Annotated in this window: 52 protein-coding genes (2 of these 52 running past the window's edge); 20 read left to right on the top strand and 32 right to left on the bottom strand. The window is 73.7% G+C overall.

Features of this window, described 5'->3' with window-relative positions:
* A protein-coding gene (locus BM339_RS10130; protein WP_083597526.1) for a glycoside hydrolase family 16 protein crosses the window boundary here: on the top strand, window positions 1-762 show its 3' portion. Its footprint begins 168 nt before the window's first position; only the last 762 of its 930 coding nucleotides appear in the window; its start codon lies beyond the left edge, outside the window; its stop codon occupies window positions 760-762.
* Between the two features lie 86 nt (window positions 763-848).
* On the opposite strand, the gene BM339_RS10125 is transcribed toward BM339_RS10130, so the two are convergent.
* The 3 genes from BM339_RS10125 to BM339_RS10115 form a co-directional block, all read right to left on the bottom strand.
* Complete coding sequence (locus tag BM339_RS10125; RefSeq protein ID WP_075020684.1) at window positions 849-1,334, bottom strand: hypothetical protein; 486 nt, start codon at window positions 1,332-1,334, stop codon at window positions 849-851.
* A 115-nt stretch (window positions 1,335-1,449) separates the two neighbouring features.
* On the bottom strand, window positions 1,450-1,917 hold the full coding sequence (gene purE / locus BM339_RS10120; protein WP_052357269.1) for a 5-(carboxyamino)imidazole ribonucleotide mutase: 468 nt from the start codon (window positions 1,915-1,917) through the stop codon (window positions 1,450-1,452).
* A 23-nt stretch (window positions 1,918-1,940) separates the two neighbouring features.
* Complete coding sequence (locus BM339_RS10115) at window positions 1,941-3,113, bottom strand: 5-(carboxyamino)imidazole ribonucleotide synthase (RefSeq protein ID WP_075020683.1); 1,173 nt, start codon at window positions 3,111-3,113, stop codon at window positions 1,941-1,943.
* A 304-nt stretch (window positions 3,114-3,417) separates the two neighbouring features.
* Here BM339_RS10115 and BM339_RS10110 point away from each other — a divergent pair, with 304 nt between their 5' ends.
* Window positions 3,418-4,008: a GtrA family protein gene (locus tag BM339_RS10110; RefSeq protein WP_021595296.1), complete on the top strand. Its 591-nt coding sequence runs from the start codon at window positions 3,418-3,420 to the stop codon at window positions 4,006-4,008.
* A gap of 15 nt (window positions 4,009-4,023) precedes the next feature.
* On the opposite strand, the gene BM339_RS10105 is transcribed toward BM339_RS10110, so the two are convergent.
* The 5 genes from BM339_RS10105 to glgX form a co-directional block, all read right to left on the bottom strand.
* Complete coding sequence (locus BM339_RS10105) at window positions 4,024-5,295, bottom strand: ATP-binding protein (RefSeq protein ID WP_075020682.1); 1,272 nt, start codon at window positions 5,293-5,295, stop codon at window positions 4,024-4,026.
* 100 nt (window positions 5,296-5,395) lie between these two features.
* Window positions 5,396-6,067: a response regulator transcription factor gene (locus BM339_RS10100; RefSeq protein ID WP_019629095.1), complete on the bottom strand. Its 672-nt coding sequence runs from the start codon at window positions 6,065-6,067 to the stop codon at window positions 5,396-5,398.
* A gap of 151 nt (window positions 6,068-6,218) precedes the next feature.
* A complete protein-coding gene (treZ, locus tag BM339_RS10095; protein WP_075020681.1) occupies window positions 6,219-7,994 on the bottom strand; it encodes a malto-oligosyltrehalose trehalohydrolase in 1,776 nt (591 codons plus the stop codon).
* Window positions 7,991-10,339 carry a malto-oligosyltrehalose synthase gene (gene treY, locus BM339_RS10090; RefSeq protein ID WP_083597522.1) on the bottom strand — a complete coding sequence of 783 codons (2,349 nt, stop codon included), beginning with the start codon at window positions 10,337-10,339 and terminating at the stop codon, window positions 7,991-7,993. The genes treZ and treY overlap by 4 nt, the downstream gene beginning before the upstream one ends.
* A gap of 9 nt (window positions 10,340-10,348) precedes the next feature.
* Window positions 10,349-12,511, bottom strand: a complete 2,163-nt coding sequence (gene glgX, locus BM339_RS10085) for a glycogen debranching protein GlgX (protein WP_075020680.1) — start codon at window positions 12,509-12,511, stop codon at window positions 10,349-10,351.
* 228 nt (window positions 12,512-12,739) lie between these two features.
* Between glgX and BM339_RS10080 the strand changes: the two genes are divergently transcribed.
* Complete coding sequence (locus BM339_RS10080) at window positions 12,740-13,042, top strand: (2Fe-2S)-binding protein (protein ID WP_021595301.1); 303 nt, start codon at window positions 12,740-12,742, stop codon at window positions 13,040-13,042.
* An 87-nt stretch (window positions 13,043-13,129) separates the two neighbouring features.
* Complete coding sequence (bfr, locus tag BM339_RS10075) at window positions 13,130-13,627, top strand: bacterioferritin (protein ID WP_024934295.1); 498 nt, start codon at window positions 13,130-13,132, stop codon at window positions 13,625-13,627.
* Window positions 13,628-13,630: 3 nt separating this feature from the next.
* Here bfr and BM339_RS10070 read toward each other — a convergent pair whose 3' ends face one another.
* Both BM339_RS10070 and BM339_RS10065 read right to left on the bottom strand, forming a co-directional pair.
* Entirely contained in the window at window positions 13,631-14,650 is a 1,020-nt protein-coding gene (locus BM339_RS10070; RefSeq protein WP_024934294.1) for an adenylate/guanylate cyclase domain-containing protein, read from the bottom strand.
* Window positions 14,651-14,773: 123 nt separating this feature from the next.
* Window positions 14,774-15,634 carry a biotin--[acetyl-CoA-carboxylase] ligase gene (locus BM339_RS10065; RefSeq protein WP_024934293.1) on the bottom strand — a complete coding sequence of 287 codons (861 nt, stop codon included), beginning with the start codon at window positions 15,632-15,634 and terminating at the stop codon, window positions 14,774-14,776.
* A gap of 79 nt (window positions 15,635-15,713) precedes the next feature.
* Between BM339_RS10065 and BM339_RS10060 the strand changes: the two genes are divergently transcribed.
* Window positions 15,714-16,487, top strand: a complete 774-nt coding sequence (locus tag BM339_RS10060; RefSeq protein ID WP_075020679.1) for an enoyl-CoA hydratase/isomerase family protein — start codon at window positions 15,714-15,716, stop codon at window positions 16,485-16,487.
* 118 nt (window positions 16,488-16,605) lie between these two features.
* Here the strand turns inward: BM339_RS10060 and BM339_RS10055 are convergent, their stop codons facing one another.
* The 5 genes from BM339_RS10055 to BM339_RS10035 all read right to left on the bottom strand — a co-directional run bounded on the left by BM339_RS10055 (window position 16,606) and on the right by BM339_RS10035 (window position 21,963).
* Entirely contained in the window at window positions 16,606-17,331 is a 726-nt protein-coding gene (locus BM339_RS10055) for a DUF899 family protein (protein WP_075020678.1), read from the bottom strand.
* 87 nt (window positions 17,332-17,418) lie between these two features.
* Window positions 17,419-18,612: an RNA polymerase sigma factor gene (locus tag BM339_RS10050; RefSeq protein ID WP_075020677.1), complete on the bottom strand. Its 1,194-nt coding sequence runs from the start codon at window positions 18,610-18,612 to the stop codon at window positions 17,419-17,421.
* A complete protein-coding gene (locus BM339_RS10045; RefSeq protein ID WP_024934291.1) occupies window positions 18,609-18,944 on the bottom strand; it encodes a YciI family protein in 336 nt (111 codons plus the stop codon). The genes BM339_RS10050 and BM339_RS10045 overlap by 4 nt, the downstream gene beginning before the upstream one ends.
* Window positions 18,941-19,378 (bottom strand): GNAT family N-acetyltransferase, encoded by a 438-nt coding sequence (locus BM339_RS10040; RefSeq protein ID WP_033330213.1) that lies wholly within the window; start codon window positions 19,376-19,378, stop codon window positions 18,941-18,943. The genes BM339_RS10045 and BM339_RS10040 overlap by 4 nt, the downstream gene beginning before the upstream one ends.
* Before the next feature lie 2 nt (window positions 19,379-19,380).
* Window positions 19,381-21,963 carry a phosphoenolpyruvate carboxylase gene (locus tag BM339_RS10035; RefSeq protein ID WP_021599613.1) on the bottom strand — a complete coding sequence of 861 codons (2,583 nt, stop codon included), beginning with the start codon at window positions 21,961-21,963 and terminating at the stop codon, window positions 19,381-19,383.
* Between the two features lie 133 nt (window positions 21,964-22,096).
* Here BM339_RS10035 and BM339_RS10030 point away from each other — a divergent pair, with 133 nt between their 5' ends.
* The 4 genes from BM339_RS10030 (at window position 22,097) to BM339_RS10015 (ending at window position 26,473) form a co-directional block, all read left to right on the top strand.
* Complete coding sequence (locus BM339_RS10030) at window positions 22,097-23,689, top strand: acyl-CoA carboxylase subunit beta (RefSeq protein ID WP_177287662.1); 1,593 nt, start codon at window positions 22,097-22,099, stop codon at window positions 23,687-23,689.
* Between the two features lie 31 nt (window positions 23,690-23,720).
* Entirely contained in the window at window positions 23,721-23,963 is a 243-nt protein-coding gene (locus tag BM339_RS10025; protein ID WP_024934288.1) for an acyl-CoA carboxylase subunit epsilon, read from the top strand.
* Between the two features lie 102 nt (window positions 23,964-24,065).
* Entirely contained in the window at window positions 24,066-25,118 is a 1,053-nt protein-coding gene (locus BM339_RS10020) for an NYN domain-containing protein (protein WP_024934287.1), read from the top strand.
* Between the two features lie 125 nt (window positions 25,119-25,243).
* A complete protein-coding gene (locus BM339_RS10015; RefSeq protein ID WP_075020676.1) occupies window positions 25,244-26,473 on the top strand; it encodes a YncE family protein in 1,230 nt (409 codons plus the stop codon).
* A 27-nt stretch (window positions 26,474-26,500) separates the two neighbouring features.
* Here the strand turns inward: BM339_RS10015 and BM339_RS10010 are convergent, their stop codons facing one another.
* The 11 genes from BM339_RS10010 to BM339_RS09960 form a co-directional block, all read right to left on the bottom strand.
* Window positions 26,501-29,605, bottom strand: a complete 3,105-nt coding sequence (locus tag BM339_RS10010; RefSeq protein WP_244938442.1) for an AfsR/SARP family transcriptional regulator — start codon at window positions 29,603-29,605, stop codon at window positions 26,501-26,503.
* 100 nt (window positions 29,606-29,705) lie between these two features.
* Window positions 29,706-30,167, bottom strand: a complete 462-nt coding sequence (locus BM339_RS10005) for a TadE/TadG family type IV pilus assembly protein (RefSeq protein ID WP_075020674.1) — start codon at window positions 30,165-30,167, stop codon at window positions 29,706-29,708.
* The gene (locus BM339_RS10000) at window positions 30,164-30,598 is read right to left on the bottom strand and encodes a TadE family protein (RefSeq protein ID WP_235206597.1); all 435 of its coding nucleotides are present in this window, start codon (window positions 30,596-30,598) and stop codon (window positions 30,164-30,166) included. Before BM339_RS10000 ends, BM339_RS10005 begins: the two co-directional genes overlap by 4 nt.
* Window positions 30,595-30,987, bottom strand: coding sequence for a TadE family protein (locus BM339_RS09995; protein ID WP_021599819.1), 393 nt, complete (start codon window positions 30,985-30,987; stop codon window positions 30,595-30,597). Before BM339_RS09995 ends, BM339_RS10000 begins: the two co-directional genes overlap by 4 nt.
* A 107-nt stretch (window positions 30,988-31,094) precedes the next feature.
* Window positions 31,095-31,316, bottom strand: a complete 222-nt coding sequence (locus BM339_RS09990; protein ID WP_021599820.1) for a Flp family type IVb pilin — start codon at window positions 31,314-31,316, stop codon at window positions 31,095-31,097.
* A gap of 46 nt (window positions 31,317-31,362) precedes the next feature.
* Window positions 31,363-32,280, bottom strand: a complete 918-nt coding sequence (locus BM339_RS09985; RefSeq protein WP_024936771.1) for a type II secretion system F family protein — start codon at window positions 32,278-32,280, stop codon at window positions 31,363-31,365.
* Window positions 32,277-33,269: a type II secretion system F family protein gene (locus tag BM339_RS09980; protein WP_024936770.1), complete on the bottom strand. Its 993-nt coding sequence runs from the start codon at window positions 33,267-33,269 to the stop codon at window positions 32,277-32,279. Before BM339_RS09980 ends, BM339_RS09985 begins: the two co-directional genes overlap by 4 nt.
* 19 nt (window positions 33,270-33,288) lie before the next feature.
* Window positions 33,289-34,590 (bottom strand): TadA family conjugal transfer-associated ATPase, encoded by a 1,302-nt coding sequence (locus BM339_RS09975; protein ID WP_021600129.1) that lies wholly within the window; start codon window positions 34,588-34,590, stop codon window positions 33,289-33,291.
* Window positions 34,591-35,559 carry a hypothetical protein gene (locus BM339_RS09970; protein WP_083597520.1) on the bottom strand — a complete coding sequence of 323 codons (969 nt, stop codon included), beginning with the start codon at window positions 35,557-35,559 and terminating at the stop codon, window positions 34,591-34,593.
* Window positions 35,560-35,561: 2 nt separating this feature from the next.
* Entirely contained in the window at window positions 35,562-36,440 is an 879-nt protein-coding gene (locus tag BM339_RS09965) for a hypothetical protein (protein ID WP_075020937.1), read from the bottom strand.
* Window positions 36,441-36,659: 219 nt separating this feature from the next.
* Complete coding sequence (locus BM339_RS09960) at window positions 36,660-37,367, bottom strand: TetR/AcrR family transcriptional regulator (protein WP_024936131.1); 708 nt, start codon at window positions 37,365-37,367, stop codon at window positions 36,660-36,662.
* Window positions 37,368-37,487: 120 nt separating this feature from the next.
* Between BM339_RS09960 and BM339_RS09955 the strand changes: the two genes are divergently transcribed.
* A complete protein-coding gene (locus tag BM339_RS09955) occupies window positions 37,488-38,444 on the top strand; it encodes an NAD-dependent epimerase/dehydratase family protein (protein WP_075020673.1) in 957 nt (318 codons plus the stop codon).
* 9 nt (window positions 38,445-38,453) lie between these two features.
* Window positions 38,454-42,962: an FtsK/SpoIIIE domain-containing protein gene (locus tag BM339_RS09950; RefSeq protein WP_075020672.1), complete on the top strand. Its 4,509-nt coding sequence runs from the start codon at window positions 38,454-38,456 to the stop codon at window positions 42,960-42,962.
* A 108-nt stretch (window positions 42,963-43,070) separates the two neighbouring features.
* Here the strand turns inward: BM339_RS09950 and BM339_RS09945 are convergent, their stop codons facing one another.
* Complete coding sequence (locus BM339_RS09945; RefSeq protein WP_021599788.1) at window positions 43,071-43,340, bottom strand: WXG100 family type VII secretion target; 270 nt, start codon at window positions 43,338-43,340, stop codon at window positions 43,071-43,073.
* A gap of 155 nt (window positions 43,341-43,495) precedes the next feature.
* Window positions 43,496-44,323, bottom strand: coding sequence for a hypothetical protein (locus BM339_RS09940; protein ID WP_235206523.1), 828 nt, complete (start codon window positions 44,321-44,323; stop codon window positions 43,496-43,498).
* A gap of 171 nt (window positions 44,324-44,494) precedes the next feature.
* Between BM339_RS09940 and BM339_RS09935 the strand changes: the two genes are divergently transcribed.
* The 3 genes from BM339_RS09935 to BM339_RS09925 all read left to right on the top strand — a co-directional run bounded on the left by BM339_RS09935 (window position 44,495) and on the right by BM339_RS09925 (window position 48,057).
* Window positions 44,495-46,258, top strand: a complete 1,764-nt coding sequence (locus BM339_RS09935; RefSeq protein ID WP_075020936.1) for an acetyl/propionyl/methylcrotonyl-CoA carboxylase subunit alpha — start codon at window positions 44,495-44,497, stop codon at window positions 46,256-46,258.
* 101 nt (window positions 46,259-46,359) lie between these two features.
* On the top strand, window positions 46,360-47,730 hold the full coding sequence (locus BM339_RS09930; RefSeq protein WP_177287661.1) for a hypothetical protein: 1,371 nt from the start codon (window positions 46,360-46,362) through the stop codon (window positions 47,728-47,730).
* Window positions 47,731-47,739: 9 nt separating this feature from the next.
* Window positions 47,740-48,057, top strand: a complete 318-nt coding sequence (locus BM339_RS09925) for a DUF5313 family protein (protein ID WP_024936134.1) — start codon at window positions 47,740-47,742, stop codon at window positions 48,055-48,057.
* Here BM339_RS09925 and BM339_RS09920 read toward each other — a convergent pair.
* Window positions 47,993-48,679, bottom strand: a complete 687-nt coding sequence (locus BM339_RS09920; protein ID WP_177287660.1) for an SPFH domain-containing protein — start codon at window positions 48,677-48,679, stop codon at window positions 47,993-47,995. The genes BM339_RS09925 and BM339_RS09920 overlap by 65 nt on opposite strands.
* Before the next feature lie 158 nt (window positions 48,680-48,837).
* Here BM339_RS09920 and BM339_RS09915 point away from each other — a divergent pair, with 158 nt between their 5' ends.
* On the top strand, window positions 48,838-49,812 hold the full coding sequence (locus BM339_RS09915) for a HAMP domain-containing sensor histidine kinase (RefSeq protein ID WP_021597754.1): 975 nt from the start codon (window positions 48,838-48,840) through the stop codon (window positions 49,810-49,812).
* A gap of 16 nt (window positions 49,813-49,828) precedes the next feature.
* Here the strand turns inward: BM339_RS09915 and BM339_RS09910 are convergent, their stop codons facing one another.
* Window positions 49,829-50,488, bottom strand: a complete 660-nt coding sequence (locus BM339_RS09910; protein WP_075020670.1) for a response regulator — start codon at window positions 50,486-50,488, stop codon at window positions 49,829-49,831.
* Window positions 50,489-50,801: 313 nt separating this feature from the next.
* Here BM339_RS09910 and BM339_RS09905 point away from each other — a divergent pair, with 313 nt between their 5' ends.
* Both BM339_RS09905 and BM339_RS09900 read left to right on the top strand, forming a co-directional pair.
* On the top strand, window positions 50,802-51,260 hold the full coding sequence (locus BM339_RS09905) for a CBS domain-containing protein (protein ID WP_021597752.1): 459 nt from the start codon (window positions 50,802-50,804) through the stop codon (window positions 51,258-51,260).
* Between the two features lie 64 nt (window positions 51,261-51,324).
* Window positions 51,325-52,608, top strand: a complete 1,284-nt coding sequence (locus BM339_RS09900; protein WP_021597751.1) for an ArsB/NhaD family transporter — start codon at window positions 51,325-51,327, stop codon at window positions 52,606-52,608.
* 35 nt (window positions 52,609-52,643) lie between these two features.
* Here BM339_RS09900 and BM339_RS09895 read toward each other — a convergent pair whose 3' ends face one another.
* Window positions 52,644-54,029 carry an NAD(P)H-quinone dehydrogenase gene (locus tag BM339_RS09895; RefSeq protein ID WP_021597750.1) on the bottom strand — a complete coding sequence of 462 codons (1,386 nt, stop codon included), beginning with the start codon at window positions 54,027-54,029 and terminating at the stop codon, window positions 52,644-52,646.
* 125 nt (window positions 54,030-54,154) lie between these two features.
* Here BM339_RS09895 and BM339_RS09890 point away from each other — a divergent pair, with 125 nt between their 5' ends.
* The 3 genes from BM339_RS09890 to BM339_RS09880 are packed head-to-tail and all read left to right on the top strand — an operon-like array spanning window position 54,155 to window position 57,074.
* A complete protein-coding gene (locus tag BM339_RS09890; RefSeq protein WP_024936136.1) occupies window positions 54,155-54,607 on the top strand; it encodes a gamma-glutamylcyclotransferase family protein in 453 nt (150 codons plus the stop codon).
* 41 nt (window positions 54,608-54,648) lie between these two features.
* On the top strand, window positions 54,649-55,449 hold the full coding sequence (locus BM339_RS09885; RefSeq protein ID WP_021597748.1) for a purine-nucleoside phosphorylase: 801 nt from the start codon (window positions 54,649-54,651) through the stop codon (window positions 55,447-55,449).
* Window positions 55,446-57,074 carry a phospho-sugar mutase gene (locus tag BM339_RS09880; protein ID WP_075020669.1) on the top strand — a complete coding sequence of 543 codons (1,629 nt, stop codon included), beginning with the start codon at window positions 55,446-55,448 and terminating at the stop codon, window positions 57,072-57,074. The genes BM339_RS09885 and BM339_RS09880 overlap by 4 nt, the downstream gene beginning before the upstream one ends.
* Here the strand turns inward: BM339_RS09880 and BM339_RS09875 are convergent.
* A protein-coding gene (locus tag BM339_RS09875) for a PH domain-containing protein (RefSeq protein ID WP_075020668.1) crosses the window boundary here: on the bottom strand, window positions 57,067-57,215 show its end. 508 nt of this gene lie beyond the right edge of the window; only the last 149 of its 657 coding nucleotides appear in the window; the start codon falls outside the window, past its right edge — the gene reads right to left on this strand; its stop codon occupies window positions 57,067-57,069. The genes BM339_RS09880 and BM339_RS09875 overlap by 8 nt on opposite strands.

The following is a 57,215-nucleotide window of genomic DNA, read 5'->3' as shown; positions in this document are numbered from 1 at the left end:
CCCGCCGGCACCGGCAAGGCCGCCAAGTCCTCCGGCGGGTCGACGGCGGCGCAGCGTCACGGGTGGGGACGTCCCGTGGCCGCCGACGAGTTCGACCGCCTCGACAAGAAGGCCTGGGAGGTCTACAACGGCCGCGGGCACGCCGGCAAGGGGCGGCGAAGCCCGAGCGCGGTGACCGTCCGCGACGGGGTCCTGCGCATCACCGGCAAGCCCGACGGGACCACCGGGGGGCTCGGCTGGCGCAAGGGCGAGCAGAAGACGGGCCGCTGGGAGGCGCGGGTGAAGCTCAACCGCTCCTGCGCGTGCTACAACGCGAACATGCTGCTGTGGCCGGTCAACGGCGGCGGCGGCACCGCCCCGAAGGGCGGCGGGGGCGAGGTCGACTACATGGAGACCTACGAGGACAACGGTCTCCGGAAGGGCGCTTTCTTCTTCCTCCACTTCGACCAGCGAGAAGGTTCGGAGCAGAAGGGGCGGGAAGGCAACTCCGGCCGCATCTCAGACCACATGAAGGTGGACCTCACCACCTGGCACACCTTCGCGGTCGAGTGGACGGAGAAGGGCATCAGCGGCTACGTCGACGGGCGCCGCTGGTTCCACACCTCCAGGCGGGACGTGCTGCCGCCGGGCCCGATGGGCCAGGCGATCCAGCTCGACTGGATGCCCCACCTCAAGAAACTGACCGCGCCCTCGATCGACCTCAAGCGCAAGAACCGCCTGGCGGTCCTTGAGGTCGACTGGATCCGCATGTACGGCGTCTGAACGCCTTGGTCGGGCTTGAGGGGTTTCGGGTGGTGGACGCGGTCTCCCGGCCACGGGGTCGCCGGGAGGCCGGGCTCACCGTTATGTCAGCGGATGATCTGCCACACGCCCTCGTCGCTTCGGCGCAGCACGAACGTCGGCTGGAGCGTCTGCTCCGACAGGTGCCCGTCGGTCCAGCGCAGTCCCGAGAACGGCAGCTCGGCCTCGCCGAACTTCGTGATCCTTCCACCGGTGGCCAGGATCTGGCCGAGCGCCAGCCGTTCCCTCGGCCTGAAGAAATGGGGGGAGGTCCGCACACCCTTGCGGCAGTCGCCCTTCAGAGCCGGGCCGGTCACGAAGTCGCCGTCTTCAGCGACATAACGGCACACCGAGCTGTCACCCGCCGCCTGCCCCCGGAGGAACACGCTGAGTGCGGCACGCGCCCCTTCGATCCCCTCCTCGGCGCCCGGGTCTTCCTTGACGGGGTCGGTCGTCTCGGACGGGGACGCCGTCGGCGAAACCTGTTTCGGTGACGGCGCCGCGGAGGCCCCGCCGTCGTCGTCCGACCCGCCGCAGGCGCCGGTGGCCAGCATTCCTAGGAGAAGAAGGCCGCAATAGGCCGATTTTCTACGAGCCATCGAACGCCTCCCGGGGAGCATGACGTCAGGCGACGACTTTACCCGGATTGACCAATTTGGAGGCGTTCGTTTAGAGCCGTTCGCGGAGGCGGGTGCCCTTCGCCTTGGCCTGGCCGTAGAGGTCCTGCTGGAAGACCTTCATCTTGGCCCGCAGGTCCTCGTCGGACGCGGCCAGGATCCGGACGGCCAGCAGCCCGGCGTTGCGGGCCGCGCCGACCGCGACCGTCGCCACCGGGACGCCGGCGGGCATCTGGACGATCGACAGCAGCGAGTCCATCCCGTCCAGGTACTTCAGCGGGACGGGCACCCCGATCACCGGCAGCGGCGTCACCGACGCGAGCATGCCCGGCAGGTGGGCGGCGCCGCCCGCGCCCGCGATGATCACCCGCAGCCCGCGGCCGGCCGCGTCCTCCCCGTAGGCGATCATGTCGTGCGGCATCCGGTGCGCCGACACGACGTCCGCCTCGTAGGGGACGCCGAACTCGGCGAGCGCCTGCGCGGCGCCCTCCATGACGGGCCAGTCCGAGTCGCTGCCCATCACCACCCCGACCACCGGGTCGCTCACCTGTTCTCCTCTTTCTCTTTCATCTGGGTACCCCACCGCAGGTAGGCGGCGGCGTGCCGGGCGCGCTCGCGGACCTCGGCGAGGTCGTCGCCGAGCGCGGTCACGTGGCCGATCTTGCGTCCCGGGCGGGACTCCTTGCCGTACATGTGGACCTTGACCGCCGGGTCGTGGGCCATCACGTGGATGTAGCGGGGATAGACCTCCGGGTCGTCGCCGCCGAGCACGTTGGCCATGACCGTGTAGCGGGCGGTCGGCTCGGTGGAGCCGAGCGGGAGGTCGAGGACGGCGCGCAGGTGCTGCTCGAACTGCGACGTCCGGGCGCCCTCGATCGTCCAGTGCCCGGAGTTGTGCGGGCGCATGGCCAGCTCGTTGACCAGCAGCCCGCCGGCGGTCTGGAACAGCTCGACCGCGAGGAGGCCGACGACGTCCAGCTCGTCCGCGACGCGCAGCGCGAGGCTCTGCGCCTCGGCGGCGAGGTCCTTGGGCAGGCCGGGCGCGGGCGAGATCACCTCGGTGCAGATCCCGCCCTCCTGGACGGTCTCCACGATCGGGTACGCGGCGCCCTGCCCGTACGGGGAGCGCGCGACGAGCGCGGCCAGCTCCCGCTCGAACGGGACGTGCTGCTCCACCATCAGGTCGACGCCCCCGGACAGCAGCTCCCGGACGAGCTCGTACGCCTCGCGGTCGAGGTTCTCGACGATCCAGACGCCCTTGCCGTCGTAGCCGCCGCGGGTGGCCTTGAGGACGAGCGGCCAGCCGTGCTCGCGGGCGAACGCCTCCAGGAAGGCCAGCGGCGCGGACGGCGGCAGGTGCGAGTAGGCCGGGCACGGGACGCCGAGGCCGGCGAGCCTCTCGCGCATGACGAGCTTGTCCTGGGCGTGCGCCAGCGCGGCCGCCCCGGGACGGCACGGGACGCCCGCGTTCTGGAGCTCCTCGATGTGCGGCCCGGGGACGTGCTCGTGGTCGAACGTCACCACGTCGCAGCCCTTGGCGAACGCCACGAGATCGTCGAGGGAGCGGTCGTCGCCGACCCGCGTGTCCGGGACGGCCCTGGCGGCCGAGTCCCGCGGCCCCCCGGCGAGGACGCGCAGCGACACGCCGAGCCCGATCGCCGCCTGCTGGGTCATCCGGGCCAGCTGGCCCCCGCCCGCCATCCCGACGACCGGCATGTCGTCCCGACGGGGCCGGGCCGGGGGGCGCGGGGCGTCGTCCCCGCTGGAAAGAGGCTGAACCTTCACGTCGAAAGGCTATCGGGAGGCCGGAGCGAACGATTCACGCGGAGCCCGCGTCGAACGTGTGTGGGGATCTCGGCAATGGGCAGGGAACGCCGTGGAGGGTGTGGAACGTTCATGTTCGGACGTCCCACGGGCCACGGGCGTCTATTCTCGTGATGCCCCCGCAGCAGCAGCCGCGCGGCCGCCGAGCAGGACGTCGTGGCGTACAGACGAAAGTCCGGAAGGACGGTTCCCCTTCGTGAGCCTGGTCGCCAATCTCCACCGGCAGTTCGAGCACCTGGTGCGCGAGCTCGCCAAGTTCGGCAGTGTGGGCGCGATCGCGTTCGTCATCACGGTCGCGATCGGCAACGGCCTGCACACCGGGCTGGGGGTGGGGCCCCTCACGTCCAACGGCGTCGCCACGCTGATCGCGACGACGTTCTCCTACCTGGCGAACCGGTACTGGACGTTCCGGCACCGCGACCGCACCGGGCTGGGCCGCGAGTACGTCCTGTTCTTCGCGCTGAACGGCGTCGGCCTGGTGATCACCGAGCTGTTCATCGGGTTCTCGCACTACGTCCTCGGGCTGGACGGCGCCGTCTTCTACAACATCGCGCTGGTCATCGGCACCGGAGTGGCGACGCTGTTCCGCTTCTGGTCGTACAAGAAGTGGGTTTTCCTGCCGGCGTCGGCGCCGCAGGTCGCCCCGGCCTCCGGCCTGCCCGAGGCGCCGGACGCCCCGGAGGGCCCCGGCGCGACCCGCGCGGCGGCCGCCCCGGCCCAGTCCCCGTCCCCGCGCCTCGGCCACCCGCTCGACGCGCACGCCGCCGAGGACTACGCCGAGATCTAGGCGGAGCGCCGAGATCTAAGCGGGGCCGATCACGACGCGTTCGGCGGCCAGCCGGGCCTCGGCGGCCTCGCGCAGGAACACGCCGAACACCGCGGGGCGGGCCTGGATGAGCTCCAGCCGGCCGCCGTCCACCACCGCCAGTGAGCGGGCCAGGTAGAGGCCGAGGCCGGTGCCGCGGCCGCCGCTGACGGTCCGCTCGAAGATGCGGGGCTCCAGCTCGGACGGGATGCCGCTGCCCTCGTCGCCGATCTCGACCACCACCGAGCTCGCGCCGGGCTTGGTGTGGATGGTCACCGTCCCGGCGCCGTGCATCAGCGAGTTCTCCAGCAGCGTCGCGATGATCTGGGACAGGCCCTCGGGGTTGGTCATGCCGACCAGGCCCTGCTCGCCGACGATCCGCACGTCCCGGCCGGCCTTGCGGAAGCTCGGCCGCCACTCCTCCACCTGCTGCCGGATGATCTCGTCGATCGGGGACGGGACGGCGCCGCCGGTGCGGTCGTGCCGGGCGCGGGCGAGGAGCTGCTCGACCACCGCGACGAGCCGCTCGGTCTGCGCGACGGCCGCGGCGCCCTCCTCCCGGACGACGTCCGGGTAGTCGGCGGCCTCGATCATCTCCTCCAGCCGCATGGACAGCGCGGTCAGCGGCGTGCGGAGCTGGTGGCTGGCGTCGGAGGCGAACTCCCGGCTGGCGATCAGCAGGTCGGTGATGCGGACCGCGCTGTGGTCCAGCACCTCGGCGACCCGGTCGACCTCGGGGATGCCGTAGCGGCGGGGGCGCGGCCGGGCGTTGCCGCTGCCGAGCCGGTCGGCGGTCTCGGCGAGGTCGATCAGCGGCAGCGTCAGCCGGCGGGCCTGCACCATCGCCAGGCCGACGGTGACGGCGACGCCGAGCAGGGCCAGGCTGACGATCAGCAGCAGCCGCCGCAGCGCCTCGTCGCGGACCTGCGCCTCCGGGCGCGACACCCGCACCCGGACCGCGCCGTGCGCCGCCGCGGCGGACAGGACGCGGCCGCGCCGGGGCGGGCCGGCGGTGACCGTCCGGCCGTCCGGCAGCGTGATCGCGATGTGCCGGCCGGGGAACTCCCGCGCGATCTCCGCGCCGGTGACCGGCAGGCGGGACTCCAGGCGGTAGCCGACGCCGCCGGCGATGGAGGACGCCTCCCGGTCCAGCGACCGGCCGGCCTCCTCGTAGACGAGCTTGTGGGCGATGTAGGCGAGGGGTATGCCGAGCAGGAGGATCGCGACCACCGCCACCGCGAGCGTCGACAGGAGCAGTCGGCGCCTCATCAGGGCTCCTTCGAGGGTGGGGCCGCGGGCGATGCGGCACGGAGCCCCGGAGGCCTCTCGGGAAGGCCTCCGGCGTCCCGCACGACCGCGGCGGCCGGTGCTAGTCGCCGCGTTCGAACCGGAAGCCGACGCCCCGCACCGTGGTGATGTAGCGGGGGCTGCCGGCGTCGTCGCCGAGCTTGCGGCGCAGCCAGGAAATGTGCATGTCGAGGGTCTTGGTGGAACCCCACCAGTTGGTGTCCCACACCTCGCGCATGATCTGTTCGCGGGTCACGACCTTGCCCGCGTCGCGGACGAGGACGCGCAGCAGGTCGAACTCCTTGGTGGTCAGCTGGAGCTCCTGGTCGCCCATCCAGGCGCGGCGCGACTCGGCGTCGATCCGCACCCCCTGGACGATCGGTGTCTCGGTGCTGCCCCGGCGCAGCAGCGCCCGCACGCGGGCGAGCAGCTCGGCCAGCCGGAACGGCTTGGTCACGTAGTCGTCGGCGCCCGCGTCGAGGCCGACGACGGTGTCGACCTCGTCGGCGCGGGCGGTGAGGATCAGGATGGGCACGCCATGCCCCTCGGCCCGTACCCTGCGGGCCACCTCAAGGCCGTCCAGCTCGGGTAGGCCGAGATCGAGGACGATCAGGTCCACGCCGCCCCCGAGCGCCCGCTCCAGCGCCTGCGGGCCGTCGGGGCTGACTTCGACGGTGTACCCCTCGCGACGCAGCGCGCGGGCGAGAGGCTCGGAGATGGACGTGTCGTCCTCGGCGAGCAGTACTGAGGTCATGGACCGATCGTATGACCATTCTTGAACATTGCCCGGCATCCGCCGCGCTCTTGACCTGCGGTTTGCCACTCGTAGTACATCCTTGATCACCACGAACCCGGCCGAATCGGGCTGTAGTCCACATCCCGCCCGGCGGCGCGGGGCCCGGCGGTCACCCGAGAACCGCCACGGAGGCGGCCGGAAGCGCCAGCGAGGCCGTACCGGAATCGCCGATGCCGTCCGTGTCGAGGTGGATCGCCGGATCCGAGGCGAGCAGCAGGCGGGGGCGGGCGGCGCCGGGCGCCGACGCGGGGAGCAGGACGGGGAGGTCACCGAGGTTCGCCGCCACGCACACGCCGCCGCGCCACATCATCAGCCAGCGGGCCGAGTTGTCGTCCACCTCGACCCTGACCCCGGCGGTCCGGGGGTCGTTCAACTCCGGGGTGGCACGGCGCAGCGCGATCAGGGAGCGGTGCCATTCCAGCAGCTCGCGATGGGGTTCGCCGTCCGGCTCGGACCAGTCGAGGACGGACCGCCGGAACGTGTCCACAGCCTGTGGATCGGGGACCTCGCCGGCCCAGCCGTGCCGGGAGAACTCCCGCCGCCGCCCTTCGCTGACCGCACGCGCGAGGTCGGGGTCCTGGTGGTCGGTGAAGTAGCACCACGGCGTGGACGCGCCCCATTCCTCGCCCATGAAGAGCATGGGCGTGAACGGGGCGAGCAGGAGCAGCGCCGCGCCCACCTTGAGCAATTCCGGGGACGGAAGGAGGGCGGCCGTGCGGTCCCCTGCCGCGCGATTGCCCACCTGGTCGTGGTTCTGCAGAAAACCGAGGAACCTGTGCGCGGGAGTCCGCTGGACGTCCACCGGACGCCCGTGGCGGCGCCCCCTGTAAGTGGACATCGTCCCGTCATGGACGAAGACCTTGGTAAGGGCCTTCTTGAGCGTTTCCAGGGACCCGAAGTCGCAGTAGTAGCCCTGCCTCTCGCCAGTGAGGGCGGCGTGCAGGGCGTGGTGAAAATCGTCGCTCCACTGGGCGTCCAGACCGTCTCCGCCCGCTTCTCTGGACGTCACCAGGCGCGGGTCGTTCAGGTCTGATTCGGCGATGAGGAACAGTTCCCGCCCCAGATGGGCCGACAGGGCTTCTACGGCACAAGCCATCTCTTCAAGAATGTGCACGGCACTGTGGTCGGTGATGGCGTGGACGGCATCGAGGCGCAACCCGTCCATGTGGTAGTCGCGCAACCACATCAGCGCGTTCTGGACGACGAATGCGCGGACCTCCTCCGAGCCCTCCTGGTCGAAATTCACCGCGTCGCCCCAGGGAGTGGCATGGGCGCTCGTGAAGTACGGCCCGTAACTGCCGAGCCGGTTGCCGTCCGGGCCGAGATGGTTGTAGACGACGTCCAGGACGACGGCCAGCCCGCGTGCGTGGGCGGCGTCCACGAAGCGCTTCAACCCGTCCGGGCCGCCGTACGGCTCGTGCGGGGCCCAGAGGTGAACACCGTCGTAGCCCCACCCGTGCCTGCCCGGGAAGGACGCCACCGGGAGCAGTTCGACGGCGTCTATCCCGAGCGCCACCAGGTGGTCGAGACGTTCGGCCGCCGCGTCGAACGTCCCTTCCGGGGTGAACGTGCCGACGTGCATCTCGTAGAGGACGCTGCCCGGGAGCGGACGGCCATGCCAGTGCTGGTCCGTCCAGGCGAACCGCTCGTGGTCGTACATGCGGCTCTGACCGTGGACTCCGTCCGGCTGCCAGGGCGAGCGCGGGTCGGGCAGCACCTCGCCGCCGTTGTCCAGGACGAAGCCGTAGTCCGTCCCGTGGCCGGCGTCCGCCACCTCGGCCGCCCACCGCCCGCCGGCCAGCGCCTCCATGCGGTGGCGGGCGCCGCCGGCCATGACGTCGACCCGTCCGGCGGCCGGCGCCCACACCTCGAACCGGCTGCTCACCGATCGATCTCCCTAGGGACGAGCAGGGCGACGGGCAGGTGCTCGAACAGGCGCGAGGCGTCCAGGAACGGGCCCATGTGGGTGCAGCCGGTCAGGACGTCCCGCCAGCCCTGGCCGCGGACGTCCACCCGCGTGCCCTTCCAGCCGCCGCGGCGCTCCAGGCCGACGGGCAGCCGCGTGGCGAGCGCGACGGCCTCCCCGCGGGTGAATCCGACGACGTGCTCGGCGCCCGGCCCCCGCACGGCGACCGGCTCGTGCCGCGCTCCCGGCCCGAACCAGTCCGGGTGCGACCGACGGAGCCGCAGGACCCTGGAGGTGACCAGCAGCTTCTCGTCGTCCACCTCCTTCGGGCGGCGGCCGGTGTCGAGCCGGAGGAGGTGCTCGCGGCGCCGGCCGTAGTCGACCGGCCGCCGGTTGTCGGGGTCGACCAGCGCCAGGCCGGTCAGCTCGCAGCCCTGGTACAGGTCCGGGACGCCCGGCATCGCGAGCTGGACGAGCTTCTGCCCGAGCGTGTTCACGCGCGCGTACCGGGCCAGCCTGGCGACGAACGACGTCATGTCGGTGACGAGGTCCGGGTCGGCGAGGACGCCGCGCGCGTAGGCGAGGACGGCCTCCTCGTACTCGGCGTCCCGCTCGGCCCAGGAGGTCCGGGTCTTGGCCTCGCGCATCGCCTTGACGAGGAACTCCTCCAGGCGGCCGGCGGTGAGCGGCCACGCGCCGACGAGCGTCTGCCAGAGCAGGTATTCGAGGTCGGGCTCCAGGGGCGACGGGCCGGAACCCCAGGTCCGCCACCGTTCCACCGCTTCGATCCACTCGCCCGGCAACTCCGACAGGACGGCGAGCCAGGCCCGCACGTCCTCCTCGCGCTTGGTGTCGTGCGTGGACAGCGTCGTCATCGTCAACGGCCAGTCGCGGGCGATCCGGATGCAGTGAGCGTGGAATTCCTCCGGGCCGATGAAGAACCGCCCGGGGTCGCCGCCGACCTCGTTCAGCGAGGCCATGCGGTTCCAGCGGTAGAACGCCGTGTCCTCGACCCCCTTCGCGGCGAGCGGGGCGGACGTCTGCTGGAACCTCACGATGAACTCGGCGTCCGTGCGGTCGCCCTGGCCGAGCGCCAGCGCGACGACCGTTTCGAGGTCGCCGTGCAGTTCCTCCGGGAGATGCTCACGGGCGCGGCGGGAGGCCTCGTTCATGACGTCGACGGCCTGCTGCGGTGCGTCCTCCCCCGGGACCACGTACGCGCGGTAGACGGGCATGGCGACGAGCAGTTCGACCAGCGCCTTCTCCAGACCCGGGCGACGCTCGCCGACGACCCGTCGAAGGACGCGCAGAAGCCGGTCGATCTCGGGCTTGAGGCCGTGCGCGGCGGCGTGGCGGCGCGCCTCGTGCTCGACCTCCTCGAACCGCGCCGGATTCCCGGTGAGCGACACGTAGTAGTCGGTGAGCGGCTTCTCCCCGGCGGGGTCGACGAACAGCCCGCCGACCATGCCGAGCGAGTCGTAGCCGGTGGTGCCGGAGCACGGCCAGTCCGCCGGCAGCCGCTCATCCCCCTCGGTGATCTTCTCGACGAGCAGCCGCCGGCCCGGGGCCGCCTCCGCCAGCCGCCGCAGGTAGCCCCGGGGGTCGGCGAGGCCGTCCGGGTGGTCCACGCGCAGGCCGTCCACCAGGCCCTCCTCGACCAGGCCGAGCAGCAGCGCGTGCGTGCGCTCGAACACCTCCGGGTCCTCCTGCCGGAGCCCGATCAGCCCGGAGATGTCGAAGAAGCGGCGGTAGTTCGGCTCCCCCCTGCCAGGCGAGGGAGAGCCGGGCAGGACGAGCCGGCCGCCGCCCGCGTCCCAGTCGACGTCGAACCACTTCGCCAACGGCGACTCCCGCCCGTCGGCGATGACGGCAGCCAGCGGCATGTTCAGGTCGTGCGGGTCGGGGATCGCCATGTGGTTCGGGACGACGTCGACCAGCACCCCCAGCCCGTGCGCGTGGAACCGGGTGACCATGGCGCCGAACGCCTCGGGGCCGCCCAGCTCGTCCGACAGCCGGGAGTGGTCGACGACGTCGTACCCGTGCGTCGACCCGGGCGCGGCCTGCAGGATCGGGGACAGGTAGACGTGCGAGACGCCGAGAGAGGCCAGGTAGGGGGCGAGCGCGCCGGCCTCGGCGAAGCCGAAGCGCTCGTCGGGGGTCCCGCGGAGCTGGAGGCGGTAGGTCCCGGTCGGGGGCGCGGCGAGCGGATCCGCGGCGGGGGTGGTCGCTTCGGTGCTGTGGTCCTCGGACACGGCTTCCTCGGGGGGATCGTCGGCGGGGGGCGGTTCCTCGGGGGCGGGCTCGGCGTGCGGCGCGTCGTCCATCGCGGACCCTCAGACCCGGCGCAGGACCTGGACGGAGCGCGCGCCCACCTGGACGGTCTCGCGGGCCTTCACGATCGGCGACTCCTCCTCGGCCAGCAGGGGGTCGGCGGTGTCGAGCATCTTTATCCACATCTGCCCGTACAGCGCGGGCGGAAGCGTGAACGGCAGGTCCCCGTCGTGCGCGTTGAACAGCAGCAGGAAGGAGTCGTCCTTGACCTGCCGCCCGCGCCGGTCGGGCTCCCCGATCGCGTCGCCGTTCAGGAACACGTCGAGCGCCTTGTTGAACCCGGCCGACCAGTCGCCGTCCGACATCTCCGTCCCGCCCGGCGTGAACCAGACGAGGTCCGGCAGGTCCTCGGGCCGGGAGGCCGCGCGGGCGCGCTTGCTCCGCTGGTCGCCCAGGAAGAACCGCCTCCGGCGGAACACCGGATGCTCGGTGCGCAGCGCGGACAGGCGGCGAACGAAGTCGAGCAGCGGGCCGCGCTCATCAAAGAACGTGTCGTCGCGCAGGCCTGTCCAGTCGACCCACGACAGCTCGGTGTCCTGGCAGTAGGCGTTGTTGTTGCCGCCCTGCGTCCGGCCTATCTCGTCGCCGTGCAGCAGCATCGGGACGCCCTGCGACAGGAACAGCGTGGTCAGGAAGTTGCGCTTCTGGCGCTCGCGGAGCGCGATCACGTCGAGGTCGTCCGTCGGGCCCTCGTGGCCGGAGTTCCACGACCGGTTGTCGTTCGTGCCGTCCCGGTTGCCCTCGCCGTTGGCCTCGTTGTGCTTGCCGTCGTAGGAGACGAGGTCGTGCAGCGTGAACCCGTCGTGGCACGTCACGAAGTTGATCGAGGCGATGGGGCGGCGGCCGTCGTCGGCGTACAGGTCGGACGAGCCCGTCAGCCTGGACGCGAAGTCGGGCATGGCGCCCGGCTGCCCGCGCCAGTAGTCCCGCGTCGTGTCGCGGTACTTGCCGTTCCACTCCGTCCACAGCGGCGGGAAGTTGCCGACCTGGTAGCCGCCCTCCCCGACGTCCCACGGCTCGGCGATCAGCTTCACCTGCGAGACGACCGGGTCCTGCTGGACGAGGTCGAAGAACGCCGACAGCCGGTCCACCGCGTGCAGCTCGCGCGCCAGCGTCGCGGCCAGGTCGAAGCGGAACCCGTCCACGTGCATCTCGGTCACCCAGTACCGCAGCGAGTCCATGATCATCTGCAGCACGTGCGGGCTGCGCATCAGCAGGCTGTTGCCGGTGCCCGTGGTGTCCATGTAGTAGCGGGGGTCGTCCTCGGCGAGCCGGTAGTACGAGGCGTTGTCGATGCCCCGGAGCGACAGCGTCGGCCCGAGGTGGTTGCCCTCGGCCGTGTGGTTGTAGACCACGTCCAGGATCACCTCGATCCCGGCCTCGTGCAGCGCCTTCACCATCGCCTTGAACTCCAGCACCTGCTCGCCCCGCTGCCCGGACGAGGAGTACTCGTTGTGCGGCGCGAAGAACCCGATGGTGTTGTAGCCCCAGTAGTTGCGCAGCCCGCGGCTCGTCAGCGCGTCGTCGTGGACGAACTGGTGGACGGGCATCAGCTCCACCGCCGTCACGCCGATCGAGCGGAGATGATCGGTGATCACCGGATGGCCGAGGCCCGCGTAGGTGCCGCGCAGCGCCGGCGGGATCTCCGGATGCCGGGCGGTGAGGCCCTTGACGTGCGCCTCGTAGATCACCGTCTCGTGGTAGGGGATGCGGGGCGGGCGGTCGTCGCCCCAGTCGAAGTAGGGGCTGACGACCACCGACCGCATCGTGTGGCCCGCCGAGTCGGCGTCGTTGCGCGACCACGGGTCGCCGAAGTCGTACCCGAAGCACGACTCGTTCCAGTCGATCTCGCCCTCGACGGCCTGCGCGTACGGGTCGAGCAGCAGCTTCGCCGGGTTGCAGCGCAGGCCGCGGCGCGGATCGTAGGGCCCGTGCACCCGGAACCCGTAGCGGCGTCCCGGCATGACGCCCGGCAGGTAGCCGTGCCAGACGAACGCGTCCACCTCCGGGAGCGGGAACCGCGTCTCCTCGCCGTCGCCCGCCGGCCCGTCGAACAGGCACAGCTCCACCCGCTCCGCCACCTCGGAGAACACCGCGAAGTTCGTGCCCGCGCCGTCGAACCGCGCCCCGAGGGGGTACGCGTCCCCCGGCCAGACCTGCGCCACCGTCCCGCCTCCCGTCCGTGCGGGCACCGGGGACGACGGAACGCGCGCCGGGGCCGCACGCGGAAAGCCCTTCCCGCTGAGGGGTGGATCACACCGATTCGGACCCCTCTGGCAAGAACGGACACGGCTGGGCTATCTTAGGGGAGCCTTACCTTATTGAGGGCGCCCTTACCTTCGCAGGTCGGGGCGTCCGCCCAGGACGAGCCGCACGGAAGGTCTCCCGCCCGCATGTACGTCTGCATCTGCAACGCCGTCACCGAGGACGACGTCCGCGGCTGCATGGCGGACGGCTGCACGACCGCCAAGGCCGTCAAGGCGGCCTGCGGGTTCAAGCCGAACTGCGGCTCGTGCACCAAGCGCATCCACCAGATGGTCAGCGAGTACCGGACGGCCGGCGAGCTCGCCGACGCCCTCACCGGCGGACCGCTCGGCCTCTCCGCCGTCCCCGAGCCCTCCGCATCCGAGATCGGCGTCCCCGGAGACGCCGTCGAGACCGCCGAAGGAGGCGCCGCACCGCCCACCGCCGCCTGAACCGACGACCCCGCACGAACGGAACGGACGGGTTCGTGTGGGGGTCAGTGCTGTCCAGAAACAGCCGGACATGCGAGCATGGGCGGCATGGATGGCGACAAGGACATCATCGCGCTGCTGAACGACCAGCTCACCGCGGAGCTGACGGCGATCAACCAGTACTTCCTGCACTCCAAGATGCAGGAGAACTGGGGCTTCACCCGCATCGCCAAGCACACCCGCGACGAGTCGTTCGACGAGATGCGGCACGCGGAGCGGCTCACCGACCGGATCCTGTTCCTGGAAGGGCTCCCGAACTACCAGAAGCTCGGCACCCTGCGCATCGGGCAGACCATCGTCGAGCAGCTGGAGGCCGACCTCGCGATCGAGATGGAGGCCGTCGAGCGGCTGCGCCCCGGCATCGAGCTGATGCGCTCGCGCGGCGACGTCACCTCCGCCCGCATCTTCGAGGACATCCTCGCCGACGAGGAAGAGCACATCGACTACCTGGAGACCGAGCTGAGCCTCGTCCAGGCCCTCGGCGAGCAGAACTACCTACAGCGGCTCACCGGTTCTCCCGGCGACGACGGCCCGAGCCCCGTCTGACCCCTACGGCGCCTCCGCGGCCGCCGGGCCGCCGCTCCTGCGCAGCACGTACGGCTGGATGATCCCGAGACCGCGGACCGGGCGTCGCACGATGCGGGTCACCTCGTAGCCCGGCGCGTCCTCCAGCCGCGCCGCCAGCTCCCCGTCGATCACGACCGCGCCCGGCCGGGCCAGCGACGTCAGCCGGGCCGCGAGGTTCACGGTGGTGCCGAACACGTCGCCCATCAGCGGCAGGACGGGCCCGTACGCGACGCCGACCCGCACGTCCGGGACCTCCGTCTCGTCCTGGATGGCCGCCGCCACCGTCAGCGCGATCTCCGCGCCGACCTCCGGCGTCTCCGCGCTGAACAGCACCTCGTCGCCGAGCGTCTTGACAAGCCGGCCGCCGCAGGTGGCGATGATGTCGGCGGCGGTCTCCTCGAACCACTCCACGACGCGGGCCAGCTCGATCTCCTCCAGCTCCCGGCTGACCTGGGTGAAGGAGACCATGTCGGCGAACCCGACCGTGGTCATCGGGCGCCCCGCCGGATCGCCGTTCTCCCGGGTCGCCGCCGCCGCCAGCGCCCGCGTCCCCGCCGCGGCGAGCTGCCGCCGCCACGCGTGCACGACCAGCGGCTCGAACTCGCCGATGTGCTTCTCGGCGATGTCCACCACCGTGTCCACCGCCTCCGCGGACGGCGCCTCGTGCAGATCGTGCGTCAGCATGCTCCGCAGCAGGTTGACCTGCCATTCGGCGAGCCGCGTCATCGTCTGGCCGAACGCCCGGACCAGCCGGACCACGCCCTCCTCGTCCAGGATCCCGTCGTCGACGAGCCTGCGGAGGCGGTCGAGCGCCGCGACGTCGCCCTCGGTGTAGGCGATCGTGTCGTCCGGCATCGACGGGTAGCCGAACGCCCGCCAGATCCGGCCCGCGAACTCCCGGGAGACCCCCGACAGCCGGACCGCGTCCACGCGGTTGTACCGCAGCTCGCCTCCGAGCAGGAGCTCTTCGATCTCCTTCGGATCCGGCAATCCGGCCGCCATCATCCGCCCCTCAGTCCGCCGCCGCCATGGGCCGTGGCGGCGGCGTCGTGGATCGGTACCCGCCCATATCGTCGCAGATCAGAAACCGGATCACCGCCCGGATCATCGATCCCCGCTCCGCGCTCACCGGACGTGCACCACATCTCCGGCGCTGACCGCGCTGTCCCCGGCCGTCCCGGCGACCACGAGGCGGCCCGCCCCGTCCACGTCCCGCGCCGTCCCGGCCAGCCGCTCGCCGCCGGGCAGCTCCACCCCGACCCGCCGGCCGAGCGTCGCGCACAGATCCTTGTAGGCGGTACGCAGCCCGCTGGTCTCCGGATCACCGCCGAGCGCCGTCCACTCCCGGTACCAGGTCGCGTACTCCCGCAGGATCGCGCGCAGCAGCGGCGCCCGGTCGCTCAGCGGCGCCCCCTCGATCGCCAGGGACGTCGCCGTCGGCACGGGCAGCTCGTCCTTCCGCAGGCCCACGTTCAGGCCGACGCCGACGACCAGCCCGTCCTCGACCTTCTCCACGAGGATCCCGGCCAGCTTCCGGTCTTCGACGATCACGTCGTTCGGCCACTTCAGCCGCGCGTCCACCGCCACGTCGCCGCCGTCGCCGAGGAACCCCTCACCCGTCTGCGACCAAGCGGTCATCCGCCGGACGGCGGTGGCGACGGCGACGCCGGTCAGCAGCGACCCCCACCCGAGCAGCGGCACCGGTACCCGCGGGCGCAGCAGCATCGAGAACGCCAGCCCCGACCGCGCCGGCGCCGACCACACCCGCCCGAGCCGCCCGCGGCCCGCCGTCTGCAGCTCGGTGACCAGCACGGTCCCCTCCGGCGCCCCCTCCCGCGCCCGGACCGCGAGATCGGCGTTCGTGGACCCCGTCTCCGCCACGACGCGGACCTCCCGCCACAGCCCGCCGTCCCGCACGAGCGCGCGCTGGAGCGCCGCCTCGTGCAACGGCGGCCGATCGAGATCCCCATAAGGTGAGTCGCTCACGTACCCATCCAACCCCACCGCGAGTTCGATCTTGGGACCGCGTCCGGCGGCGGAGCACCCGGTCGTTAAGGTGCCGTCCATGGATGGTGTGACGCTGCGGCGCGACGGACATGTCGCGGAGATCGTGCTGGACCGGCCCGAGGCCCTCAACGCCCTGTCGACCGCGATGGCGCGCCGCCTCGCCGGCGTCTGCGCCGAGGTGGCGGCGGACCCGGCGGTACGCGCGGTGGTGCTCGCCGCGGCCGGGGAGAAGGCGTTCTGCGTCGGCGCCGACCTCAAGGAACGCAACGCCATGACCGACGACGAGATACTCGCGCAGCGCCCCGTCTTCCGCGCCGCCTTCGGCGGCGTCCTCGACCTGCCGCAACCCGTCATCGCAGCCGTGCACGGTTATGCGCTCGGCGGCGGCTGCGAGTTCGCCCTCTCCGCCGACCTGATCGTCGCCGACGAGACCGCCGTCTTCGGCCTCCCCGAAGTGAGCGTCGGCCTCGTCCCCGGCGGCGGCGGCACCCAGCTCGCCCTCCGCCGCCTCGGCCCCGGCAAGGCCGCCGACCTCGTCTTCACCGGCCGCCGGCTCGGCATCGACGAGGCCCTCGACTACGGCCTCGCCGACCGCAGGGTCCCGGCCGGAACGGCCCGCGAGGAGGCCCTCACCCTGGCCGCCGCGATCGCGCAGAACTCCCCGACCGCCGTCCGCGCCGCCAAGCGCGCCATGCGCCTCGGCGGCGGCGTCGGCCTGGACGCCGGCCTCGACCTCGAAGAGAACGCCTGGCGCACGGTCGCCTTCTCCGCCGACCGCCGCGAGGGCATCGCCGCCTTCAACGAGAAGCGCAACCCGGTCTGGCCCAGTTAGCCCAGGGGGACGACCCCCTGGAACCCCCGTCACGACGCGCATGCGCCCTCCGCTCGCTGCGCTCGCTCCACGCGCCTGCCCGTGACCCCGGCTGAGGTCGCGTCCAAGAGACGGTGGGTTAGGTGAGGGCGTCGGAGCGGCCGGCCGCGAGGCGGGACCATTGGGATGCGGGGCGGCCGTTGGTTCGGAAGAAGCCGCCTTCTATGGAGCCGTCTCGGGGCCAGCCTTCTGGGGAGTCCTCCCAGTCCTCCTGGCGGCCGTAGACGGTCATGTCCATCAGGGAGTAGGCGATGTCCAGCGCTTCGACGCCGCGGCCGGTGGTCCAGTAGGTCTCGAACACGCGGTCGCCGTCGCGGAAGTAGCAGACCAGGTAGAACATGCCGGGCCGGCGGCCTGCCAGCAGGGTCTCGGCCGAGTCCTGGGCGGAGTACCAGGGGACGTCCCAGCCCATGAAGTCGCGGTAGCGGACGCTCTCCTTGTAGGGGCCCTGGCAGAACGTGGCGTAGGTGATCCCGGCGGCGTGCAGGGAGGACAGCTCGCGGACCTGCCCGTTGTAGTACGTGCAGCCCTCGCACTGCTCGGCGGCGCGCCGGCCCTCGTGCCACATCATGTAGTAGGCGATCAGCTGCCGGCGGCCCTCGAAGGCGTCCAGCAGCGTGACCAGGCCGTCCGGGCCGATGAGCGGCGTCGTGGCGTCCACCTCCACCATCGGGAGGCGGCGGCGGGCCGCCGCGATCGTGTCGCCCGCGCGGGTGTGGGCCTTCTCGCGGACGCGCAGCGCGTCCAGCTCGGCCTGGAAGGTCGATCGGTCGGTCACCTTGGGCTTCGGCAGTGTCTCGTTCATGGTTCTTCCCTTCGTTTCGGAGGATCGTCACCACACCGACGAAGGACATCCGCCCTGGATCGACATCACGGGCAAAGTTTTTCGCGGTCAGAGAGCGCGGAGGCGTTCTGCCAGGTAGCGGCGCTCCGGCTCGGTGGGGGCCAGCTTGAGCGCCTCCTCGTAGGCCTCCCTCGCCTCGCCCGGGCGGCCGGCCCGGCGCAGGAGGTCGGCCCGGGTCGCGGGCAGGAGGTGGTATCCGGCGAGCCGCCCGGACGCGGTGAGCTCGTCGACCAGCGCCAGGCCGGCGGGGACGCCGTCCGTCATCGCGACCGCCACGGCGCGGTTGAGGTCCACGACCGGGGACGGCGCCAGCCGGGCCAGCTCGGTGTACAGGGCCGCGATCTGCGGCCAGTCCGTGCTCGCGGCGTCGGGCGCGGTGGCGTGGCAGGCGGCGATGGCGGCCTGGAGTTGGTAGGGCCCGGCGCTGCGCCTGGCCAGCGCCCGGTCGAGCGTCGCCACCCCCTCGGCGATCAGGGTCCGGTCCCAGCGGGAGCGGTCCTGGTTCTCCAGGGTGACCAGGACGCCGTCCTCGGTGCGGGTCGCGCGGCGGGCCTCGTGGAACAGCATCAGGGCGAGCAGGCCGCGCGGCTCGGGCTCGGTCGGCATCAGCCCGACGAGGGCCCGGGTCAGGCGGACGGCCTCCGCGGTCAGGTCCCGGCCCTCGTCCTCGTCGTAGCCCTGGTTGAAGATCAGGTAGAGCACCGCGAGGACGGCGGCGAGCCGCTCCGGGAGCAGCTCGGGGGGCGGGACCCGGTACGGGATCCCGGCCTCCCCGATCTTTCGCTTCGCCCGGACCAGGCGCTGCGCCATCGTGGTCTCGGCGGTCAGGAAGGCCCTGGCGATCTCGGCGGTGGTCAGCCCGGCGAGCGTGCGGAGGGTCAGCGCGACCCGGGCGGGGAACGGCAGCGCCGGGTGGCAGCAGGTGAAGATCAGCCGCAGCCGGTCGTCCGGGACGTCCTCTTCGGGTTCGCCGGGCACGGCGAGCCGGCGCAGCCTGGCCGCGCCCGCGGCGTCGCGGCGCAGCCGGTCGAGCGCGCGGTTGCGGGCCGCCGTCGTCAGCCACGCGCCGGGCCTGCGCGGGACGCCGTCGCGCGGCCAGGTCGCCAGCGCGGCGGCGAACGCGTCCTGCGCGCAGTCCTCGGCGAGGTCCCAGTCGCCGGTGAGCCCGATCAGGGTCGCGACCACCTGGCCCCACTCGGACCGGTACGCCGCGTCGACCGCCGACCGGACGGCGTCGGTCATTCCCACAGGGGACGGATCTCCACGCCGCCCCAGCGCGCGTAAGGGTGGCCGGCGGCGATGCCGATGGCCTCGTCGAGGTCCGCGCACTCGACGATCACGATGCCGCCGACGACGTCCTTCGTCTCGGCGAACGGGCCGTCCGAGACCAGCGTCTCGCCCTCGCGGACCCGGACGGTGGTCGCGTCCACCACCGGCCGCAGCCGGGCGCCGTAGAGCCGGGCGCCGCGCCGTTCCAGGTCCGCGATCCATGCCTGGTGCACCGGATCGGCCGCGATCTCCTCGTTGGACGGGGAGCGCGTCTCGTCGTCGCAGATCAGCAGCGCGTACTTCATTCGAGGTGCTTCACCATGTGGACGATGTACCGGCCGCCGATGTCCTCGCGGCCCGTCTCCCGGTAGCCGATGCGTTCGTAGAGGGCGATGTTCTTGGTCATCAGCTCGTTGGTGTAGAGGCGCAGGCTCGGGAGGGACAACGTGCGGGCCCGTTCCTCCGCGAAGGAGAGCAGGGTGCCGCCGATGCCCCGGCCGTGGTGGGCGGGGGCGACGGCGACGTTCTCCACCAGGAGCGCGCCGTCCTCGGGGATGAGGACGATGAGGCCGTCCGGGCCGTCGCCGGTCACGAAGACCCGGCCGGCGTCGATGAGGGCCCCGTAGTCGGCGTCCATGGGAAGCGGGCGGGTGCCGATGACCTCGGCCCAGGGGGCGTAGGCCGCCTCGACGATCTCCTCGATGCGCGGGCGGTCGGGTCGTGCGGCGGTTCTGATCATGGTCACCCCGTGTTCTGGAGGCCGGCGGCCACTCCGTTGACCGAGAGGAGGAGCAGAGATTCGAGGTGGGTCCGCTCGTCCTCGTCGTCCACGCCCGCGCGGAGGGCCTTGAGGGCGCGGAGCTGGAGGTGGGAGAGGGCGTCCACGTAGGGGTTGCGGAGCTCGACCGCGCGGGAGAGGACGCGGCGGTTCTCCAGGAGGCGGTCGTGTCCGGTGACCGCCAGGACGAGGCGGTGCGTGCGGTCGTACTCGGCGAGGACGGCGGCGGAGAGCTCGGGGCGCTCGCCGAGGGCCAGGTAGCGCTCGGCGATCGCGCGGTCGGACTTGGCGAGGCTCATCTCGGCGTTGTCGAGGAGCGTGTTGAACAGCGGCCACGCCTCGTAGGCCTCGCGCAGCCCGGTGAGGTCGCGGCCGTCGTCGGAGACGGCGGCCAGGCCGCTGCCGAGGCCGTACCAGCCGGGCAGGTTGACGCGGGTCTGCGTCCAGGCGAACACCCAGGGGATGGCGCGCAGGTCCTCCAGGCCGCGGGCCGCCTTGCGGCGGGCGGGGCGGGAGCCGATGCGCAGCTCTGAGATCTCCTCCAGGGGGCTGACGCGGGCGAACCAGGCGGCGAAGCCGTCGGTCTCGACGAGGCTCCGGAAGGCGGCCTCGGCGGCCTCGCCGATCTTGTCGGCGAGGGGGCGGAAGCGGGCCGCGGCCTCGCGGGCGCGGTCCTGGACGGGGTCGGTCGAGGCCAGCAGGACGGCGCTGGTGACCTGCTCGACGTGCCGCTTGGCGATCTCGGCGTGGCCGTACCGGGCGAAGATCACCTCGCCCTGCTCGGTGACCTTGAAGCGGCCTGCGACCGAGCCGGGGGCCTGCGCGAGGATGGCGCGGTTGGCGGGGCCGCCGCCGCGGCCGAGGGAGCCGCCGCGCCCGTGGAACAGGGTCAGCGTGATGTCGTGCCGGGCCGCCCACGCGGTGAGGGCCTCCTGCGTGTCGTACAGGTGGAGGGTCGCGCTGGTCGGGCCGAGCTGCTTGGCGGAGTCGGAGTAGCCGAGCATGACCTCCAGGCGGCGACCGGTCTCGTCCAGGCGTCGCCGGACGGCCGGGATCTCCAGCATCCCGTCCAGGACGGACGGGGCACGCTCCAGGTCCTCGCCGGTCTCGAACAGCGGGATCACGTCGAGGACGGGCGCGCCGTCGCCGAGGGACGCGGCGAGCTCGTGCACGTTGGCGATGTCGGCGGCGGACCGGGTGAACGACACGATGTAGCGGTGGCAGGCCCGGACGCCGAAGCGGTTCTGGATCCAGGCGACCGTCCGGAGGGTGTCCAAGATTTCGTCGGTCATCTCGGAGTGGTCGCCGTCGAGTTCGGCCAGCGCCTTCTCGTGCAGTTCGGAGTGCTGGCGGATCTCCAGCTCGGCCAGGTGGAAGCCGAACGTCTCGACCTGCCAGACGAGCTGCTGGACGCGCCCGTACGCCTGCCGGGTCGCCCCCGCGCCGGCGAGGGAGTCCTGGACGGTGCGCAGGTCGGCGAGCAGCTCGTCCGGGGACGCGTAGGCCAGGTCGGCGTCGCGCTCGCGGGTCGCGGCGATGCGGGCCGCCGCGTAGAGGAGGAGCTGCCGGTGCTCCTCGCCTGGCGACCGCTCGGCGATCTCGCGGAGGCGGGACGGGTGCGCGGTGCGGGCGGCGGCGAGCGCGTTCAGCAGGTCCTTCGACGGGGGCGTGGTCGACTCGTGGACGGTCAGCTCCCGGCCGACGCGGGCGCACGCGTTCTCCAGGGCGCGCAGGACGTGGTCCGCCTGGATCATGACGGCGTCCCGGGTGACCTGGGCGGTGACGTAGGGGTTGCCGTCGCGGTCGCCGCCGATCCAGCTCCCGAACCGCAGGTAGGGGCGGGCCTTCGGCGGGCGGGTCCCGGTGCGCTCGCCGTCCAGGGCGCGGTCCAGGGCCCGGTAGACGGCCGGGACGACACGGAAGATCGTCTCGTCGAACGCGGCCATCGCGGTGCGGACCTCGTCCAGCGGGTCGATCTGGGTGCCGCGGCGCAGCGCCGTCCGCCACAGCAGGTCGATCTCCTCGCGGAGGCTGCGCTCGGTCTCCTGGCGCTCGGACGCGCCGGGCCCCGCGTTCAGCCGGGCCAGCAGGTCGCTGATCCGCTGGATGGCGGTGACGACGGCGCGGCGGCGCGCCTCGGTCGGGTGGGCGGTGAAGACGGGGCGGAACTCCAGGCCCTCGATGATCGCGTCGAGCCGGCCGTCGCCGGACGCGCGGATCTCCTCGATCGCGGCGGCGGCCGAGCCGGGCACCGTGTCACCGGTGTCGCGCTCCCGCAGCGTCCGGATGCGGTGGTGCTCCTCGGCGAGGTTCGTCAGGTGGAAGTACACGGTGAACGCGCGGGCGACCTGCCCGGCGCGTTCCAGCGACCAGCCGTCGACCAGGGCGGCGACCTCCTCGATGCCCGTCTCGCCGCGGCGGGCCGCGATCACCGCGCGGCGGAGCCGCTCGACGTCGTCCAGCAGTCCGGTGCCGCCGTACTCCACGAGGGAGTCGCCGAGCATGGCGCCGAGCAGCCGAACGTCGCGGCGCAGCGGTTCGGGCATCTCCTGCCGAAAGGTGTCACGCGTCTTCGTAGCCACCCGCCCAAGCGTAACGAGCGGCCCGGGACCGGCGCCCATCCCGGTCACCGGCACCCGGCCGCGACCGCCCGATCAGCGTGCGGTTACCCTGGCCCGCATGGCGATGGAAGCCCCTGAACCCCCCGTCGGCTACGACGTCCACACCACGGCGGGCAAGATCGCGGACCTGGAGCGCCGCCGCTACGAGGCGGTGCACGCCGGTTCGGCGCGGGCCGTGGAGAAGCAGCACGCCAAGGGCAAGATGACCGCCCGGGAGCGGATCGACGCGCTGCTCGACCCCGGCTCGTTCGTGGAGTTCGACGAGATGGCGCGGCACCGCTCCACCAATTTCGGGATGGAGAGGAACCGGCCCTACGGCGACGGCGTCGTCACCGGGTACGGGACGGTGGACGGCCGCCCGGTCGCGATCTTCAGCCAGGACTTCACCGTCTCCGGCGGCTCCCTCGGCGAGGTGTTCGGCGAGAAGATCGTCAAGGTGATGGACCACGCGCTCAAGACCGGCTGCCCGGTCATCGGGATCAACGACTCCGGCGGCGCGCGGATCCAGGAGGGCGTGGTCGCGCTCGGCCTGTACGCGGAGATCTTCAAGCGGAACGTGCACGCGTCCGGCGTCATCCCGCAGATCTCGCTGGTGATGGGGCCGTGCGCGGGCGGCGCCGTGTACTCGCCGGCGATCACCGACTTCATCGTCATGGTCGACCAGACCTCGCACATGTTCATCACCGGCCCGGACGTGATCAAGACGGTCACCGGCGAGGAGGTGACGATGGAGGAGCTGGGCGGGGCGCGATCGCACAACTCCCGGTCCGGGGTGGCGCACTACCAGGGGTCGGACGAGGACGACGCGATCGAGTACGTCAAGGCGCTGCTGTCCTACCTGCCGTCCAACAACCTCGCCGACGCGCCCGTGTTCGACGTGCCCGTGGACGTGACCGAGACCGACGAGGAGCTCGACGCCCTCATCCCCGACTCGCCGAACCAGCCGTACGACATGCACACCGCCATCGAGCACGTGCTGGACGACGGCGAGTTCCTGGAGGTCCAGGAGCAGTTCGCACCCAACATCATCGTCGGGTTCGGCCGGGTCGAGGGGCACTCGGTCGGCATCGTCGCCAACCAGCCGATGCAGTTCGCCGGGACGCTCGACATCGACGCCTCCGAGAAGGCCGCCCGGTTCGTCCGGACCTGTGACGCGTTCAACGTCCCGGTGATCACGTTCGTCGACGTCCCCGGCTTCCTCCCCGGCACCGACCAGGAGTGGAACGGCATCATCCGGCGGGGCGCCAAGCTGCTGTACGCCTACGCCGAGGCGACCGTCCCGCTCGTCACGATCATCACGCGCAAGGCGTACGGCGGCGCCTACGACGTCATGGGGTCCAAGCACCTCGGCGCCGACATCAACCTGGCGTGGCCGACCGCGCAGATCGCGGTGATGGGCGCGCAGGGCGCGGTCAACATCCTGTACCGGCGCGAGCTGGCCGCCGCGGACGACCCGGACGCCCGCCGCGCCGAGCTGATCACCGAGTACGAGGACACCCTCGCCAACCCCTACATCGCGGCGGAGCGGGGCTACATCGACAACGTGATCAAGCCGTCCGAGACGCGCGGGCAGGTCGTGCGCGCGCTGCGGGCGCTGCGCGACAAGCGCACGACCCTGCCGCCGAAGAAGCACGGGAACATCCCGCTGTGACCGGAGCACGCCCCATGGACCGGGAGATGTGGTGACCGCCGAGAACAAGCCGTTCCTCCAGGTCGTCCGCGGCGACCCCACGCCGGAGGAGATCGCGGCGCTCGTCGCCGTGCTCACCGCCCGCGCACGCGCCGCCGCGGCCCGCGGCGGCGCCGGGACCGGTGCCGGGCCGTCGCGCTGGGCCGACCGGACGCGGCTCGTCCGCGGCACGGTCGCGGGCGGTCCCCGGCCGCGCGGGGCGGGAGCCTGGCGGGCGAGCGGGCTGCCCCGCTGATCGTTTCCGTGCGCGGGACCGCGGGCGGGCCGGTCTCCGCGTAGCGACATGTCACCCTGGTTCGCGCCCAGTGGGGGCTCGGCACGAATAGGGTGGAAGGCCATGGCCACCTCGGAGTACGTCCCACAGCCCGCGCGATACGCGATCTTCGTCGACGCGGGATACCTCTACGCGGCCTCCGGGGCCCTGCTGCTCGGTTGCGGCTCGCGCCGCGAGTACCGGGTCGCCGCCGAGAAACTGATCAAGGCGCTGACCGACCACGCCGACGAGCAGCGGCGCGGTGAGCTGCTCCGGGTGTACTGGTTCGACGCGGCGCCCAAGCGGCAGCCGACCGTCGACCAGCGCGTGATCGCGAACCTGCCGCTGGTGAAGCTGCGCCTCGGCAACCTGAACGCGCAGGGCCAGCAGAAGGGCGTGGACGCCCAGCTCCGCGCCGACCTGGAGGCCCTCGCCCGGCACCGCGCGATCACCGACGCGGTGCTGCTGGCCGGCGACGAGGACATGCTGCCCGCCGTCGAGGCCGCGCAGCGGTACGGCGTCCGCGTGCACCTGTGGGGCGTGGAGCCGACGCACGGCTCCAACCAGGCCGAATGGCTGGTGTGGGAGTCCGACACGGTCGAGGTGCTGGCCGCCGACTTCCTGCGCCCCTACTTCACCAAGGCCAAGGTCCTGCCGGTGCCCGCGCCCGGGACCGCCGCCGCGGTCCGGGACGCCGCGGCCGCCGCGCACCGCACCAGCCCCGTCCCGTCGCCGTCGCAGGTGTTCGCGGGACGCCCCCCGGTCAAGCCCGCGGCGGCCGTCCGCACGACGGTGCCGGTGCCGGGCGCGGCGACGCCCGCCACGGTGGCCGCGTCGATGAACTCCACGGCCAGCACCCCGTCCGACGGCAAGCTCGGCCCCGACCGCGACCACATGCTGGAGATCGGCGAGCACGTCGCGCAGAAGTGGATCTTCGAGCGGGGCCGGGACAACATCCGCGACCTGCTGCCGGGCCCGATCCTGCCGCCCGTGATCGACAAGGAGCTGCTGATCGAGGCCGAGAAGACGCTGGGCTCCTCCCTGCGCCCCTACCAGGAGGCCCGCACCTGGCTGCGGGACGGTTTCTGGGAGCGCGTGTACCGGGAGTTCGGCATCGGCATCGGCAAGTCCGACTAGCCGCGGGGGCCCGTCCCCGGAGCCGGTCCCGATTCCCCCCTGAACGTGAACACGTTTAGCAATTGCTCGGACACCACGCGTCGCGCCTCGGTAAGGTCCCGGCCGTATTGGGGGGTGAGCCGTGCATGGGGCCTCATCGAGGACGATCACGGGCCGCCGCGCTCCCGCTCGCCGCGGCCCTCGCGCTGACCGGCGGCGCGCTGTCCGGCTGCGAGTCGCCCGTCCCGTTCTACCGGCCCGGGGAGGGCGGCGCGGACGATCCGGCGGTCGGGCTCGGCGGGCCCGCGCCCTACACGCGGGCGCTGCCGGACCGGGCCCCGGCGGACGGGGCGGCGCCGCCCGCCCCGCCCGGCGGCGAGGTGCCCGTCGCACCGGCCGGCGGGCGCGTCTACGCCGCCACCGGGGCCGGGATGATCGCGCCGAACGCGCGCGGGATGCCGGCCCGCCTGTACGTCGCGGGCGGCCGGGTCGTCAGCGTCGTCGACCCCGCCACGCTCCGCGTCGCCGGCCGCGCCGAGCCCTGGACGGCCGTGTCGGGGATCGTGCCGTCGTGGGATCTGCGGCGGCTGTGGGCCATCGACCGGGCGCACGGCGCGCTCGTCCCCGTCGGGCCGCGCAGCGGGCGGCGCGGCCGTCCCGTCCCGGTCACCGCGCCGGCCGGGCTCTACTTCACCCCCGACGGGCAGGACGCGCTGGTGCTGGCGCGCCGCCCGTCCCGGATCGACGTGCGCGACCCGCGCACCATGGCGCCGCGCGCGGCGACCCCGCTGCCGTGCGACGCCGGGCACGCCGACTTCACGCCGGACGAGACGTCCCTGGTGGCGACGTGCACGGCCGCCGGGACGCTCGTCCGCGTCGACCTCGCCGGCCGCCGCGTGTCCGGGACGCTCCGGCTGCCGGACGGGGCCCGGCCCGGCGACCTGCGGCTGTCCCCCGACGGCAGCGCCTTCTACGTGGCCGACGCGCGCGCGGGCGGGGTGTGGCTGGTGGACGCCCGGCGGTTCGCGCCACTGGGGTTCGTGCCGACCGCGCCGGGCGCCCGCGGCCTCGCGATCAGCCGGGACGCGGACCGGCTGTTCGTCGTGGGCGGCGGCACCCTCAGCGCCGTCGAGTTCCGGTCGCGGCGGGTCGCGTCCCGCTGGCGGCTGCCGGGCGGCGGCTCCCCCGTGCCGGGCGGGGTGTCGTCGGACGGGACGGCGCTGTGGCTCGCCGACCCCGCCGGCCTCGTCTACGCCGTCTCCACCCGGACCGGGCGCGTCGTGCGGAAGGTGCGCGTCGCAGGGCGCCCGTCCGGGCTGTGCGTGCATCCGCAGCCCGGACGGTACTCGCTGGGCGGCACCGGCCTGTACCGCTAGCGCGCTCCGGCGCCCAGCGCGAGCCGGCTAGCGCGAGCCGACATGGTGCCACTCGGGCAGCAGTTCCTCCATGAGCGCCTCGGTCTCGGGCTGGAGCCGGTCCAGCAGCGGGTCGCGGGCGACACGGCCGCGCAGCTCGTCCACGACCACCTGGACCTGGGCGACGTCGCCGGTCGCATGGGTGGCGCGGAGCAGGTCGCGCCACAGGCCCTCGTCCTCGGGGGCGAGCCGCAGCCCGGCGCGCGCCGCGCTCACCGCGCCGCGCGCGTCGCCCTCGTCGAGCCGGAGCACGACGAGCCGGTGCGCCACGTCGATGACGCGGGCGGGCGCCTCGTACTCCAGGTCGTGGTCGGCGAGCCAGGCGTACCGGCCGCGCGGCCGGCCCGCGAGGAGCGGGCCGCGGACGAGGTCCAGCGCGTAGGCCATGTAGGCGGTCTCGGACGCGGGCTCGGCCGCCGACCGCCACACGAGCCAGCGGAACACGTTCAGGTCGACCCGCACCTCGGAGCCGAGCCGGATCCGGCCGCGCTCGTCGTGGTACAGGTTCGGGCGGCCCCGCGCGTCCCGGCCGAGCCAGTCCGACACGCGCGCCACCGTCGCGTCGCGGACGCCGGCGCTCACGCCGCGCGGCCAGATCGCGCCGGACAGCACGGTCGGGTGGACGCCCTCCGGGTGCGCCGCGAGGAACACCAGCACCTCGGTGCACAGCTCGCGGCGGCCCTCGTCCATCGGTCCGGGCGCCTCGACCTCGATCGGGCCGAGCAGCCGGACCTCGGCCGAGGACTGCTGCGCGGTCGGCGGCTCCTCCCCGCCGGCCAGGCCGGGGAGCTCGACGGACTCCTGCCGGCCGGCCGTGCGGAACAGCTCGAACACGCCGCGGTAGTCGTCGTCGCGGACGAGTTGCGCGTCGACGTCGAAGCCGAGCACCCCGGCCTGGAGCCGCCCGGCGCCGTCGACGTCCCACGTCCAGGTGGCGCCCTGCACGTCGCCGGGGACGAGGTAGCCCGCGGCCATCCGGGTGCCGGTGCGGGCGAGCGCGACGAGCCGGTCCGCCTCGGCCTCCGCGGGCCGGTCCGCCATGATCAGGTAGTGCGGCATCCAGGCCTCGCCGAACACGCCGCGGCAGCGTCCGGTGAGCACCGAGTCGACGCCGGACGCGGCGAGCGCCTGCCGCACCTCCTCGCTGCGCCCCTCCAGCTCGGGCAGCGCGTCGGCGAGCGTCGGCACGGACCGGATCCGGTCCGGGGCGATCTCCGCGAGGCCCTCGCCGAGCTCGCCGTCGAACCCGACGAGCGTGATCCGCATGTGGTCGGACCAGCGGTTGGTGGCCAGTTCGAGCGCGACCGCGGAGAGCACCGCGCGGCGGACGTCCTCGGGCCCGCGCAGCGCGATCAGGCCGTGCGCCGCCTCCAGGTCGACGAGGATGCGGCCGTTGTCGTTCGTGCCGATCGAGACGAGGCCCGGGTAGGGGGCGAGGACGTCGGCGAGGTCGGACGCCTCCAGCGCGGGCAGCGCGTCGCCGTTCAGCCGCCACACCTGGCCGTCGTCGAAGGCCTGCCAGGGCGCGGGCGGGTTCCGGTCGGCGGGCGCGATCCACAGGTCGAGGCTGCCGTGCCCGTCCCGCAGCCGCCCGAGGTGCACGCCGTAGACGGTCGGCATGGCCCGGCCGCCCGCCGCCATGGACTTCGACATGTGCCGCAGCCCGAGGTCGAGCAGCCTCGCCGCGTCGTCGTCGGCGCCGATCCGCAGCGCCCGCTCGGCCTCGGCCGCCTCGCCCTCCGGCCGGACGGCCATGTGCCCGAACGCGCGGTGCCACATCTGGGTGCGGCGGCGCCGGCCGAGCACGGCGAGCAGCCCGGCGGCGAGCAGCGACGCCGCGGCGAGGCCCCGCGGCCAGCCGAGGTCGAGCGCGCCACCGGTCTCCTCGTACTGCGGGGAGCCCTTCCCCGGCACCTCGGCGCCACCGCTGCCGGCCTCGCCGCCCATCTCGCCGGACGGGCCCTCCGTCCCGCCGTGCACGGGCGGGTGCGGCGCCTCCTGGTTCCGCGGCTCGCTCGGCTGCGGCGCCGGGGTCGGCGACGCCGGCGGCTGGGACGTGGCGGGCGGCGCCTGGGAGGCGGGCGGCTGCGAGGCAGGGGGTTGCGACGCGGGCGGTTCCGACGCGGGCGGTTCCGACGCGGGCGGTTCCGACGCGGGAGGCTGCGATGCCGGGGGCTGCGACTCCGGGGGCTTCGGCGTGGCCGGCGGGGCCTGCGAGGCGGGCGGCTGGGTCGGCTGCGCCGTCGGCGGCGCGGGCCGCGCCGGCTTCTCGGGCGGCTTCGGCGTCTCCGGCCGGTCGGGGACGGCGTGCCCGTACCGGAAGTAGTCGTCGAGGTCCTTCTTCGGGATGACCTTCGCGCCCTTGGCGTCGGCGGGCATCTCCAGGATCCAGCCGGGGCGGATCAGGCTCGCGATCGTCAGGCGCGTCCCGTCCGGCTGGATGTGGCCCTTGTTGAGGGAGTAGATCTCCTTGTAGCGGCGTCCCTCGCCGAGGCACTTCTCGGCGATCTCCCAGAGGCTCTCGTGATGCCGGCCCTCCGGCGGCTGCACCCGGTAGATCTTGGTGGTCGCGGACTTCTCCGCCGGGTCCGCGGTGAGCTCCTCGGCGAGCCGCTCGGCGGCGGCGGGCCGCTCCGGCGCGTCCGGGACCCGGTGGAACGTCTGCGCCTGCGGCTGCATCTGCACGGCCGGCTGCCGCTGCGAGAGCCCGCCGCCGGAGAACGCCGGCATGATCGCGGTGGTGGCGGTGAACAGCAGCAGGGCGGCGACGACGAGCCGGTGCACGAGCGACTGCGTCCCGCCGGCGAGCGGCACCCGGGCGGGCACCCCGACGCCGCGGACGCCCGCGTACACCTCGACCGCCACGCACGCCGCGAGCTGGAGCCAGGCCAGCCACACCAGCGCGACGAGGATCGCGATCAGCGAGCCCGGCCCGACCCGGTGCGTGAGGTCGGACGCCGACGGCACCTGGTCGGGCAGCGGCGAGCCGAAGAGCGTGATCAGCGCGAACGGGACGCCGGCCATCAGCGCGGCGAGCGCGACGAGCGCTCCGATGCCGGCCATGACGTCGCCCGCGCTGCGGCGCCCTCTCACCCGGACTGGCGTCCTCTGCCCCTGCCGCGTCACCATCGCGCCCCTGCCGTTCTCCGGTCCCCGGACGTCGCCTTCATCGTAGATCTGATCTCGCCGAGTCTCACGGGCCGATTCCTCCCGGTCCGCCCGTGACGGGACGGGCGGTCGCGCTGGAGGTCATCTGGAAGTCGCCGAAGCCCGGGATGATCCCGAGGAGCTGCGGCCGCACGCTGATCCGCACGGTGACGGCGACCGCCTGCTCGTCGGCGTCGCACTGCGCCGCGGTGACCCGCTCGCCGGAGGACGCGAGCAGGTCGCACGCCGCCGCACGTGCCCGGCCCGGGTCGAGGACGGGCCGGCCGGTCTCGCGCAGGGCATCGGTGTCGATCTGGTTCGCCCCGGCCCGCGCCGCCTGCTCGGCCACGTCGGCGGCGCGCTGCCGCGCGTGGATGGCGAGGCCGCCGTCCACGAGCAGCCCGGCGAGCAGGAGGACGATCGGGGTGAACAGCACCGTGTACATCGCGATCGTGCCGCGGTCCCGGCTGTGCGGGCGGGCCCGGCTGAGCCGGCGGTGCCCGGTCACGGCGCGCCCTCCGGGCCGTCCGTCCCGCGGTAGCTGAAGGTGTCGACGGGGGCGACCGCGTGGCCCTGGAGCCGCTTGCTGCCGGGCAGCCCGATGAACGCGAGGTCGCCGAGGTCGACGTCGCAGGTGATGGTCACCCCGACGCGCCCGCCGGGCCCCCAGGCGGACACGTCGGTCTGGACGCTCGGACCGCCCGTGCACCATTCGGTGCCGCGCATCCCGGCGGCGGCGGTGTCGGCGGCGAGGCTCTGCGCGGACGGGGCGCTGCGCGCGATGGACGCGGCGCGGGCGGCGTCCCGGGCGGCGCCGTCCACCTGGCTCTTGGCGTCCACCATCCGCCCGGCGCCGGCGAGGAAGAGAAGGAACGCGACGAAGATGGGCGTGACCAGCACCATCTCCAGGGACATCGACCCGCGGTCCTTTTCGGTCACGGCCCCGCCCCGCGCTGGCAGGCGGTGCCCGCGCCCACGTCGGGGCGGAAGCACTCGATCGGCCCCTGGGAGCGCTGCGACACGTGGAACGTCAGGAACGGGACGACCCGCACCGCCTCGCCGCTGACCTCGACCCAGCGTTCGTCGTTCTCCTCGCCCGCCCTGACCTGGAGCCCGCTCAGCAGGTCGGGGCCGATCTCCTGGACGCTGCCGGACGCCTTCGCCGTCGCGGCGCCCTCCCAGCCGCCGCCGACCGGGGAGGTGCGCGCGACGCGGGCGCCGGACTGCGCCGCCGCGAGCGCGACGTGCCGGGCGTGGAACACCATCGCGAACTGCACGACGACGAGCATCAGCAGGATGAGGATCGGAGTGAGCAGTGCCCACTCCATCGACGACGCACCCGCATCCCCGCCCTCATGTTCTTTCGGGGGGTGTGGGGGGTCGTCCCCCCACAGGCGACACGCGGAGATGCCGGGTCTTCCGGGCCGCATGGCGCTCAGCCCGTGTTGATGCTGTTGGCCTTGTCCTGGATCTTCTTCTGGATGACCGCGCCGATCGTGATGGCGATCAGGGCGAGGATCGCGGTGATGATCGCCCATTCGATCGCGGACGCGCCCCGGCTGCGCTCGTCCTCGGCCCGCAGCCGGGCCAGCCGGTCGCCGACGAGGGCGCGCAGGTAGACGACCGCCGGGTCGTGCAGGGGATTGAGCGGATTCATCGTGGCTCCTCCAGGGGGACGGACGGGGCGGGCCTAGTAGGGGACGTCATGAGGCGAGCACCCGCATCAGTGCCGGGTAGGCGAGGAAGATCAGGAATCCGGCGCACAGGAACAGCTGCGCGATGAGCATCGACTGGGAGCGCTCGCCGGCCTTGCCCTCCAGCTCCGACAGCTCGCGGCTGCGCATGGACGCGGCCCGCGCGGCGAGCGACTTGCGGACCTGCGCGCCGTCGTCGGAGACGAGCGCGAGCGCCCCGGCGAGGTCGCGCAGCTCGGCGATGTCCAGTTCCTCGCCGAGCCGGCCGAGCGACTGCCAGGGCGTCTGGCCGGTGATCCGGGCGTTGGACAGCGCGTCCCGGATGCGGTGCATGGCCCAGCCCTCGCCGACGTTGGACGCGGTCATCAGCGCCTCGGGGACGCCGCGCCCGCCGGCGAGGTTCATCGAGACGAGGTCGAGGAAGGCGCCGACGACGTGCCGGAAGTCCTGCCGGCGGGCCTGCGCCTCCTGCCGGAGCTGCATGTCGGGGAAGAAGAAGAACAGCGCGGCGAACAGCACGCAGATCCAGGCGGGGACGGCGACGGACGAGCCGAGCCCGAGCAGCGTGAAGTAGGCGACGATCAGCGGGATGAACAGCAGCGCGGCGGCGGGCAGCAGGAACTTCGTCGCGAGGAACGCCTCCAGCGACCGCCCGGTGATCGCGAGGTCGGCGCGGACGGACCGCAGCTTCCAGCCGCGCGCCTCGCAGAACCGCGCCAGCTCCCGCCCGAGCCGGGCGCGCGTCCCGCCGACCCGGTCCAGGGTCGGGGAGAGCCGGCTCGCCTGCTGCTCCTCCAGGTCGCGGCGGCGGGCGGCGTCGAGCGCGGCCATCCGGGCGGCGAGGCCGGGACGGGACGGGAACAGCGCCCGGACCAGCACGTACAGGCCGAGCCCGACGACGGCGCCCGCGATCATCGCACCGTTCACGAGGCGCCACCCCCGCCCGCGTCCGTGGTGTGCCGGCCGCGCAGCGGAAGCTCCTGCGGGCCCTGCCGCCGGGCGTCCCCGCCCTGCCAGCCGGCGACCGTGCTCGGCACCTCGCCCGGCACGCCGGGCTGGGCGGTCCGGCGCGGCTCGCTGAGGAACCGTCCCGGCAGCTCGTACCGCGACAGCCGCCGCAGCCACAGGAACGCGGCCCCGTACAGGGCGACGACGACGCACAGGACGAGCTGCCCGAGGAAGTCGTCGTACGGCTCGACGTAGGAGTGGTTGAACACCGCGAGGGCGAGGGCCGTCCCGACGGAGACGGCGACGACGATCCGGACGCTGCGGCGGGTCGCGCGCCGGTCGGCCTCCACGCGGCGCCGCATGTCCAGCTCGGCGCGGGCCGAGGTCGCGAGCGCGCTCAGCATGTCGCGCAGGCCGGGGCCGCGGAGCTTGGCGTTCAGGATCAGCGCCGCGATGACCAGGTCGGCGGACGGGTCGTCGAGGTCGTCCGCGAACCGGCGCAGCGCCTCCGGCATCGGGACGCGGGTGTGCAGCCGGTCGACGAGGTTGCGCAGCGGCTGCTGCAGGGCGGGCGCGGCGGCGCGCTGCGAGGCGGGGATGGCCTGTTCGAGGCCGACGGCGCCCGCGATGGTGTCGCGCAGCGACTCGGTCCAGCCGGCGAGGGCCTCAAGCCGCGCCATGCCCCGGCGCTCCTCGGCGGCGCCGCCCGCGAGGCCGTTCCAGGCGAGCACGAGCGCACCCGTCCCGGCGGCCGCGATGGGCCAGCGCGTCACGATCAGCACGAGCACGCCGGCGATGACGGCGACGGCGGTGCGGGTGGTCAGGGTGCGGACGAGGTCCTCGCGGCTGCGCCCCCGGGCGGGCCCGGTCCGCGGCGGCAGCCCGCGCAGCGCGACGGCCAGCAGCAGGAGCCCGCCGCCGGCGACGGCGCCCGCGACGACGGCGAGGAGCACGTCCGGCGCGTACATCACGCACCTCCCCGGCCGGTCACCAGGCACCCCCGGCGGCCGGGTCGTAGCCGTGCTCGGCGAGGTCGGCGGCGCACGCGATCGGCGCGGACGGGACGGCGTACCCGTTCGGCCCGAGCGCGAACACCTCCGACGACAGGACCCGTCCGTCGACGCCGGTGACCTCCCGGACGCTGGACACGTAGCGGCGCAGCCGCCCGCCGGAGGCGTAGTCGTTGCGCTTCTCGATGAACACGACGAAGTCGATCGCGCCCGCGATGAGCATGTGGGTCGCCTCGACCGGCAGCCGCTCCACCGACTGGATCGCGTAGGTCGCGACGCGGTTGAAGACCTCCACCGACGAGTTCGCGTGGATCGTCGACAGCGACCCGTCGTTGCCCTGCGTCATCGCGTTCAGCATCGTGACGATCTCGTCGCCGAGCACCTCGCCGACGATCACCCGGGAGGGGTTCATGCGCAGCGACCGGCGGACCAGCTCGGCCATCGAGATCGCGCCCTGCCCCTCGGAGTTCGGCAGCCGCTGCTCGAACGCGATGCAGTTCGGGTGCAGCTCCGGGAACGCGTCGAGGCCGAGTTCCAGGGCGCGCTCGACGGTGATGAGCCGCTCGTACGGCGGGATCTCGTTGGCGACCGCGCGCAGCAGCGTCGTCTTCCCGGCGTTCGTGGCCCCGGCGATCATGATGTTCTTGCGGGCGTGCACGGCGGCGTGGAAGAACTGCCCGACCTCCTGGCTGAACGTCCCGTTGCCGACCAGGTCGGCGAGGAACACCTTGCCGAGGCGGGCGCGCCGGATCGACAGCGCGGGGCGGACGGTCACGTCCATCACGGCCGAGAGCCGCGAGCCGTCCGGAAGCCGGAGGTCGAGCTGCGGGTTCGCGGTGTCGAACGGGCGCGACGACAGCCCGCTGTAGGCGGCGAGGATCTGGATCAGCTCGACCAGCTCCTCGTCGCTCTCGGCGACCGGCTCGCCCATCACCTCGCGGCCGTCGGCGTACCCGATGAACACCCGGTCGCAGCCGTTGACGTCGATGTTCTCGATCTCGGGGTCCTCCAGCAGCGGCTGGAGCCGGCCGACGCCGAACAGCGCCGCGTGGACCCCGGCGGCGAGCGCCTCTTCCTCTTCGGCGTTCGGCGGGCGCCGCCCGGAGGTGATCTCGCCGCGGGCGAACTCCTCCAGCACCTGGCCGATCAGCGCGCGGGCGAACTGCCGCTCGTCCTCCCCGGTCATCGGCGGCAGGCCGTTCGCGGCGTCCAGCCGGCGCTGCTGCGCGAGCCGGTCGCCGACCTCCTGGCGGAGGCGCTTGACGAGCGCGTGGTCCATCTAGCGCCTCCCCTCCTCGTGGCCGCCGCCCGCCGGAACGTGCGGGGGCGCCTGGACGCCGGGCACCGCGGGCGGCGGTGGCTGCGGTTGCTGCGGTTGCGGTGCCGTCGGTCTGGGCGGGGATGGGACGTCCCGCCCGTCCTGCGGCACTCCGGCGAACGGCGCGGGGAGGCGTCCCGCCAGCTCGCCCGCGACCTCCCGCGCCGACCGGATGAGCAGCGAGCGGTCCAGCCGCCCGCCCCAGCTCCCGGACAGCAGGCCGGCGCCCTTCGGGTCGAGCGCCAGGCCGCCGAGGACGGTCACGTCCGGCGGCGGCGGGCCCTGCGCGGGGTCCTGGACGCGGCCGCGCACGCCCGCGAGGATCCGATCTACCTCGGCGATCGAGCCGCGGAAGTCGCGCGGGTCGGCGAGCACCAGCACGCCGACCGGCGGGCCGCCGCGCAGCTCCGCGGTCAGCGCGGCGACGCGCTCGCGCAGGTGGGCGACCTGCTCCAGGGTGGCGCGGGTGAGCAGGACGACGAGGTCGGCCTCGCGCAGCAGGTCGGCCAGCGGGCTGCCGGCGCCGAGCCGGCCGCAGTCGGCGATCACGTCGACGGGCGCGAGGCCGGCGAACGCCCGGCCGAGCGGCCCCCACAGCCAGGTCATCGCCTGCGCCTGCTCGGCGTTGGTGAGCCCGACGAGCACGTCGAGGCCGCCGGCGAGCCGTTGGCAGTGCTCGGCGATCTGCTCGGGCCGCAGGCCGCGGCGCGCGGTCGCGGCGAGGCTGAGCAGGCCGCGGGAGGGGTTGAGCATCCCGCCGTCGCCGTCGCCGTCCGCCGGGGACGCGGCGGGCAGCCGGTACACCAGGTCGCCGCCCGCCTGGTCGCACTCCGCGACCAGCACGGGACGCGGCCACACGGCGCCGAGCGCGACCGCCGCGGTCGTGACGCCCGGCGCCCCCTTGTCGGCCGCGAGCGCGATGAGTGCCACCGTCAGTTACCGCCCGTGCTCGGAACCTGCGGGCCGCCCGTCTGGCCGCCGCCCGTCCCCGGGCCGCCGCTCGGGACCGGGTCGACGCCCTCGTCGTTCTGCCCCGCCGGCTGCTGGGGCGCGGGCGGCGCGGAGACCGACGTCCCGTCCGGGATGAGCGCGAGCGCGACCGCCCCGGCGGAGGCCGCCTGCGTCACCTTCGCCGCGTCGGCCGGGAGAACGGCGACGTCCACGCTGGTCTGCTCGGAGCGCAGCCGGGTCGGGCCGCCGGAGTCGCCGGTGCCGACGCCGAGCACGATCGCGTCCTGGGCGAGGACGGTCCCGGCGCGCGGCCCGCCGTTCGTCGCGCCGCCGACGGCGAACAGGGTGACGTGCTTGCCGCTGGTCAGGCCGCCCGAGGGCAGCTGGCCCGGCTTGAGCGCGAGCCCGACGACGAGCCGGCCCTTGGCGGGGGCGTCGGACGGGCTGATCATGGAGTTGGTCAGCAGCGCGCCGCGCACCAGCGGGACGGCCGCGAAGTAGCGGGTCACCTTCGCCCGCTCGGACCACTTGATGTACTGGATGCCGGTGTCGCCGACCTGCACCTCTTCGAGGGCGCCCGCGGGGATCCGCTGCCCGGCCGCGACCGGCTGCGCGATCCGGATCGCCGACACCCGCTCGCCGCTCGCCATCACGAGGTAGGCGCTGGCGAGGGCGCCGCCGAGGATCAGCAGCACCGCGAGGGCCGCGAGCGCCGGCTTGCGCTCGCGCGGGGACGCCGGGAGCCGCTGCCCCCCGGAGGTGCCGAGCCCGGAGCGGCCGAGCCCCGCCGTCCCGCCGGACGTGCCCGCCGCGCCCCCGCCGGAGATGGTCGACTGGTTGGACTTCATCGCGCTGCCCACGCGCTCCTTCCCGCCCCGCGCGGATCCCGCCTCCGAGATCTCCACGTCACCGAGCGATCCATGCTTGCGGGGGCGGTGAGGTCACGTCAATGGATTCGGTGATGCCGAGCCGTCCGAAATCCGGCTACACCGCGATGACCTGCGAATTCACCGATCACATGGCTACTTACCACCAGTCACATGTGTCACTGACCACATCGCGGGCGTCTCGGGACCCCGTCAGGGGCGGGGCTGGAGGCCGACGAGGCGGCCCAGCAGGATCATGGTGTGGTCGAAGTAGACGGCCCGTTCCTCGATCACGTTGTTGAATTGCCCGAACAATTCGAAACTGACCGTCCCGTACAGCGCGGCCCATGCGGTGAAACCGCGCAGTATGACCTCGTCGGGGACGTCCATGGGGAGCGCGGCGCGCACGCCGGCGAGGTCCCCGGCGAGGGGCGGCGGCGCCGGCGGGAGCGGCCCGGCCGGGTCGAGCGCGCCGGCCGCGTGCGCCCCGGCGATGATCCGCGCGAGGACGACCGTGTCGCGCATGGCGGCGGGGACGGTGTCCTGCGGCGCCTCGTACCCGGGGACGGGCGACCCGTAGAGCAGCGCGTACTCGTGCGGGTGCGCCAGCGCCCACGCGCGGACGGCCCTGCACACGGCGAGCCACCGTCCGGCGAAGTCCCCGGCGCCGACCGCGGCGTCGGCGCGCTCGACCGCCTCGCCGACCGCGTTGTAGCCGTCGATGATCAGCGCGGTGAGCAGGTCGTCGCGGCTCGGGAAGTACCGGTAGATCGCCGACGACACCATGCCCATCTCGCGGGCGACCGCGCGCAGCGACAGTCCCGCCGCGCCCTCGGTCGCCAGCTGCCGCCGCGCGATCTCGGTGATCTCCCGGATCAGTTCCGCCCGCACCCGTTCCCGTGCCGTCCGGCCTGCGCTCATGGGCGGATCGTAGCAGAGCGTCGCACCGAACAGAGAGCACTGCTCTTGACATCGCCGCTCTCTAGAGAGAGCATTGCTCTCGAAACAGAGCACCGAACCAAGTGAACCAAGGAGCACCTCATGGGCAAGCACGTGATCGTCGGAGCCGGCCAGGTCGGGACGCACCTCGCCGAGCGGCTGATCGGGCGGGGCCACGACGTCGTCGTGGTGACGCGGTCCGGCTCGGGGCCGGAGTCGGTCGAGCGGGTCGCGGCGAACGTCGCCGACCGGGACCGGATGACGCAGATCGCCAAGGGGGCCGACGTCCTCTACAACTGCGTGAACCCGCAGTACCACCGGTGGGCGCAGGACTGGCCGCCGATGGCGGCGTCCTTCCTGGGCACCGCCGAGGACACCGGCGCCGTCCTGGTGACGCTCAGCTGCCTCTACGGGTACGGGCCGGTGGACGGCCCGATGACCGAGGACCTGCCGCTCGCCGCGACCGGCACCAAGGGACGCGTCCGGGCGAAGATGTGGCGGGACGCGCTCGCGGCGCACGAGGCCGGGCGCATCCGCACCACCGAGCTGCGCGGGTCCGACTACTACGGGCCCCGGAGCACCGACCAGGCGTACATCGGCGAGACGCGGTTCGTGAAGCCGCTGCTGGCGGGCAGGCGCGTCCCCTACTTCAGCGACCCGTCCGTCCCGCACGCCTGGACGTACCTGCCGGACGTCGCCGAGGCCCTCGCGATCGCCGGGACGGACGAGCGCGCGTGGGGACGGCCCTGGCACATCCCCACCGGCCCCGCGGTGTCCACCCGGGAGGTCGGCGAGCGGCTGTGCCGGATCGCCGGGGCGCCGGCGCCGCGCATCTACGAGGTCCCGCGCCCGGTCTTCCACGCGGCCGGGGCGGTCGTGCCGATGCTGAAGGAGATGCGGGAGACCCGCTACCAGTTCGACAGGCCGTACGTCCTGGACTCGTCGGCCTTCGAGTCGACGTTCGGGACGGTGCCGACACCGCTGGACGCCGCGCTCAAGACGATCGTCGCCGCGTCGCGAACGGCGGAGGACACGGGCAACCGGGCCGCGGGTAATTAAGCTGAGCGGATGCGGATCTCGTTCACTGCGCTCACCGGCTCGGGACCCCGCGATGTCGTGGTGAACGTCGACTCCGAGGTCACCGTCGAGGGGGTCGCCCGGTCGCTCGCCGCGCTGGACGGCCGCCCCCAGATCCCCGCCCCCCGCTTCTCCAAGGACGCCTTACTCTCCAGGGGCGCGCACAAGGCCCTCTGGATGGACGGCCGGATGCTCGACCCGCAGGCCCTCGCCGTGAAGGAGCTGCGGGACGGCGCCGTCGTCGCCGTCGAGCGGCGCGGCGCCGCCGCCACCGTCCTCGCCGAGCCGACCGGGCTGGTCGAGGTGCGCGTCGCCGGCGGCCCGGCGGCCGGGCCGGTGCACCGGCTCGGCCTCGGCGTCAGCACGATCGGCTCCGGGCGGGACGTGGACGTGACGCTGGACGACCCGTCCGTCCCGGCCCGCTCGCTGCGGGTCACGGTCGGCCGCGACGCCGTCCAGGTCGAGGCGTCCGCGATGACGATGCAGGGTGCCGCGACCCTGGACGGGACGCCGCTCGGCGCCAGGACGACCTGGCCGCCGGGCGCGCTGCTCTCGGTGGGATCCAGCGTCCTGGCCCTCGCCCCGAGCACCGCGCCCGACGCCCACCTGGAACCGCAGCCGGAGGGCGGCCTGGCGTTCAACCGGCCGCCCCGCCTCGCCCCGCCGCACCGCGTGCGGAGGCTGGAGGTCCCGAAACGCCCGGAACGGAACCCGCGGGAGCGGCTCCGGCTGTTCGGCGCGCTGCTGTTCTCGGCGTTCGGGCTCGCGATGGCGTTCGGCCTCGGCCAGTGGTGGTGGGCGCTGTTCGCGCTGGCCTGGCCGGTGATGACGCTCGGCGAGTGGATCGGCGACCGGATGCACGGCCGCAAGTCCTACAAGAGGTCGCTGAAGGAGTACCACCGCAGGGCCGGCGAGTTCGACGGCGAGGTCGACCGGCTGCGGCGCGAGGACGAGGCGGAGCGCCGCGCGCTGCACCCCGACCCCGCCGAGGTGCTGCTGACCGCGACCGGCCCGCGCCGGCGGCTGTGGGAGCGCCGCCGCGGCGACCCGGACGTCCTGCACCTGCGGGTGGGGCTCGCCGACCTGCCCGCCCGCATCGAGCTGACCGGCGACCTCGACGGGCACCTGGGCGGTTCGGGGGCGTCCCCGCACGCGGGCGGCTCCCGGGTCCCGATGGCTCGGCAGGTCCCGGTGGCGCTGCCGCTCGCCGACCTCGGCGTCGTCGGGCTGACCGGGCCGCGGCACGCCTCCCGGGCCCTGGCCCGCTGGATGGTCGCGCAGGCCGCCGCCCTGCACAGCCCCCGCGACCTCGCCATCGTCGTCCTGTCCGCGGACCGGGACGCCGGGGCCGAGTGGAACTGGGTGCGGTGGCTGCCGCACTGCGCGCCGCGCGAGGGCGAGGACTGCGTCGCGCTCGTCGGCACCGACCCCGAGTCGGCGGCCCATCGCGTCACCGAACTGGCCATGCGCGTCACCGAACGGCGGCGGGCGGCGCAGGCGGAGTCGTCGTTCTTCGGGAAGGGCGCCCGGCCCGTCGATTCCGTCCCGTACAACATCCTCGTCGTGCTGGACGGGGCCCGCGCGCTGCGCCGCATACCGGGGATGCCGATGCTCCTCGCCCGCGGCGCCGAGTACGGGCTCTACGCCATCTGCGTGGACGACGAGGAGCGCCTCCTTCCCGAGGAGTGCGGCGCGGTCGCCGCCTGGGACCCGCAGAAGCCCTCGACGGTGCGCCTCCAGGGGCAGGGGCTGGACGTCCTGGGCCCGGTGCTGGCCGACCAGGTGTCCGCCACCTGGACCGACCGGGTGGCGCGCGCGCTGGCCCCCGTCCGGGACGTCTCCCGCGAGGACGCCGAGGACTCGCTCCCCGCCGACGTGCGGCTCCTGGACGTCCTCGGCATGCCGGAACCGACCGCGGACCACGTCCTGCAGTCGTGGAACCGGACCGGCGGGCGGACGACCCGCGTCCCCATCGGCCTCGACTCCGGCGGACCCCACGAAGTAGACCTGCGCGTGGACGGCCCCCACGGCCTCATCGCGGGGACCACCGGCGCGGGCAAGTCGGAGCTGCTGCAGACGCTCATCGCGTCGCTCGCCGTGGCGAACCGCCCGGACGAGATGACGTTCGTCCTCATCGACTACAAGGGCGGCGCCGCGTTCAAGGACTGCGCCCGCCTCCCCCACACCGTCGGCATGGTCACCGACCTGGACGGCCACGCGACCGAGCGCGCCCTGGAATCGCTCGCCGCCGAGCTGCGCCGCCGCGAGGAGATCCTGCTCGACGCGGGCGCCAAGGACGTCGACGACTACGACGACCTGCGCCCCGCCGCCCCCGGGCTGCCGGCCATGCCGCGGCTCGTGCTCGTCATCGACGAGTTCGCCGCCATGGTCACCGAGCTGCCCGACTTCGTCGCCGGGCTGGTCGACATCGGGCGCCGCGGCCGGTCCCTCGGCGTCCACCTGATCCTCGCCACGCAGCGCCCGGCCGGCGTCGTGACCGCCGACATCCGCGCGAACACCAACCTGCGCATCGCGCTGCGCGTCACCGACCCGGACGAGTCCACCGACGTCCTCGACTCCCCCGAGGCCGCGCAGATCTCCAAGGCCACGCCGGGGCGCTGCTATATCCGCTCCGGCGCGTCGGCGCCGCATCCCGTCCAGTCGGCGCGGATCGGGGGCCGCCGCCCCGGCGCCGGGGCCGGCCCCGGCGGCCCGACCGTCCTGCCGCTGCCCTGGCAGGGCCTCGGCCACCCGCTGCCCACGCCCGGCGGGGGCGGGGCCGGCACCGCCGCCGAGACGCCGGCCACCGACCTCGGCGTCCTCGTCCAGGCCGTCGGCGAGGCCGCCCGCCGCGCCGGGATCGCCCGGCAGCCGTCGCCGTGGCTGAACCCGCTGCCCGAGCGGATCGCGCTGGCGCCCCGGACCGCCGCCGGGGGCTCGGTCGTGGACGTCCCGCCCGTCCCGTTCGGCGTCACCGACCTGCCTGCCGTCCAGTCTCGCGAGGAGCTCACCCTCGACCTCACCTCGGGCGGCCACCTGTACATCGCCGGGTCCGCCCAGTCGGGCCGCTCCACCGCGCTGCGCACCATCGCCGGGTCGCTCGCCGGCGCCTGCTCCCCCTACGACGCGCACCTGTACGCCATCGACTGCGGGGCGAACGCGCTGCTGCCACTGGTGTCGCTGCCGCACTGCGGCGCCGCCGTCACCCGGGACCAGCTCGACCGCTGCGAGCGGCTCCTCACCGCGCTGACCGCCGAGGTCGCCCGCCGCCAGCAGCTGCTCGCCGAGGCGGGCTTCGCGTCGCTGGCCGAGCAGCGCGCCGCCGTCGCCGCCACCGACCGCCTCCCGTGGATGGTGCTGCTGCTCGACCGCTGGGAGGGGTTCCTCGGCGCGTTCGAGCACTACGACTACGGCCGCCTCGTCGACCAGGTCGTCCGGCTCCTGCGCGAGGGCGCCGCCGCCGGCCTGCGCGCGGTGTTCACCGGCGACCGCTCCGGGCTGGGCGGCCAGGTGTCCACGGTCTTCGACCGGCGGCTCATCCTCCGCATGGCCGACCCGAACGACTACGGCTACGGCGGCCTCCAGGACAGGCAGGTCCCCGCCGCGATGCCGCCGGGCCGTGCCCTGGAGCCCGGCGCGCCAGGTGCGCCCCCGCGCGAGTCGCAGATCGCCCTCCTCGGGGACGACCCGTCCGGGACGGCACAGGTGACCGTCCTGCAGGAGATCGCCCGCGGCTGCGTGGCGCGCTACGGCCGGCTCCCGCGCCGCCGGCGTCCCCTGCACGTGGACGAGCTGCCCGTCCGCGTCACCTACCGGGAGGCGATGTCGCTCGACGCCGAGTTCCTCGCCCCGTCCCCACTGTGGGCGCTGGTCGGCGTCGGCGGCGACACCCTCGCCCCGGTCGGCGTCGACCTGCTCGACGAGGGCCCCGGGTTCGCGGTCGCCGGGCCACCCCGCTCCGGCCGCTCCACCACGCTCCGCACGATCGTCCACTCCCTGCTCGACCCGGCGGTCGGCGGCGGGCTCGTCCCGGTCGTCCTCGTCACGCCGCGCCGGTCGCCGCTGCGCCTGCTGTCCGGCCGCCCGGGGGTGCTCGGCCTGCTGACGTCGGACTCCGGCGCCGACGACCTCGCCGAGGCCGTCGGGGACGAGCACCGCTTCGCGGTCGTGGTGGACGACGCCGAGCTCCTCGACGAGACCGAGCTGGACGACGCGCTCCGGGACGTCCTGCGCACCGCCAGGGACGGCGAGCACGCCGTCGTCATCGGCGGCACCACCGACGACCTGGGCCGCGGCTACCGGGGCTTCCTGTCGGACACGCGCCGGTCGCGCTCCGGCGTCCTGCTGTCGGTCGAGTCGCCGGACGACGGGGACCTGTTCGGGCTCCGCCTGCCGCGCAACGCCCCGCTCGGTGGCCCCACCGGCCGGGGCCTGTTCGTGGCGGCGGGGGTCACGACCCAGATCCAGGTCGCCCTGCCGCCGCCGGTCTCCGCCGACTGACGCGGGCCTGCCGACCGACGCGGAGCCGTGCGGGCGATCGCCCGCCTGACATGGGTGCGGGTCCCGGCCTCGGGGGGATGGGCCGGGACCCGCGGTCCGTGGGAGGCGTCAGCGGGTGGCGGCCTCGATGTTCTGCTGGGACTTGCGGATGTCCTGGCCGCCCTGCTCCAGGGCGATGGCCATCTTGTCGAACGCGGTCTTGGCCTCGGCCCAGGCGGCGCGGAAACGGTCGGCGCTCGGGCCCCACCAGACGGCGTTGCTGCTCACGGTGCGGCCGTTCAGGTCCTTGATCAGGGCGTCCAGGTTGCGGGAGTGCTTGCTGAAGATGCGGGACAGTTCTTCGAGTTCACCCAGGTTGGCACCGCGCTTGTCGCCCATCGCCCCGGCCCTTTCGTCGCTGATCGGTGGAACGTTTTCAGCTCGCGGACAATGGCGCCAGCTTACGCCTCACCGATCACGTTTATCCAGCGAAACGACCATAATGACAGCCCGTCAAGCGGATTTCAGAGGCGTGTCGAATGCGGGAAAGCGCCTCAGCGCCCGTCGTCGACCGGGTCGTTCACCGGGTGCGCGCCCGGGTCCAGCACGCGCTCGCCGACCAGGGTGATCTGCTCGCCCCGGGTGCGGAACACGAACCGGCGCCGCACGGACTGGGTGACCTTGCCGCTGCCGTAGCGCATCTCGGTGTGCTCCACCGCCTCCAGGGTGATGCGGTCCCCGGTCCGGAAGGCGTGCCCCCCGTCCAGGCTGGTGCGGGCACCGGTGTAGGCGGGACCGCCCTCGACGGGGGCGCGGCTGCGGGCCTCCAGCTCCCGGACGGCGCTCTCCTGCGACCGGACGAGCCGCGGGGAGATCCGCACCCCCTGGATCTCGGTGGGGGCGTCGCCGCGGTCGCGGTCGCCCTTCTGCACGAGGGCCTGGGAGCGGCGCTGGAGGTAGGCGCGCGCGGCGACGGTGAGCTGCTCGGTGACGTAGTCCTCCACGGGAGGGTTCTCCCTCCGCACCGTGGACGAGGGCGCCAGCAGGCAGGCGGCCAGGACGACCGCCAGGCCGGCGCACGGCCACGGGCGAACCATCGGCCTCTCCCGCTGATCATTGGCGAGCAGATTCGAGCCGAGAGTACACCTGCCGAACCGGTCCGCCGCCATCGTCTCGTGACAGCGCTCCTCCCATTCGGGTCGCCGTCCGGAATGGACGGCGACCGTTTGCCGGCCGATCTCGGCGAGCAGGTCTGCGGCCGCGTCCCGGGAGACCTCCCGGAGCGTCTTCAGCTCCTTGGTCCTCGCGCAGGTCGGGCACTTGCCGTACCCGTCCCGGCGGGGCTTGTTCCCTTGAGCACCTTCCCTTGAGCGCGGCGGCACGGCGGTGACGATCGCCGTACGCCTGCGGGACGCCCTCAGCCCCCGGCTCAGCGGACCGTCCTGCCTGCGACCTCCCGCTATGTGGGACGGGGAGCCCGATAAGGAGGGGCTTACGAAATCCTGGAACGGCCGTTATCTAGACTGCCTGCGAGGTTGAAGGAGGAGACCCACGTGCGCAAAGTCCTGATCGCCAACCGCGGTGAGATCGCGGTCCGTATCGCCCGTGCCTGCCGCGACGCGGGGCTGGCCAGCGTGGCGGTGTACGCCGAGCCCGATCTGGAGGCGCTGCACGTTCGGGTCGCCGACGAGGCGTTCGCCCTCGGCGGGCGGACTGCGGCCGAGAGCTACCTGGACATCGGGAAGCTGCTGAAGATCGCCGCCGAGTCCGGCGCGGACGCCGTCCACCCCGGCTACGGGTTCCTGGCCGAGAACGCCGACTTCGCCACCGCCGTGGAGAACGCCGGCCTGACCTGGATCGGCCCGCCGCCCGCGGCGATCACCGCGCTCGGCGACAAGGTGCAGGCCCGGCACATCGCGCAGAAGGTCGGCGCGCCGCTGGTCGCCGGGACCAGGGACCCGGTGTCCGGCGCGGACGAGGTGGTCGCGTTCGCCGAGGAGCACGGCCTGCCCATCGCGATCAAGGCGGCGTTCGGGGGCGGCGGGCGCGGCCTGAAGGTCGCCCGCGCGCTGGACGAGGTCGCCGAGCTGTACGAGTCCGCCGTCCGGGAGGCCGTGGGCGCGTTCGGGCGCGGCGAGTGCTTCGTCGAGCGGTACCTCGACAAGCCCCGGCACGTCGAGACCCAGTGCCTCGCCGACAAGCACGGCAACGTGGTCGTCGTCTCCACCCGCGACTGCTCGCTCCAGCGGCGCCACCAGAAGCTCGTCGAGGAGGCTCCGGCGCCCTACCTGTCGGACGAGCAGCTCGACCTGCTGTACGGCTCGTCCAAGGCCATCCTGAAGGAGGCCGGCTACGTCGGCGCCGGGACGTGCGAGTTCCTCGTCGGCCAGGACGGCACGATCTCCTTCCTGGAGGTCAACACCCGCCTCCAGGTCGAGCACCCGGTCACCGAGGAGGTCGCCGGGGTGGACCTCGTCCGGGAGATGTTCCGCATCGCCGACGGCGAGGAGCTCGGCTACGGCGACCCGGAGCTGCGCGGCCACTCGATCGAGTTCCGGCTGAACGCCGAGGACGCCGGACGCGGCTTCCTGCCCGCCGTCGGCACCCTGACCGGGTGGCGGCCCCCGACCGGGCCCGGGGTCCGGCTGGACGCCGGCTACGAGGCCGGGCAGACCGTCCCGCAGGAGTTCGACTCGCTGGTCGCCAAGCTGATCGTGACGGGCGCGACGCGCCGGCAGGCCGTCGAGCGGTCCCGCCGGGCGCTCGCCGAGTTCGTCATCGAGGGGATGCCGACCGTCCTGCCGTTCCACCGGGCGGTGCTGGACGACCCGGCGTTCGTCCCGGCGGACGACGCGGCGCCGTTCGCCGTCCACACCCGGTGGATCGAGACGGAGTTCGAGAACACGATCCCGCCGCACGAGGCGCCCGTGCCGGGCGAGGAGGAGCCGGGCGAGCGGGAGCGCGTCACCGTCGAGGTCGGCGGCCGGCGCATCGAGGTCGTGCTGCCCGCCGGGCTCGGCGCGTCCGCGGCGCCCGCCGGCCAGGACAGGCCCGCCCGGCGGCGCGGCGCGCGGAAGGGCGGCGGCGCGCAGGCGTCCGGCGACTCCCTGGTCAGCCCGATGCAGGGCACCATCGTCAAGATCGTCGTCGAGGACGGCGCGACCGTGGAGGCCGGCGACACCATCGTCGTGCTGGAGGCCATGAAGATGGAGCAGCCGCTCACCGCCCACAAGGCGGGGACGCTCACCGGGCTGTCCGCCGAGGTCGGCCAGACCGTCTCCGCCGGCGCGGTGATCTGCGACATCAAGGACTCCTGACCGGTCCGGCCCGGTCCCTGGGGGGCGGCACCCACGCATCGTCCGCGCAAATCCGTCCCGCGGACGACGCATCGGCGGGTCCACGTGGGCAGACTGGAGACATGAACACCGAGAACCGGGCCATCCGGGCGGCTCGCCGGGGCGCCGTCTCGGCGATCATCGCCGCCGTCGCCGCGCCGGCGTTCGCCCTTGCCGCCCCGGCGCAGGCCGCCCCAGCAGAGAGCACACCGGCCGCGCGGACCGTCGCGGCCCAGGCCGCGGCGCCCCGGGCCGCCGCCGACGACACGGTCGGGCAGATCGCGAAGGGGCTCATCGACTCGCGGCTGTACGTGACCAGCGGCGCCGGGAACGTGCTGTCCCCGGCCGACCAGAACGAGATCAAGACGACTCTCGGCGGCGACAGCGACGCCGACATCCGGGCCGTCGTGGTGCGCGACGGCGTCACCGGCGAGCAGGCCGGCCGGATGCTGCGGGCGGTCGCCGACCGCGTCGGCGAGGGCCAGACCTATGTCGCGGTCACCGCCGACGGCGGCCGCATGGCCGCGATCTCCAAGAAGCTCGACAGCCGGGAGATCAACCAGATCGTCACCCGGACCAACGGCGTGCCGCTCAAGCAGCGGCTGATCGACTTCTCGAACCTCACCGAGAAGAAGGTCGACGACCAGGCCCGGTCCAGCACGATCGGCATGTACGTGACGCTCGGCGTGCTCATCGCGCTGGCCGCGGTCGCCACGGGCTCGTTCCTCGTCGTCCGCAAGCGGCGGCAGGAGCGGGACGCGCGGCGCATGGAGGACCTCAAGGCCGGGGTGGAGGAGGACGTCACCCTCCTCGGCGAGGACATCGCCCGCCTCGACCTGAACGTCATGGACAAGGACCTCGAACCCGACACCCGCGCCGACTACGAGCGCGCGATGAACGCCTACGACCAGGCGAAATCGGCCACCGAACGCGCGGCCAGGCCCGAGGACATGCAGGACGTCACCACCGCGCTGGAGGAAGGCCGCTACTACATGACGGCGACCCGCGCCCGGCAGGCGGGCGAACCCGTCCCCGAGCGGCGCGCACCCTGCTTCTTCAACCCGCAGCACGGTCCGTCCGCCAAGGACGTCACGTGGGCGCCGCCCGGCGGCGTGGCCCGGTCCGTCCCGGCGTGCGCGGCGGACGCGGAGGCCGTCCTGCACGGGCACGACCCGGACATCCGGATGGTCCCCTACGACGGCGACCGGCGGCCGTACTGGAACGCCGGACCCGCCTACGCGCCCTACGCCGGCGGCTACTACTACGGCTACGGCGGGCTCGACCTGCTCAGCGGCATGATGATCGGCACCATGCTCGGCTCGATGATGGGCGGCTGGGGCGGCGGCTACGGCGACCCGTCGGGCGGCTTCGGCGGCGACGGCGGAGACGTCGGCGGCGGCTGGGACTTCGGCGGGGGCGACTTCGGCGGCGGCGGAGACTTCGGCGGCTTCTGAGGGGTTCGCGTGGCCCGGCTTCCCGGCGATCCGGGCCCGCTCCGGCGGGCCCGGTACGCGCTGGGGTTCCGGCTCCCGCCCGGCGATCTCGACTGGGTCCGGCACGACCTGACCGACGCCGGCTGGCGAGGCAGGCTCCTGCTGCGGCACCTGTACGTGATGGCGCCCGTCTGCCTGCTGCTGGCCCTCCTGCCGGGCCCGGTCTGGGTGCGCGTGGCGGTCCCCCTGCTCGCGCTCGCCGCCAGCACGCTCACCGTCGCGATCAGCTCGGACGACCTGCGCCGGTCCCGCCTGCACCGCCACGGCCTGCCGCCGCCCGGCCGGTAGGGGGCAGCCGCGGGGCGGGGGCGGCCGGCCGCGGGCCGGCGCGGACCGGGACCGCCGCGTCGGTGACGGAGACGAGCCGCGCGGCCACTCCCCAGGGCCGGACCGCCTCGCCGACGCGCCGGACCAGCTCCGGGTCGTCCCCGCCCGCCAGCAGGGACGGCAGGTCCGCCAGGTCCCGGTCCGCCATCACCCCGCGCAGCGCCGCCTCGGCGGCGGCCTGCACGGCGAAGGACGACACCGAAAAGGACGACACGGCCAAGGACGGCACGGCGGAGGACGGCGTCTCGGCGGACGCGGCGTAGGCCGCCGGGTCGTCGACCCGCAACTCGGCCAGCGCCTTGATCCGCACCGGCACGCCGTCCCTGGTCATCGCCCTGAACCAGAGGCCGTACGAGCGGGCCCCGGCGGGGACGCGCACGCCGGAGTCGGCGAGCGGCACCAGGTACCGCAGCCCGGGTTCGCGGACGCCGCGCGTCCGCCCGGACCGCCGGACGACCAGCCGTTCGTCCGGCTCGACCCGCCGCAGCCCGGAGGCCGCGACCGTGGCCGCCAGCAGCCCGAGGACGATGAGGAAGGCGGCGGGAAAGGCCGGCGGGCTCGCCTGTGCGGCGAGTGCGCCCATGATCCCCACCTCCTGCCTGCGCTCGCCTTCCACCATCGGCGAAGAGGCGGGGCGCCACCATCGGGCCGACACCCCATAACGGCGGACGGCCGTCATGCAGGCACTCCGCCGGGTGTCACGCATGGACAACACCGTCCCCGATGCGGTGACGTGGTCTCATGAGCAGGACACCCGCGTCGGCGCTGTACTGGCGCATCCTCGGCATCAACGGGCTGATCTTCGCGGTCGGCACGGCCGCGCTCGCCGTCGGGCCGGTGACCGTGTCGTCGCCGATCCTGCTGCGCGAGCTGCCCGTCCTCGCGATCGGGCTGGCGGTGATGATGGCGGCGAACGCGTTCCTTCTGCGCGCCAGCCTGGCGCCCCTGGAGGCCCTCACCGCGCTGATGGCGCGGATGAACTCGCTGCGCTCCGGCGACCGGCTCGCGAAGGGCGGGAACGGCGACCTGTTCCACCTCGTCGACCAGTTCAACGCGATGCTCGACCGGCTGGAGGCCGAGCGCAGCACCAGCACCGCCCTCGTGCTCGACGCGCAGGAGGCGGAGCGGAGCCGCATCGCCCAGGAGCTGCACGACGAGATCGGCCAGACCCTCACGGTGGTGCTGCTGGAGCTGAAGTCGGTGGTGAACCGGGCGCCGGAGGAGGTCGCCGAGGAGCTGCGGGGCGTCCAGGAGGTCGTCCGGTCGAGCCTGGACGAGGTGCGCCGCGTGGCCCGGCGGCTGCGCCCCGGCGTCCTGGACGACCTGGGCCTGGGCAGCGCGCTCACCGCCCTGGCCGCGGAGTTCTCCGGGACGGGCGGCCCGCACGTCACCCGCCGCGTCCACGCCGGACTGGAGGGGCTCGGCCCGGACGCCGAGCTGGTGATCTACCGGATCGCGCAGGAGGGCCTGACGAACGTGTGGCGGCACTCGGGCGCGCGGAACGCCGAGCTGTCGCTGACCCAGGACGCGGACGGCCGCGTGGTCCTGCGGGTGGTGGACGACGGTTCCGGCCCGCCCACCGAGGTGGGGTCGGGGATCCACGGGATGCGGGAGCGCGCGATGCTCATCGGCGCGCAGCTCACGATCGGGCCGGCGGACGGCGGCGGCACCGAGGTGAGGCTGGTCGTCCCGCCGCCCGGCGACCGCCGCGGCTGAGGCGCGCGGCCGAGGGTCAGGGCTCGACGAGCCCGACGCGGATCGCGTACTTCGCCAGCTCCAGCCGGTCGCGCATGCCGAGCTTGCCGAGGATGTTCGCGCGGTGCCGGTCGACGGTCTTGACGCTGATCGTCAGCAGCTCGGCGATCTGCTTGGAGGAGTACCCCTCCGCGATCAGCTTGATGATCTCCTCCTCGCGGGGGGTGAGGATGCCGTCGGGGCCGTCGCCGTCCCGGTCGCGGGCCAGGAACTCGCGGATCAGCACCGTGACGGCGGCCGGGTACAGGAACGGCTCGCCGCGCATCGCGGCCCGGACGGCGTGCAGCAGGTCGCGGTCGGCGACCGACTTCAGCACGTAGCCGGACGCGCCCGCCTTCAGCGCCTCGAACAGGTACTGCTCGTTGTCGTACATCGACAGGATCAGCGTCCGGACCGTGGGGAAGCGGCGGGAGATCTCCCGCGCCGCCTGCAGGCCCGTCATGCGCGGCATCGCGATGTCGAGGATCGCCAGGTCGACGCCGCCGTCGCCGAGCGCGTCGATCGCCTCCGCCCCGTCGGCGGCCTCCGCGACCACGGTCAGGTCGGGCTCGGCGTCCAGGATCAGGCGCAGCCCGCGCCGCACCAGCGCGTGATCGTCGGCCAGCAGTATCCGCGTGGCCGACTCCCGAGTGTGCACCCGATCACCTCCGGTCCCGCGTCTCCCGCGTCCATGGTAGGCGCGCGGCACCGGAAGGCGCCTCCGCCACCTGCGGATACATGATCCACACCGCCGATATGGGGGTCGCACCCGATATAGGCGAGCGGCCCGCACGCAAAGACTGGACAGCGTACGCGAAAGGGGCGGACGCATGGCACAGCGAATGAGCGGCGGGCACCGTCACCCGCCCGTAACGCCGCGGAGGCCGTCTTGCGACGGGGCCGCCCCCGGCGTTAGAAGGAGGCACCTATCAGTCACGAGAACCAGGCTTTCCGGAAGCCGAAGGGACGACATGCAAGCGCGGGACATCGCCATACAGGTGCCGACCGTGACCCGGGACGACTCGATCGCCCACGCGATACAGGTCATGGCGCTCGGCCGCCTGCCCGGCCTCATCGTCGTGGACGAGGCGCAGCGCCCCGAGGTCGTGCTGCCCGGCACGCAGGTGCTGCGGCTGGCGGTGCCGGTCGCCTACCAGGAGGATCCTGCGCTGACCCGCACCGTGGACGAGGCGCACGCGGACGTCTTCTGGCACGAGATCCGCGACAGGAAAGTGGGCGACTGCCTCGACAAGCACACTCCCCGCCCCGTCATCGTCAGATCGTCCGCGACGCTGCTGGAACTCGCCACGGTGATGGCGCGGCAGCGCAGCCCGCTGGTCGCGGTGGTGGACGACGCCGGGCTCCTCACCGGCGCCGTCATCCTCGACCGGCTGCTGTCGGCACTGGCTTTGTCCGGCCCCGAGGGCTGACGGACGCGCCGCCAGGCGGCGCGCGACCGGGAGACCCGCCCTGTCCACGACCGGGGGACCCGGGATGACGGCGGTGGCGGCGCTCGCCATCTTCGTCGTCGCGTTCTTCTTCATCGCGACCGAGAAGGCCGACAAGGTCAAGGTCGTCCTGATCGCGGCCGGCGCGATGACGGTGCTCGGGCTCGCCCCCGGCGCCGAGGTGTTCTTCTCCGAGCACGACGGGATCGACTGGAACGTCATCTTCCTGCTGCTCGGCATGATGATCATCGTCGGGATCATCAAGGGCACCGGGCTGTTCGACTACCTGGCGATCTGGGCGGCCAAGCGCTCGAAGGGCCGGCCGTACCGGCTGCTGGTGATGCTCATGGCCATCACCGCGGTCGCCTCCCCGTTCCTGGACAACGTCACCACGATCATGCTGGTGGCTCCGGTGACGGTGGTGGTCTGCAACCGGCTGCGCATCCCGGCCCATCCGTACCTGATCGCCGAGGTGCTGGCGTCCAACATCGGCGGCGCGTCGACGCTGATCGGCGACCCGCCGAACATCATCATCGCCAGCCGGGCGGGGCTGACGTTCAACGACTTCCTCGTCCACATGGCACCGATCGTGGTGCTCGTCTTCATCGCCTTCGTGCTGCTGGCGCGGGTGCTGTTCCGCAAGTCGTTCACGTACGACGAGCGGTACGTCGCCGAGGTGATGTCGCTGGACGAGCGCAAGGCGATCACGGACCCGGCGCTGCTCGTCCGGTGCCTGGTCGTGCTCGGCCTGGTCATCGTCGCGTTCACGCTGCACTCGGTGCTGCACCTGGAGCCGGCGATCGTGGCGCTGGTCGGCGCGGGCGTGATGCTGCTGGTGTCGCGGGTCGAGGTCGCCGACGTCCTGCGGGAGGTCGAATGGTCCGTGCTGGTGTTCTTCATGGGCCTGTTCGTGATGGTGGCGGGCCTCGGGCACACGGGCGTCATCGAGGCGATCGGCACCTGGGCGGCGGAGACGATCGGCGACAACCACTTCGTCGCCGCGACCAGCCTGCTGTTCGGCTCCGCCGTCCTCGGCGCGTTCTTCGACAACATCCCCTACGCGGCGACGATGGCGCCGATCGTGGAGGGGATGGCCGCGGGCGCGCCGGACGCGCGCACCGCCGAGGCGCTGTGGTGGTCGTTCGCGCTGGGCGCCGACTTCGGCGGCAACGGGACGGCCGTCGCCGCGAGCGCCAACGTCGTCGCGATCGGCATCGCCGCCAGGACCGGCCACCCGATCAGCTTCTGGCAGTTCACCCGCTACGGCATCATCGTCACGGTGCTGAGCACGCTGATGGCGTGGGTGTACGTGGCCCTGCGCTACTTCTAGCGCGGCGCCATGGTCGACAACGGCCGGGCGCGCCTCTAGTAGGCGTGCTCGGCCATCAGCCGCCGCGACGCCTCGGTGATGCTGCCCGACAGCGACGGGTACACCGCGAACGTGTACGCCAGCTGGTCGACGGTGAGGTGCTGCTGGACGGCGATCGACACGCCCAGGATCAGCTCGCTCGCCCGCGGCGCCACGATGACGCCGCCGAGGACGATCCCCGTGGACGGGCGGCAGAACAGCTTGACGAAACCGTCCTCGAAGCCCTGCATCTTGGCCCGCGCGTTGGTGAACAGCGGCAGCATGACCGTCCGGGCGTTGACGTCCCCGGAGTCGACCATGTGCTGCGTGACGCCGACCGACGCGACCTCGGGGTCGGTGAAGATGTTGGAGGCGACCCAGCCCAGCTTGAGCGGCTGGACGGCCTCGCCGAGCGCGTGCCACATCGCGATGCGCCCCTGCATGCCGGCGACCGACGCCAGCATCAGCACGCCCGTGCAGTCGCCCGAGGCGTAGATGTTCGGGACGGACGTCCGCGACACCTTGTCGACCTCCACGAAGCCGCGGGCGTCGCAGCGCACGCCGACCTCCTCCAGGCCGATCCCGGTGGTGTTCGGGACCATTCCGACGGTCATGAGGCAGTGCGTGCCCTCGACCTTCGTCCCGTCCTCCAGAGTGACGATCACGCCGTTGCCGGACCGCTCCACCCCCGCGGCCCGGGACCGCGACATGACGTTCATCCCGCGCCGCAGGAACACCTCCTGCAGGACGGCGGCGGCGTCGGCGTCCTCGGTCGGCAGGATCCGGTCCCGCGAGGACACCAGCGTGACCCGCGAGCCCAGGGACAGGTAGGCCCCGGCGAGCTCGGCGCCCGTCACGCCGGACCCGACCACGATCAGCTCCTCGGGCAGCTCCGGCAGGTCGTACAGCTGCCGCCAGTTCAGGATGCGCTCGCCGTCCGGCTCGGCGCCGGGCAGCACGCGCGGCGTCGCGCCGGTGGCGAGCAGCACGGTGTCGGCGCGCAGGCGGCGGTCGCCGACCGCGACGACGTGCGGCTCCACCAGCCGCGCCTCACCACGGACGATCTTGACCTCCTCGTAGGCGAGCCGTTCGGCGACGTCGAACGACTGGGCCCGCGCGAGGTCCTTCACGCGCTTGTTGACCTCGGCCATGTCGGCCTCCAGGGCGCCGACGATGCCGTCCGGGCCGCCGTTGAAGCGCAGCCCGAGCCCCGCGGACTCCGACATGACCGCCATCCGGGTCGAGGTGGCGATGAGCGTCTTGGAGGGCACGCAGTCGGTGAGCACGCAGGCGCCGCCCGGACCGTCCCGTTCCACGACGGTCACGTCGGCGCCGAGCTGTGCGGCGACGAGCGCGGCCTCGTACCCGCCCGGGCCTCCTCCGATGATCACGATACGGGTCACATCTTCCATTCTTTCCTACTCACGGCAGTGAAAAGTCCGGTACCGGACCGGTTCGCCCGCCCGCCCCCGTCCCGGTCGGGGCAACCCCGCCCCCCGCGCACGCCGGTGGGTTAGCCTTGGCCAACGTGGCACTGTACGCGGCGTACGCCTCCAACATGGACCCCGAGCAGATGGCGAGCCGGGCTCCGCACTCCCCCATGCGCGGCACCGGCTGGCTGGCCGGCTGGCGGCTGACCTTCGGCGGCCAGGACAAGGGCTGGGACGGCGCCCTCGCGACGGTCGTCGAGGACGACTCCGAGCAGGTGTTCGTCGTCCTGTACGACGTGCCCGCCTGGGACGAGAAGGAGCTCGACGCCTGGGAGGGCGCCGCGCTCGACGTCTACCGCAAGATCCGGGTCCGGGTGCAGACGCTCGACGGCGACGCGCTGTGCTGGCTCTACGTCCTGGACGACTACGAGGGCGGGCTGCCGTCCGCGCGCTACCTCGGCATCCTCGCCGACGCCGCGGAGAAGGCCGGCGCGCCCGACGACTACGTCAAGGACCTGCGCACCCGCCCGTGCAGGTCGCTCGGCGACTGAGCCCGGCGGGCCGTCCCGAGCGCGGCTGTAGTGTCGGCGATGTGAGCAACGACGCTTTTGCACTGGCGCGGGACGCGGCCGATGAGCTGCGCGCCCGCACGTCCTTCGACTCCTTCGACGCGGCCCTCGTCATGGGGTCCGGCTGGGTTCCGGCGGCCGACCGGCTGGGCGAGCCGGTCGCCGAGCTGACGGTGACCGAGCTGCCCGGGTTCGCTCCCCCCGCCGTGGAGGGCCACGCCGGGCGGATCCGGGTCGTCGAGACCGGCGGGCGCCGCGCGCTGGTGTTCCTCGGCCGGACGCACCTGTACGAGGGACGCGGCGTCGACGCGGTCGTGCATCCCGTCCGGACGGCGCTGGCCGCGGGCGTGACGACGATGGTGCTCACCAACGCGGCGGGCGGGCTGCGGCCCGAGCACCAGCGGGTCGGCGACCCGGTGCTGATCTCCGACCACCTGAACCTGTCCGGGGCGAACCCGCTGACCGGCGCGACGTTCCTCGACCTGACCGAGGCGTACTCCAAGCGGCTGCGCGCGCTCGCCCGGGAGGTCGACCCGACGCTGTCGGAGGGCGTGTACGCGGCGTTCCGCGGCCCGACCTACGAGACGCCCGCCGAAATCCGGATGCTGCGCACGCTGGGCGCCGACATGATCGGCATGTCGACGGTGCTGGAGACGATCGCGGCCCGGCAGGGCGGCGCCGACGTGCTCGGCGTCTCGCTGGTCACCAACATCGCGGCCGGGCTGTCGGACGAGCCGCTCGACCACGAGGAGGTCCTCGCGGCGGGGCGGGCGTCCGCCGGCCGCATGGGCACCCTGCTCGCCACCGTCCTCGCGAAGCTGTGAGCGACCTGCGGGCGCGGGCCGAGGAGTGGCTGGCGCAGGACCCCGACCCCGAGACCCGGGCCGAACTCCGGACGATCCTGGACGAGGGCGACGAGCAGGCGCTCGCCACCCGGTTCGGGGCGCGGCTGGAGTTCGGGACGGCCGGCCTGCGCGGCGAGCTGGGCGCCGGGCCGAACCGGATGAACCGGGTGACGGTGATGCGCGCCGCGGCCGGGCTCGCCGCGTGCCTGCCGCCCGGCGGCCGGGTGATCATCGGGTTCGACGCGCGGCACGGGTCGCGGCGGTTCGCCGACGACACCGCGGCGGTGCTCAGCGGGGCCGGGCTGCGCCCGGAGGTGTTCGCCGATCCGGTGCCGACGCCCGTCCTCGCCCACTTCACCCGGTCGTTCGACGACATCGTGGCGGGCGTGATGGTCACGGCCAGCCACAACCCGCCGCGCGACAACGGCTACAAGGTGTACTGGGCGGACGGGGCGCAGATCGTCCCGCCGGTGGACGCGGAGATCTCCGCCGCGATCGACGCGGTCGGCCGCGTGGACGAGCTGCCGCTCGGCGAGGGCCGGCCCGTCCACGCGGGCGCGGACCTGTACCTGGACGCGGTGTCGTCGCTGAAGCTCGGCGGCGACCGCGGTATCTCGATCGTGTACACGCCGATGCACGGCGTCGGGCGGGACGTGCTGCTCGCGGCGTTCGAGCGGGCCGGCTTCCCCGCGCCGGTCGTCGTCCCCGAGCAGGCCGACCCCGATCCCGACTTCCCGACCGTGGCGTTCCCGAACCCGGAGGAGCCGGGCGCGCTGGACCTGGCGCTGCGCCTCGCCGAGGCCCGCGGCGCCGACCTGGTGATCGCCAACGACCCGGACGCGGACCGCTGCGCGGTCGCCGTCCCCGGGCCGGACGGCTGGCGGGCGCTGACCGGCGACGAGATCGGCGGGCTGCTGGCCGAGCACGTCCTGCGGCACACCACCGGCGACGACCGGCTGGTCGTCACGACGATCGTGTCGTCGTCGCTGCTGCGCTCGATCGCCGCCGCGCACCGGGTGCGGTCCGCCGAGTCGCTGACCGGTTTCAAGTGGATCATGCGGGCAGGTGGCCCGGACCACCGGCTGGTGTTCGGGTACGAGGAGGCGCTCGGCTACAGCGTCGGCGACGACCGGGGCGTGCTCGTCAACGACAAGGACGGCATCGGCGCCGCGCTCGCCGTCGCCGCGCTCGCCGCGGACGCGAAGCGGGACGGGCGCACGCTGCTCGACCTGTTGGACGCGCAGGCCCGCCGGTACGGGCTGCACGCGACGTCGCAGCTGTCGGTCCGGGTGGACGACCTGTCGCTGATCACCGCCGCGATGGCCCGGCTGCGCGCCGCTCCCCCGCGCGAGCTGGGCGGGCGTCCCGTCGAGTCGTTCGACGACCTCGCGGAGCCGTCGGGCGGGCTCCCGGCGACCGACGGGCTGCGGTTCCGCCTGGCGGGCGGGTCGCGGGTGGTGATCCGGCCGTCGGGGACGGAGCCGAAGCTGAAGTGCTACCTGGAGGTCGTCCTGCCCGTCGACGAGGACGTCGCCGCGGTCCGGGCGCGCGCCGCCGCCGGCCTGGACGCCCTGCGCGCGGACCTCTCGGCGATGCTCAGCTGACGAGCCCCACGATCACCAGCACGATCAGCACGGCCAGCGGGACGGCCAGCGCCGCCACCGCCGGAACCGACCAGCGGACGGTCCCCCGGGCGGGCTTCCCGGCGGCCGCCTCGGCCTTCGCCCTGGCCGCCTTGTCGGGGG

The sequence above is a fragment of the Actinomadura madurae genome (assembly GCF_900115095.1).
Taxonomy (GTDB): Bacteria; Actinomycetota; Actinomycetes; order Streptosporangiales; family Streptosporangiaceae; genus Spirillospora; species Spirillospora madurae.
This window is presented reverse-complemented; position numbering and strand designations above follow the sequence as displayed.

Coding starts and splice junctions, on each gene's coding strand:
- BM339_RS10125 (WP_075020684.1), bottom strand. CDS start 1,334: ATGCTGGCCACCGGCGCCTGCGGCGGGTCGGACGACGACGGCGGGGCC.
- purE (WP_052357269.1), bottom strand. CDS start 1,917: ATGGGCAGCGACTCGGACTGGCCCGTCATGGAGGGCGCCGCGCAGGCG.
- BM339_RS10115 (WP_075020683.1), bottom strand. CDS start 3,113: ATGCCGGTCGTCGGGATGGCGGGCGGGGGCCAGCTGGCCCGGATGACC.
- BM339_RS10105 (WP_075020682.1), bottom strand. CDS start 5,295: ATGAGGCGCCGACTGCTCCTGTCGACGCTCGCGGTGGCGGTGGTCGCG.
- BM339_RS10100 (WP_019629095.1), bottom strand. CDS start 6,067: ATGACCTCAGTACTGCTCGCCGAGGACGACACGTCCATCTCCGAGCCT.
- treY (WP_083597522.1), bottom strand. CDS start 10,339: ATGGACGACGCGCCGCACGCCGAGCCCGCCCCCGAGGAACCGCCCCCC.
- BM339_RS10080 (WP_021595301.1), top strand. CDS start 12,740: ATGTACGTCTGCATCTGCAACGCCGTCACCGAGGACGACGTCCGCGGC.
- bfr (WP_024934295.1), top strand. CDS start 13,130: ATGGATGGCGACAAGGACATCATCGCGCTGCTGAACGACCAGCTCACC.
- BM339_RS10070 (WP_024934294.1), bottom strand. CDS start 14,650: ATGGCGGCCGGATTGCCGGATCCGAAGGAGATCGAAGAGCTCCTGCTC.
- BM339_RS10060 (WP_075020679.1), top strand. CDS start 15,714: ATGGATGGTGTGACGCTGCGGCGCGACGGACATGTCGCGGAGATCGTG.
- BM339_RS10055 (WP_075020678.1), bottom strand. CDS start 17,331: ATGAACGAGACACTGCCGAAGCCCAAGGTGACCGACCGATCGACCTTC.
- BM339_RS10050 (WP_075020677.1), bottom strand. CDS start 18,612: ATGACCGACGCCGTCCGGTCGGCGGTCGACGCGGCGTACCGGTCCGAG.
- BM339_RS10045 (WP_024934291.1), bottom strand. CDS start 18,944: ATGAAGTACGCGCTGCTGATCTGCGACGACGAGACGCGCTCCCCGTCC.
- BM339_RS10040 (WP_033330213.1), bottom strand. CDS start 19,378: ATGATCAGAACCGCCGCACGACCCGACCGCCCGCGCATCGAGGAGATC.
- BM339_RS10035 (WP_021599613.1), bottom strand. CDS start 21,963: ATGCCCGAACCGCTGCGCCGCGACGTTCGGCTGCTCGGCGCCATGCTC.
- BM339_RS10030 (WP_177287662.1), top strand. CDS start 22,097: ATGGCGATGGAAGCCCCTGAACCCCCCGTCGGCTACGACGTCCACACC.
- BM339_RS10020 (WP_024934287.1), top strand. CDS start 24,066: ATGGCCACCTCGGAGTACGTCCCACAGCCCGCGCGATACGCGATCTTC.
- BM339_RS10015 (WP_075020676.1), top strand. CDS start 25,244: ATGGGGCCTCATCGAGGACGATCACGGGCCGCCGCGCTCCCGCTCGCC.
- BM339_RS09995 (WP_021599819.1), bottom strand. CDS start 30,987: ATGGAGTGGGCACTGCTCACTCCGATCCTCATCCTGCTGATGCTCGTC.
- BM339_RS09990 (WP_021599820.1), bottom strand. CDS start 31,316: ATGAATCCGCTCAATCCCCTGCACGACCCGGCGGTCGTCTACCTGCGC.
- BM339_RS09980 (WP_024936770.1), bottom strand. CDS start 33,269: ATGTACGCGCCGGACGTGCTCCTCGCCGTCGTCGCGGGCGCCGTCGCC.
- BM339_RS09975 (WP_021600129.1), bottom strand. CDS start 34,590: ATGGACCACGCGCTCGTCAAGCGCCTCCGCCAGGAGGTCGGCGACCGG.
- BM339_RS09960 (WP_024936131.1), bottom strand. CDS start 37,367: ATGAGCGCAGGCCGGACGGCACGGGAACGGGTGCGGGCGGAACTGATC.
- BM339_RS09955 (WP_075020673.1), top strand. CDS start 37,488: ATGGGCAAGCACGTGATCGTCGGAGCCGGCCAGGTCGGGACGCACCTC.
- BM339_RS09950 (WP_075020672.1), top strand. CDS start 38,454: ATGCGGATCTCGTTCACTGCGCTCACCGGCTCGGGACCCCGCGATGTC.
- BM339_RS09945 (WP_021599788.1), bottom strand. CDS start 43,340: ATGGGCGACAAGCGCGGTGCCAACCTGGGTGAACTCGAAGAACTGTCC.
- BM339_RS09930 (WP_177287661.1), top strand. CDS start 46,360: ATGAACACCGAGAACCGGGCCATCCGGGCGGCTCGCCGGGGCGCCGTC.
- BM339_RS09920 (WP_177287660.1), bottom strand. CDS start 48,679: ATGGGCGCACTCGCCGCACAGGCGAGCCCGCCGGCCTTTCCCGCCGCC.
- BM339_RS09915 (WP_021597754.1), top strand. CDS start 48,838: ATGAGCAGGACACCCGCGTCGGCGCTGTACTGGCGCATCCTCGGCATC.
- BM339_RS09905 (WP_021597752.1), top strand. CDS start 50,802: ATGCAAGCGCGGGACATCGCCATACAGGTGCCGACCGTGACCCGGGAC.
- BM339_RS09900 (WP_021597751.1), top strand. CDS start 51,325: ATGACGGCGGTGGCGGCGCTCGCCATCTTCGTCGTCGCGTTCTTCTTC.